This is a genomic window from Flavobacterium enshiense (assembly GCF_022836875.1).
Taxonomy (GTDB): Bacteria; Bacteroidota; Bacteroidia; order Flavobacteriales; family Flavobacteriaceae; genus Flavobacterium; species Flavobacterium enshiense_A.
This window is the reverse complement of record NZ_CP090376.1, coordinates 1-57,671: the sequence shown is the minus strand read 5'-3', so window position 1 is coordinate 57,671 and position 57,671 is coordinate 1. Positions and strand designations below refer to the sequence as shown.

The window sequence follows — 57,671 nt, the reverse complement described above, 5'->3', positions numbered from 1 at the left end:
TGCAATTAGATGCTGCAATCAATACAATCCAAAATCCTGTTCCTGGTGCTAAAGTTGTTGGTACTGAAGATGTTATCTTAAAAGGAGACATGGCTGGTTGGGTTAGATTTGCTAACACATTGAAACTAAGAATTTTATTGAGACAGTCTGAAGTGGCTGAAGCGGATCCGGTTATTAAACAATACATAACTGACGAATTTGCTAAATTGAATGGTGCTCTTTTCGTAGAAGCTGATGTTATTATTAATCCTGGATATTCAAGCGGAAGTGATTCAAGACAAAATCCTTGGATGAACTTAATGGTTGAATTAAAGAAAAATTCAAGTAATCAATTCGTTTACAGACAGGCATTCAATTTCAGAAGAGCTTCTGCGCACATCGCTGGACAATTAAATTCTACTGCTGACGGAAGAAGAGCAAGAATCTTCGCTCCTGTTTCTGGAACAGATATTACTGGGGTTATCCAGGGTGACCAGTCTGCATTAAACGGTGGAGGTACAGCGCCAGGTGCTATTTCTTCATTGGGCCCAGGCTTAGTGAGGGATAATGGACAAGACGGATACATGATGTTGCGTGCAGAAAGTTTGTTGTTACAAGCAGAGGCAGCTCACAGAGGATATTTGCCAGGTACTCCTCAAACATTATTTAACCAGGCTATTACTGCTTCTTTTACAACATTCGTTGCAACTGGTGCTCCAGCTTATATTTCTCTGATTAATGGAGTAGTTGGAAAAGGATATGGCGCTCCGGGAGCAACTAGTGAGGAGCAATTGGAGGCTATTTTCTACCAAAAGGATGTTGCTTTGAATGGTATCAATGGAGCAGAAATCTTCATCGAGTATACAAGAGCTCGTAAAAACGGAAGACCGTTGATTGATGAAGTTATTCCTATGCCATTAAATTCGACTACACCGACAAACGAAAAACCACGTCGTTTAATGTATCCTATTTCTGAGTACGCTAGTAACAGTGCTAACGTACCTGTTCAGAGCATATCGGATGCGTACAACACGGCTCCTTTCTGGTTTAGAAACTAATTAAATAAAAAATACATAGAATTATGAAAAAGTTAATGTCTTTAATCATCCTGGCATCTCTTGGATTTGCTTGTACTGATGACGATATCAGATCAGAACATGTTCTTAATGAAGGGCCAAAAATTGTTGGTTTCGCAAAGTCAACTGTGAATATGGCCTATTTTGAACATATTGGTCCTGTAGAAGACCAAGGAGTTAAAGTTGCACTTATCGGACGTGGTAATGGTGACTACCCTACATCTTCTATAAATATGACATATGAGGTGGATTTAGTGAACTCTACAGCTGTTGAGGGAGATGAATTTAATTTTGTGGATGATACTCGTAAGATTACGATTCCTGCCGGAGGTTCTTTTGTTACGCTTCCTATTACTGTAAACACAGATAATTTAGACCCAATTAAAAAAACAGAATTGATTTTGAAATTGGTTGATACGTCTGATTCTGTTATTGGTGCTCAATATCAAACTGTTAAAGTTGTTTTTGTTGGTTGTCCAACAAACCTGGAAGGTGTTTACAATTGGAATGGACAAATTGATGTTAATATTGTTAAAATAGCTCCAAATGTTTATGAAGGTGATTTTGTACCTTATTTAAACTATTATTGGTGGCAGTTTTCTGACGTTTGTAAAGAATTGGAAATCGTTGATTGGGAATACCAAGCAAGTAATGCGATGACCGGTGCAAACGGTGGTCCGGTAAAAGGAAAAGTAGAAGATAATGGAAATCTAACTTTCAATAATGTAACTATTGGCGGTGTTGCTTCACACGTTAATAAGACATGGGTTTTAGTTAGACAATAATTTCAATTTTTAAATTATTTATATGAAAAAGATACTAAAATATAACTTTTTGTTTGCAGCTGCAGCAGTAGGTTTGTTGGCATCATGTGATCAGGAAGATGATTCTACGCATGTGCAGGGGTATAAGCCTACAATACATATCGACAAAACTGATTTTTCAGTTACTGAAGATCAAGATGTAGTTATTGACCTTTCTACAAATAGCCCATTCTATAAGACAATGGAAATGAAACTTGAATTGATTGGGGGTACAGCGACTTTCAGAGATTATACTGCTGACGGCGATGGTGATTCTGAATCAAGCGAAGAAACCGGTGTTGATGATGGTATGGGAGCTATTGGACACAGATTGTCCTTTCCGGCTTATGCGTCAGACTATTCTTTCACAATCAAGCCAATAAAAGACATGCTTGTTGAGGGACCTGAAACAATTAAATTGAGATTGTATTCAGCGGGTAATTCAAATGGTATAATCGATCAAGTAATCACCATTAATGTTGCAGACTACGTAAGCAATGATCTTGCACTTGAGTTGGATTGGACTAAAACTACAGCTGATAAACATGGTACTCTTCATGGTGGTACTTATGTAGGAACCGATGGTAAAGTACACGAGTTTGCTGAATATGATTTCGATATGCTTGTGACTACCAATACTGCTGGTACAGGTACTGATTATGCTGATTTCGCTGCTCAAACAGGAAATGCGCCTGAAAGTGCTGAATTATTGAACGATGATTTGGCGGATGGCGATTATTATGTTGTTGTTAACTTTTATGCGAGAGCAGCTGTAGCGCCAGCAAAAAAATTCCAGTTTGATATGAAGCTGACTGCTGCCAAATTTGGTATTTGGAATGTTCAGTTGCCATTAACGTACTTCAGTGATAGCGCACTTGGAAATAAAGCTGTTGCTAAGATTACTAAAGTCGGAACTACTTACACTGTGACTAATCAGGCTACAGGTGAAGTGATAATTACTGGTAGAACGCGTTAATAATAAATTAATGTTTCATAAAGACTAAGAAAATAATTCGTTTTCTGTAATTCTTATAAGCCCCACTTCGGTGGGGCTTTTTTTATTTGAATAATTTATACAAATCTGATTACCTTTGCTGTCTAATCAAAATTTATGAAACAAGGGCTTTTCTGTTTGTTATTTTTATTTTCGATTTCCTTTTCTGCTTTTGCACAGGATGATGATCTGCAGTTAGAAAAAAAAGCGTCTAATGACAAAGCGGAAAAAAAAGCAACCGTTGATTTATACAAAATCATTTCTATAGAAAGAGATACCACAATAGTAGATACATCGCTTACTATCAAACGAGAGTATAAATTCAATTATTTGCGTAAAGATATTTTCGGACTGTTGCCTTTTCTAAATGAAGGACAAACGTATAATACTTTGGATTTCGGGTTGACCCATTTTAACCCATTCCCCGAATTTGGTTTCCTTGCCAAACATTTTAATTATCTCGAAGTTCGCGATATCAATTATTATAATCTTCCAACGCCATATTCGGACATGTACTTTAAATCGGTTATGGAACAAGGTCAAAACCTGGATGCCTTTGTTTCTGCCAATGTGTCAAAAAATCTTAATTTCGCTGTAGGCTATAAAGGGCTTCGTTCATTAGGGAAATATCAAAACCAACTCTCAAGTACAGGGAATTTAAAATTGATCTCGAGCTACAATACGAAAGATAAACGTTATTTTCTTAAAGCTCACATGACTGCTCAGGATATCCTAAACCATGAAAATGGTGGAATAAAAGTACTTTCCCAATTTGAAAGCGGGGATGATCTGTATCAGGAACGATCCCGAATTGATGTGAATTTTTATGATGCACAATCACTTTTGAATGGTAAACGTTTTTTTGTGGATCACTCGTTTAAGCTTAGTAAGAGTCCGAGTAGTGTAGTGTTGAATCACCAGTTTAACTACGAGTATAAATATTTCGAATTATCCATGGCTGCGCACGAGCGTTTCGGTGAGAGTTATTCGTCTTTCATAAATAATAAGACCCGCTACAACCGTATGTATAATAAGTTTGGTGCAGCGTACTCCCATAAATATCTGGGGGATTTTAATTTTTTTGTGGAAAATTACCAGTACAATTATTATTACTATAGAACAGTCGTGCAGGCTTCAGGAGCTTTTGTCCCGAATGCTATCAATGATAAAATCAACACTTGGGGTGGCCAGTATATCTACAATAAAGATAAATGGAAGGGAACTTTCTTAATATCGAATTCGATAACGAATCAGTCTCTTGCGAATCTTGATGCCAACATTCGATACACACTAAATGAAAACAATGTTTTCTCATTCAGGTATCAAAACATGAATAAATTGCCTAACCTGAATTATGTCCTTTATCAAAGTGATTACAAGGAATACAATTGGAATAATAGTTTTAAAAACGAAAAAATTAATAATATCGAGGTAGAAGCAAAAACAAAATGGTTTGAAGCCTCGATGCAATATTCCGTTTTAAATGATCATTTGTATTTTGCTAACCAGAACCCAACCTATAACGTAGAGGGTATAGCCAATCAGCTTATTGTAAAACCTTTGCAATACGAAAAAACAATCAACTATTTATCGATTAAAGCCGGAAACGAAATTAAAGTTGGTAAATTTGGTTTAGATAATACTTTTCTGTTTCAACAAGTGGAGCAATCGGATAATATTTTAAATGTACCTCAGTTTACCACCCGTAATAGTTTGTATTACAGTGATTATTTCTTTAAAAAAGCATTGTTTTTACAAACTGGGTTCACATTTAACTATTTTACCAAATATAAGGCTAATGATTACAATCCTTTGTTAGGCGAATTTTACATCCAAGAGCAAAAAGAAGTTGGTGGTTATCCCGTGTTTGATTATTTCCTTAATGCCAAAATCCGAACTTTTAGGGTTTTCTTCAAGGCAGAACATATTAACTCAAGTATAACGGGTTATGATTTTTACACCGCTCCAAATTATCCTTACCGTGATTTTATGATCCGATTCGGACTTGTTTGGAATTTCTTCAGTTGATTTTTTGACGCGAATCTCCCGATAGCTATCGGGACGCTCTATCCATCTCGTTGAAAAAATGAGATGGATGTCCCTCCCATCGGGGCTATTGGGTAAGCCTTTTTTCCTTTTGGAAACCTGGTTTAAATCAATATCTTTATGGCGCTCAAAATCCAAGGCAGTAAATTATAAATAGAAATGAAATACGCAAATAATATATTGGAAACCATCGGGAATACACCAATGGTTAAATTGAACAAAATAACTTCTGAAATCGACGCTCTTGTATTGGCTAAAGTAGAGTATTTTAATCCCGGTCATTCATGTAAAGACCGTATGGCGCTTAAAATGGTCGAAGATGCAGAGGCAGACGGACGTTTAAAACCAGGGGGGACAATCATAGAAGGTACATCCGGAAATACCGGTATGGGATTGGCTTTAGCGGCAATTGTGAAAGGCTATAAACTGATTTGTGTTATCACGGATAAGCAGTCCAAAGAAAAAATGGATATCTTACGTGCCGTAGGCGCTAAAGTGGTAATCTGTCCTACAGATGTAGAACCAAACGACCCGCGCTCATACTATTCCGTTTCCAAGCGCTTAGCTGAAGAAACTCCAAATTCGTGGTACGTTAACCAATACGATAACTTATCAAACACCCAGGCAAACTACGAACAAACAGGACCTGAAATCTGGGAACAGACTGATGGTAAAGTTACGCACTTTATAGTAGGTGTAGGTACTGGTGGAACAATCTCCGGGGTAGCTAAATTTTTAAAAGAGAAAAACCCGAATATCAAAATCTGGGGAGTGGATACCTATGGTTCGGTTTTCAAAAAATACAAGGAAACCGGAATCTTCGATGAGAACGAAGTGTATTCTTATGTAACAGAAGGAATCGGTGAAGATATCCTTCCTCAAAACGTAAACTTCGACCTGATTGACGGTTTCACAAAAGTTACCGATAAAGATGCGGCGGTGTATACCCGTAAACTGGCTTTAGAAGAAGGTTTGTTTGTTGGGATGTCTTCCGGATCAGCTATCAAAGGTTTACTGCAGTTAAAAGAGGAATTCGGGCCGGACGATGTGGTTGTGGTATTGTTCCATGATTCAGGTTCCCGCTATGTGGGTAAAATATTTAATGATGATTGGATGCGTGACAGAGGATATCTGGACGATGAAATTACCAAAGCCGAAGATTTGATCAGAGAGCATATCGACAAGCCTCTAGTGGTTGTCCGTACAGAGGAATTGGTTTCTCATGCTATTGGCCGTATGCGTAAACACAAGATTTCGCAAATACCGGTTATCGACGTAAACGGATTTGTAGGTTCAGTAGATGAAACGGATTTGTTCCAAAGTTATGTTGCAGATAAAAATGTAGCTGATAAACCAATACGTGAAGTTATGGGGGCTGCTTTCCCAATTGTGAAATTAGGAACGCCGGTTGAAGAAGTTTCTAAGTTAATCAATAAAGACAATCAAGCAGTCTTGGTTGATTTAGGAAACGGAAAACACCATATCATTACCAAACACGATATTATCAATTCGATAAAATAAGCGAAACAAAAAAGCCACTGTGTTCAGTGGCTTTTTTGTTTTAATTCCCAATCAATACCCCGGAAACATTCCAGGCACTAAACCCGGTTCCTTCTGGAGCGCCTTGCGGTATTTTTACGCGTATGGTATGTTTTCCTGCTTTTAGATCGCCTAAGTCAATCAAGTTGGGATTGGTAACCATTCCTGGGCACCAATTGGAACGGCTGTAGTCGGAAGAGGATAATCCGTTAGGAAAGTTCCCCGATGCAGGATTGAACAAACGATAAGAACCACAATCCTGTCTCCATGGGATAAAGCTGAAAACTTCTTTCTCATCTAAAAGAATAGTGTTTTTCTTTTGTACAAATTCATCGCCGTTTTCCCATCCTCCGTGACCAGTAGTGGTGTAGCGAAGTTTTGCATTCTTAACGTCTTTGTCCAGTGTAAATGTGACCAAAAGTCCGTTGTCATTGTTAAACATAGTGCTGTATTCCTGTTCTGCCATTTCCATGATGTTGGTAGTGTTGAAAAGTGGGAGCGCAAAAGTGTTTTTTATCGGTTGATTTTCTTCATTGTGAATAGTGATATGTATCGAAACCTTATGTCCGCCTTTGTCATAGTTTCCGATAAAAGTGCCTACCCAAAGTTCTTTATTGCTTAAGGTCGAATACAACTCGGAGATGTCCTGACGGTAAGGAACGATTTCATGCCACTTTTTATCTTTTAATTCTATATGGTTATATTGTTTGATGCCAAAAGGGGTAAAAAAGCGCATTAACTCCAAAAGTGGAGCATAGTCATCGGTGCGGACAACACCCTGGTATTTCTTTCCATTTCCGTTTTCGTAGATTGGAAGGGTTTTGGCGCCGTTTTTTAATCCGTCCATGAAAGTCGCTTTTTCATCCGTCGGAATAACGAAAACAGAACCGGTACGGTCGTAGGCATCTCCGTTAGATTGTTCGGCAACATCTACAAAAATCTGACTCCCGCTTTTTATCTCCGGGAATTTTATTTTTCTCAGGATGATGGTCCCATTCGCAAATCGCAAAATGCTGTCGTTCGATTTTGACGCATCCGAAAAATTGATGACTTCATTTTCAAAAACCGATAAAGTTGTGAAACGGCTTTTCCATAACAAATCGCGATACGTTAAAGGATCAACATTTTTGCCGGTATTAGGAACGAGGCTGGAAGTGTTTAGTTTTTTTACCGTTTCTATTTTGGAAGCCGATACAGTATAATTTCCGTTGCGGACCATCTCCAAAACCAATCCAAGGTTCTGTCCTAAAACGGTTGGGGCACCCTTTACTTTTAATTCGTCGGTGTACCAAAGTTCTATCGTGTTAGAATTGATAACAGTTTTTGCTTTTTTGCATTTGTAACCCAAAATTGTTTTGGTGTCTGTTGTTATTTCAAAAGACTGTTTGCCTATGGTAATGCTGTCTGTTGTCGAAGTGGTTTTTGTAGCCGAAAGATTAGCCACCTGAACAAAATTGTTTTTTGGTCGGTTAACAATGGTTTGTTCAAAAGGGAAGTCAGCTTTTTTGGTGTTTATTTTTTCGGAAGTTATTACCGTTTGGCTGTCATTTGCAAATATCAGTATAGGATCTTGGTTTTCGATCAGTTTTCCGTTGGAACTTTTTAAATACGTTATTTTTAATCCGTTGGGCTGTTTAGGTTTGGTTTGTCCGAAGGCCGACAGGAAACCACAGAAAACTAAAATTGTAAGATTTTTTTTCATTTTTTTAATAGTGTTGGTTCACAAAGATAATTTTTTTTCCTACATTCGTTTTTCATTTTAAACGCCATGCAAGAAGATTTTTTACACCACATCTGGCAATACAGAAAATTTACCTATGTTTACTTACGTACTTTTAATGGGGAAGAACTTCGGATTCTCCATCCGGGCCATTATCTGAAACAGGCAGGCCCCGATTTTTTCAATGCCCAAATTTATATCGGAAATCAAAAATGGGCAGGCAATATTGAAATTCACATCAAATCTTCCGATTGGTATATCCACCATCATGAAAACGATCCTGCTTATGATGCCGTAATCCTACACGTTGTTTGGGAACACGATACTGGTGTTTTTCGGGCAGACAATACAGAAATTCCGGTTTTGGAATTGAAAAACTACGTTGCTAAGGAAATTCTAGAGAGTTATTATTCACTTTCATTCGCTAAATCCTGGATTTATTGTGAAAAAGATTTAGCTTCCGTTGATAAATTTGTCTTGAAAAAATGGCAGGAACGATTGTTTTTTGATCGGCTTGAACGAAAAGCACTTCTCATGCAGGAGCAGTTGCTTCGTAACAAGAACGATTGGGAAGCAACGTTGTTTTGTTTTTTGGCAAAGAATTTTGGTTTAAATACTAATGGAGATTCTTTCTTTGCGATTGCGGCTTCAATTCCGTTTTCGATTATACGAAAGGAAAAGAATGAACTTGAAAATCTGGAAGCCTTGTTTTTAGGGCGTGCCGGATTACTGGAAGAAGAAAAACAGGATGTTTATTATAATGACCTAAAGAATCGTTGGTGTCATTTGTCTGATAAATATCAATTAGAAAAGGCATTTATAGCACCAGTTCAATTTTTTAAACTTCGTCCCGATAATTTTCCAACAATCCGTCTGGCTCAACTGGCGCAATTATACCATCAACAGGACAATCTGTTTTCCAAAATGATGGCTTCCGAATCGGTTTCGGCTTTCTATACAATTTTTGATGTGAAGGTTTCTGATTATTGGCAGATCCATTATCAGTTCGATAAAGAAAGTCCGAAGAAACACAAGGGGTTAACTTCTTCTTTTGTGGACTTGTTGATCATGAATACCATCATTCCAATCCGGTTTGCTCTTGCCAAACAATTGGGTGAAGAGGTGACCGATGATTTAATCGGTTTTTTGGAAGAAATCGAAGCCGAGAAAAATGTAATCATCGATAAGTTTACAAATTTTGGAATCCATGCCAAAAATGCTTTTGATTCACAAACACTGTTGCAACTAAAAAATGAGTTTTGCAACGTTAAAAAATGTTTGCAATGCGAAATAGGTATTGAATTGTTAAAGAAATAATTACATTTGTACTATGGGATTGATAACCAATATACGTCACTTTTTCGAGAAACACGGTTTCGAAGTTTCTTCCCGTTTAGCCGATCGCCTTGGTATGAGGACCACGAGCGTTCGTCTTTTTTTTATTTACATTTCTTTTTTTACTGTCGGACTCTGGTTTGGAGTGTATCTTACACTTGCTTTTTTGTTCAAGTTGAAGGATAAGGTCTATACCAAACGCAGTTCTGTTTTTGATTTGTAAATCTCTCCATCATGAAAATTACGTCTGATTTTAAATACACCCGCGAACAGCGGAGTGGAATTGCTGTGCTTATTTTATTGATGATAATTGTGCAGTTAGCCTATTGTTTTTATTTTTCGGAAATTTCTTTTTCAGATCAACCAGTAAGTAAAGAGGAAAAAGAGTGGCTGGCATTACAGTCGGAAATCGATAAGCTTAAAATTGAAAAGGACAATATAAAGCATAAGATTTATCCGTTCAACCCAAATTTTATTTCTGATTTCAAAGGATACACATTGGGGATGTCGGTTGTTGAGATTGATCGTCTGCATAAATTTCGAAAAGGGAATCGATTTGTGAATTCCGTAGTCGAATTTCAAAAAGTCACCATGGTTTCTGATAAACTGCTGGCAGAAATGGCTCCTTATTTTAAGTTTCCGGATTGGGTTAAAAATGGTGCTAAGGGTGATTTTGTTTCTCGTTTTTCGAAGCCGACGATTGATAAAAAAACGAAAAGAATTGTGGCGGATATCAATTTGGCTTCCCAAGAAGATTTGATGAAGGTATATGGAATCGGTCCGGCTCTTTCCGAAAGAATTTTAAAGGAACGTGAAAAACTGGGGGCTTTTGTGTCGATGAAACAGTTGGATGATGTTTGGGGGCTTTCTCCTGAAGTCATTGCAAACATGAACGAATATTTTTCTGTTTTGACTTCCCCGAATGTCAAGAAGATTGATGTTAATGAGGCTTCTGTAAAAGAGTTGTCTCAATTTCCGTTTTTTAAATATCATCTTGCCAAGGAAATTGTTACTTACAGGAGCATGCAGGGGGCGATAAAAGGAAAAGACGATTTAAGAAAAATTAAAGATTTTCCTATTGATAAAGTTGATATAATTGCCTTATATTTGGCCTTTTAAAACAAATAAACAAACTATTGTAAGATAGTTAAATAATTCAAACTGTATGAATTCATTATACTTTACCGAAGAGCATCAATTATTTAGAGAGAGTTTGCGAGATTTTTTGCAAAAAGAAGTAGTTCCTCATATTGAAAAATGGGAAAAAACTGGAACGATAGAACGATTTATATGGAAAAAATTTGGTGAAATGGGCTTCTTCGGATTGCGTTATCCTGAGGCTTATGGCGGATTGAATTTGGATTTATTTTACACAGTTATCTTTTTAGAGGAGCTACAAAGAATCAAATCCGGAGGTTTTGCAGCTGCCATGTGGGCACATGCTTATTTAGCAATGACTCATTTAAATGCAGAAGGAGACGAACGAATTAAGCAAGAATATTTAGCAACTAGTATTTCTGGTGATAAAATAGGGGCTTTATGTATAACAGAGCCTTTTGGTGGGAGTGATGTGGCAGGTATGCGTACAACAGCTGTGAAAAAAGGTGATAAGTATGTTATCAATGGCTCTAAAACATTCATAACAAACGGAGTTTATGCCGATTATTATGTTGTTGCAGCTAAAACAAATTCGGAACTTGGAAATAAAGGGATCAGTATGTTTTTGGTGGATGCTAATATTGAAGGGATATCTGCTACTAAACTTGATAAATTAGGATGGAGAGCTTCTGATACAGCTGAAATAGCATTTGATAATGTTGAAATTCCTGCGGAGAATTTAATGGGAGAGGAAGGAAAAGGGTTTCCGTATATTATGCAGCACTTTGCCTTAGAGCGATTAATTATGGCTATTAATGCACATGCAAGTGCAGAGTATGCAATTGAATACACTTTAGAGTACATGTCGGAGCGTGAGGCTTTTGGAAGAACAATCGATAAGTTTCAGGCGTTAAGACATACGATAGTTGAGCATGCAACGGATGTAGAGCATTGTAAGTTGTTCAATTATGCTACTGTAGCCCGTTTGGATAAAGGGGAATACGTAGTGAAAGAAGCTACAATGGCTAAATTGAAGTCAACAAAAGTAGCCGATGAAACTATTTATAGTTGTTTGCAGATGTTAGGAGGTTATGGTTATATGGAAGAGTATCCTTTAGCGCGATTGTTAAGAGATAGTCGTTTAGGGCCAATCGGAGGAGGGACTTCGGAGATCTTAAAAGAAATCTTATCGAAAATGATTATCGATAAGCAAAATTACAAGCCGGCTGTAAAACATTAGTAGGTTGAATTAAGAGTATAAAAAGCAAAACCAAGAAACAAGAAATTGTTTCTTGGTTTTGCTTTTTTAGGGAAATCGTGAACGAAATAAACAGCGGAAGAAGTTAGCATTGAGTAAAATCTCTTCGCTTACGCTTTTGTTCTTGTTTCTTGAAAGTCAGTGTGAAAAATAATTCAAAATTTATAATTCATAATTCAAAATAAAGTTATAAGTTTGCGGCCTAAACGAGAGGAGGTGTCTAAACAATGTTAATTATCCCAATTAAAGACGGAGAAAATATCGATAGAGCATTAAAGCGCTATAAGAGAAAATTCGACAAAACAGGAACTGTTCGTCAGTTAAGAGCACGTCAGGCGTTTACTAAGCCATCTGTAACAAGAAGAGCTCAAATTCAAAAAGCACAATATATTCAAGGACTAAGAGATTCTTTAGAAGCATAGTCTTTTTTGAATAATAAAATTGCCGTTAGTATATGAAGTTTTTTAACTTTGTAACTAACGGTTTTTTTATGGTTTCTACTCAACAGGCGTATTACGATTATCTTCAGAAAGAGAAAAACTATTCTCATCACACACTTACGGCTTATCTTAACGATGTTTTTGAGTTTGAAAAATTCCTCGGAGAACATGATTCAGATGTGGTTTTGGAGTCGGTCGATTATTCTCAAGTGCGAAGTTGGATTGTTTCTCTGGTGGAAAACGGTATTTCCAATACTTCGGTTAACCGTAAAATATCATCGCTAAAATCGTTTTATAAATTTCTTTTAAAGACAAAGCAGATTGAGGTAAGTCCGCTTCAGAAGCATAAGTCTTTAAAAACACCTAAGAAGGTGCAGATTCCTTTTTCGGAAAAAGAACTTAAATTGGTGTTTGAGGAAAATGATTATCCGGATGACTTTGAAGGGATTCGAAATCGATTGATTATTGAGCTTTTTTATACTACCGGTATGCGTCGGGCTGAATTGATCGCGCTTGAACTTGGAAATTACAGTGCTTACAGCAAGACATTTAAGGTGTTGGGGAAGCGGAATAAGGAACGTGTTCTTCCGCTTCTTGAGTGTACTGTTGCGTTATTAAATCGTTATATTATTGAGAGAAATCGACTAACTGCAATCGAAAATTGCAATTTGTTAATATTGAATAAAAACGGTCATAAAATAAGTGAATCGTTTGTTTATCGATTAATAAATGATTACTTTAGTACTGTCTCTGAAAAAACAAAAAAGAGTCCCCACGTTCTTAGGCATACATTTGCAACCCATTTGCTTAACAATGGAGCCGATTTAAATTCAGTAAAAGAATTGTTAGGTCACGCAAGTTTATCTTCCACTCAAATCTATACGCACAGCAGTTTGTCTGAATTGAAGCGAGTTTATCAAGATGCTCACCCGCGAAACCGAAAATAATTCAAAGTGTAACCAAATAAAAATTTTTATTATGAAGGTAAATGTTCATGCTGTTAATTTTAACATTGACAGAAAATTGGTAGATTTTGTTCAGGAACGATTAGATAAGTTAGAAAAGTATTATGACAGGGTGGTGTCTTCCGATGTTTTCTTGAAATTGGATAATACGAGTGATAAAGAAAATAAGATAGTGGAGGTTAAGGTTATGGTGCCAGGTGATGATTTTATAGTTAAAAAGCAGTGTAAGACCTTTGAAGAGGCTGTGGATTTGTCTGTGGGTTCTTTAGAGCGTCTTTTGGTGAAGAGAAAAGAAATTGTTAGGGCGCATGCTTAAAAAAATAAAAAAAAAGAGAAAAATTATTTTGATTAAAAAATAAAATCTCTACATTTGCAGTCCGTTAGAAATAGCGGACTTTTTTTATTGTAGTTGCCGGTGTAGCTCAGCTGGCTAGAGCAGCTGATTTGTAATCAGCAGGTCGTGGGTTCGAGTCCCTCCATCGGCTCTGGTTTTTTAGCAACGAAAAATAAAAGAAGTTGGGGAGATACTCAAGCGGCCAACGAGGGCAGACTGTAAATCTGCTGACTAAGTCTTCGCAGGTTCGAATCCTGCTCTCCCCACAAAAAAGTATGATTGCCGGTGTAGCTCAGGGGTAGAGTGCTTCCTTGGTAAGGAAGAGGTCACGGGTTCAAATCCCGTCATTGGCTCAATTTGAAATTTGAACACTAATTATATAACTAAGATTAAATTATTAAATCATGGCAAAAGAAACCTTTGATCGTTCGAAGCCCCATTTAAATATCGGAACTATCGGACACGTAGATCACGGAAAAACAACTTTAACTGCTGCTATTACTAAAGTATTAGCTGACGCTGGTTTATCAGAAGCTAAATCATTCGATCAAATCGATAACGCTCCTGAAGAAAAAGAAAGAGGTATTACTATCAACACTTCTCACGTAGAGTATTCTACAGCTAACCGTCACTACGCTCACGTTGACTGTCCAGGTCACGCGGATTACGTTAAGAACATGGTTACTGGTGCTGCTCAGATGGACGGTGCTATCTTAGTAGTTGCTGCTACGGATGGTCCAATGCCACAAACTCGTGAGCACATCCTTTTAGGTCGTCAGGTTGGTGTGCCTAGAATGGTTGTATTCATGAACAAAGTGGATATGGTTGATGATGCTGAGTTGTTAGAGCTTGTTGAGATGGAAATCAGAGACTTATTGTCTTTCTATCAATATGATGGTGATAACGGACCAGTTGTTCAAGGTTCTGCATTAGGTGCTTTAAATGGTGAGCCTCAATGGGTTGCTACTGTTATGGCGTTAATGGATGCTGTTGATAGCTGGATTGAATTGCCAATGCGTGATGTTGAGAAGCCATTCTTGATGCCGGTTGAGGACGTATTTACAATTACAGGTCGTGGAACTGTTGCTACAGGTCGTATCGAAACTGGAGTTGCTAATACTGGAGATGCTGTTGAAATCATCGGTATGGGGGCTGAGAAATTGACTTCTACAATCACTGGAGTTGAGATGTTCCGTAAAATCCTTGATAGAGGTGAAGCTGGAGATAACGTAGGTTTATTATTACGTGGTATCGATAAAGCTGATATCAAAAGAGGTATGGTTATTATTAAGCCAGGATCTGTTAAGCCACACGCTCACTTCAAAGCTGAGGTTTATATCTTGAAAAAAGAAGAAGGTGGACGTCACACTCCATTCCATAATAACTACCGTCCACAGTTCTACGTACGTACAACTGACGTAACAGGTACTATCTCTTTACCTGCAGGTGTTGAAATGGTTATGCCAGGTGATAACTTAACAATCGATGTTCAATTGTTGAGCCCAATCGCTTTATCAGTAGGTTTACGTTTCGCTATCCGTGAAGGTGGTAGAACTGTAGGTGCTGGGCAGGTAACTGAAATCTTAGACTAATTCATATAGTCACTATAATAAAAACCAGCGGTTCGCTGCTGGTTTTTTAAACAAACGGGCGTAGTTCAAGGGTAGAATAGCGGTCTCCAAAACCGTTGATGGGGGTTCGAATCCCTCCGCCCGTGCAAAAGCAATATACAATGACAAAGGTTGTTAATTACATAACGGAGGCATTTGAAGAGTTAAAGTCAAATGTTGCTTGGCCAGAATGGGCTGAAGTACAAAAGTTAACTATAATAGTAGCTTTATTTTCTATTTTATTCGCGTTAGCAACTTGGGGAGTGGATTCCGTTTTTGCTAAAGCATTAGGATTTTTCTTCAATTGGTTAAAAGCTTAATTTTTTTGATATGATTGATAACAATGTCAAAAAATGGTATGTAGTTAGAGCGGTTAGCGGCCAGGAGAATAAGGTTAAGAACTATATCGAAACGGAAATTAATCGTTTGGGTATGGGTGATTATATTTCTCAGGTATTGGTTCCTACTGAAAAAGTAGTGCAGGTACGTGATGGAAAAAAGATCAGCAAAGACCGTGTTTATTTTCCAGGGTATGTTATGATTGAAGCTAACTTAACCGGAGAGATTCCACACATCATCAAATCGATTACCGGTGTAATTGGTTTTTTGGGTGAAACAAAAGGTGGGGAAGCGGTGCCGTTAAGACAAGCGGAAGTAAACAGGATGTTAGGTAAAGTGGATGAGTTATCTGTTAAGGTAGATCAGGGAGCTATACCGTATTCAGTTGGAGAAACTGTGAAAGTAATTGACGGTCCTTTCAATGGTTTCAATGGAACTGTTGAGAAAGTGAATGAAGAAAAGCGTAAACTTGAGGTAATGGTGAAAATCTTTGGAAGAAAGACTCCGTTGGAATTGAGTTTCATGCAAGTTGAAAAAGTATAATATCGTTACATGTATAAATCCACATCAATCGCTTCCAATTGATAGATGTGCTAAATTTTTTTAAAAATGGCTAAAGAAATTAGTAAAGTAGTTAAACTACAAGTTAAGGGAGGTGCCGCGAATCCTTCGCCACCGGTTGGACCTGCTTTGGGGGCTGCTGGGGTTAATATCATGGAGTTCTGTAAGCAGTTCAATGCTAGAACACAAGATAAACCTGGCAAAGTTTTACCAGTACAAATTACTGTGTATAAAGACAAGTCTTTTGACTTTGTTGTTAAAACGCCACCTGCTGCAATTCAATTATTAGAAGCAGCTAAATTAAAGTCTGGTTCAGGGCAACCGAACCGTAAAAAAGTAGCTAACGTTACTTGGGATCAAATTAGAGCTATCGCTGAAGACAAAATGGCTGACCTGAATGCTTTCGAAATCGAGAAAGCAATGAGTATGGTTGCCGGAACAGCTAGATCTATGGGTATAACAGTATCAGGAACAGCTCCTTTTTAATCCTATAAAGAATTAAGACATGGCAAAATTGACAAAAAAGCAAAAAGAGGCTGCAGCAAAAATTGAGAAGAACAAATTATACTCTTTGAAAGATGCATCTGCATTAATTAAAGAAGTTGCTTCTGCAAAATTTGATGAGTCTGTTGATATCGCAGTGAAATTAGGAGTAGATCCTAGAAAAGCGAATCAAATGGTAAGAGGCGTTGTTACTTTACCTCACGGTACTGGAAAAGATGTTAGAGTATTAGCATTAGTTACTCCAGATAAAGAAGCTGAAGCTAAAGCGGCAGGTGCTGACCACGTAGGTTTAGATGACTATTTACAAAAAATCAAAGATGGTTGGACAGATGTTGATGTAATCATCACTATGCCGGCTGTTATGGGTAAATTAGGTCCATTAGGACGTGTTTTAGGTCCAAGAGGTTTGATGCCAAACCCTAAAACAGGTACTGTAACTATGGATGTAGCAAAAGCTATTGAAGAAGTTAAAGCTGGTAAAATCGACTTTAAAGTTGATAAAACAGGAATCGTTCACGCTGGAATCGGAAGAATTTCTTTTGATGCTCAAAAAATCACAGAGAACGCTCACGAAATTATTCAAACATTAATCAAATTGAAACCAACTGCAGCAAAAGGTACTTATATTAAGAGTATCCACATCTCATCTACGATGAGTCCTGCAATTGCTTTAGATCCTAAAGCAGTTTAATTGGTAGTTAAAAATTTTTAGTATGACTAGAGAAGAAAAATCAATCGCGATTGAAGATTTAACTGCACAGTTGGCTGGTAGAAATATAGTATATTTAGCTGATATTTCTGGACTTAATGCAGATACTACTTCAAACTTAAGAAGAGCTTGTTTTAAAGCGGGTATCAAATTAGAGGTTGTTAAGAATACATTACTTGAAAAAGCAATGGAAGCTTCTGAAACAAACTTCGGTGAATTGACTACAGTTTTAAAAGGAAACACTTCTATATTAATTGCAGATACAGCTAACGCTCCTGCAAAAATTATCAAAGAATTCCGTAAAAAATCTGATAAGCCTTTATTAAAAGGTGCTTACATCAACGAAGAAATCTACATTGGAGATAACTTACTTGATTCGTTAGCGTCTCTTAAATCGAAAGAAGAGGTTATTGGAGAAATCATCGGATTATTACAATCACCAGCTCAAAGAGTTATTTCTGCTCTTAAGAACCAATTCAAAGACGAAGAGGGAGCTGAATAAGTTTAGCACTAATTAATTATTATATTTTACAAATCATTTTAAAAGATAGAAAAAATGGCAGATTTGAAACAATTCGCAGAACAATTAGTTAACTTAACAGTTAAAGAAGTTAACGAATTAGCAACAATATTAAAAGACGAGTATGGAATCGAGCCGGCTGCTGCTGCTGTAGTAGTTGCTGCAGGTGGAGGTGAAGCTGCTGCTGAAGAGCAAACTGAATTCACTGTAGTATTGAAAGATGCTGGAGCTTCTAAATTAGGAGTTGTTAAAGCTGTTAAAGAATTAACAGGTTTAGGACTTAAAGAAGCTAAAGATTTAGTAGATGCTGCTCCAACTAACGTTAAAGAAGGTGTTTCTAAAGACGAAGCAGAAGGTCTTAAGAAAGCTTTAGAAGAAGCAGGAGCTGCAGTTGAGCTTAAATAAGCTGACTTAAGTTATATAAGCTAGGTTTAGGCCTTTGAGAGTTTTTCTCAAGGCCTAAACCATTTTGCGTATAATAAAAATTAACTTTAAGTATAGTTTGAAATACGTAATATTTTTAATCAATACGAAGAAAGAAAATGAAATTACAACTTTCTGTTCATTTTCGGAGATGTATCGATTATTAAGAAGAAAGTAAAATTACACTGTGTTTTTGCACAAAACTTTTTTTTTAATCAAAATTTTGTCCATTGATGTTAACAAATCAGACTGAAAGATTAAATTTCGCCTCGACGAAAAACATCCCAGACTATCCGGATTTCTTGGATATTCAGGTAAAATCTTTTAAAGATTTTTTCCAATTGGAAACCAAATCTGATGAAAGAGGCAACGAAGGTCTTTACAATACCTTCATGGAAAACTTCCCAATTACTGATACAAGAAATCAGTTCGTATTGGAATTCCTAGACTACTTTGTTGATCCACCCCGTTATACAATTGAAGAGTGTATAGACAGAGGTTTAACGTATAGTGTGCCATTAAAAGCACGTTTGAAACTGTACTGTACAGACCCTGAGCATGAAGATTTTGAAACAATTGTACAGGATGTATATTTAGGTACAATCCCGTATATGACACCAAGCGGTACCTTTGTTATCAACGGTGCAGAGCGTGTTGTTGTATCTCAGTTACACCGTTCACCGGGTGTTTTCTTCGGACAATCTTTCCACGCTAACGGAACAAAATTATACTCTGCCAGAGTAATTCCTTTTAAAGGATCTTGGATTGAATTCGCTACCGATATCAACAGCGTAATGTATGCTTATATCGATAGAAAGAAAAAATTACCTGTTACGACTTTATTCCGTGCTATCGGATTCGAGCGTGATAAGGACATTCTTGAAATCTTTGACCTTGCTGAAGAAATCAAAGTTTCAAAATCAGGTCTTAAAAAATATATTGGTAGAAGACTTGCGGCTCGTGTATTGAACACTTGGCACGAAGATTTCGTGGATGAGGATACAGGAGAGGTTGTATCTATCGAGCGTAACGAGATTATCTTAGATCGTGACACTTTGTTAGATAAAGATAATGTAGAGGAAATTGTAGACGCAAACGTGAAATCTATCTTGTTACACAAGGAAGATAACAACCAAGCGGATTATGCAATTATCCACAACACGTTGCAAAAGGACCCTACAAACTCAGAAAAAGAAGCTGTAGAGCACATCTACCGTCAGTTGCGTAATGCAGAACCGCCTGATGAGGAAACTGCTCGTGGTATTATCGATAAATTATTCTTCTCGGATCAGCGTTATAACTTAGGTGAAGTTGGTCGTTACAGAATGAATAAAAAATTAGGTTTGGATATCCCAATGGAAAAACAAGTGTTGACCAAAGAGGATATCATCACAATCGTGAAGTATTTGATTGAGCTTATCAACTCTAAAGCAGAGATTGATGATATCGATCACTTATCAAACCGTCGTGTTAGAACCGTTGGAGAACAATTGTCTGCACAATTTGGTGTTGGTCTTGCTCGTATGGCAAGAACGATCCGTGAGAGAATGAATGTTCGTGATAACGAGGTGTTCACGCCAATCGATTTGATCAATGCAAAAACATTATCATCGGTTATCAACTCTTTCTTCGGTACCAACCAGTTATCTCAGTTTATGGATCAAACCAATCCATTAGCGGAGATCACACACAAGAGAAGATTGTCTGCCTTAGGGCCTGGAGGTCTTTCGAGAGAGAGAGCCGGATTCGAGGTGCGTGACGTTCACTATACTCACTACGGACGTTTATGTCCGATTGAAACACCAGAGGGACCAAACATTGGTTTGATTTCATCTCTTGGGGTTTATGCGAAAGTAAACGGAATGGGCTTTATCGAAACACCTTACCGTAAGGTAACCAATGGTACTGTAGATTTAGTTTCAACTCCTGTTTATTTAAGTGCAGAAGAAGAAGAAGGTAAGATGATTGCTCAGGCAAACATCGAGATGGACCAAACCGGTAAAATTACGGCTGAGAATGTTATTGCTCGTGAAGAGGGTGACTTCCCGGTTGTAGATCCTACGGTTGTTCATTATACTGACGTAGCACCAAACCAGATTGCTTCGATTTCGGCTTCGTTGATTCCATTCTTAGAGCATGATGATGCGAACCGTGCGTTGATGGGATCGAACATGATGCGCCAGGCCGTACCATTGTTACGTCCTGAATCGCCAATTGTTGGAACTGGTCTTGAGCGTCAGGTGGCTACTGATTCCCGAGTACTTATCAATGCAGAAGGTGAAGGAGTTGTTGAGTATGTAGATGCAAACATGATTACTATCAAATACGATAGAACTGATGCAGAGCGTGCTGTAAGCTTCGATCCGGATGAGAAAACATATCAGTTAATCAAGTTCAGAAAAACCAACCAGAGTACATCTATCAACTTGAAGCCTATTGTTAGAAAAGGTGACAGAGTTGCAAAAGGACAAGTACTTTGTGAAGGTTATGCAACGCAAAACGGAGAGCTTGCTTTAGGTAGAAACCTTCAGGTAGCGTTCATGCCTTGGAAAGGGTATAACTTCGAGGATGCGATTGTAATTTCTGAAAAAGTAGTTCGTGATGATATCTTTACTTCAATCCACGTAGACGATTACTCATTAGAGGTTCGTGATACGAAATTGGGTAACGAAGAGTTAACGAATGATATTCCAAACGTTTCTGAAGAGGCTACTAAAGACTTGGATGAAAACGGTATGATCAGAATCGGAGCAGAGGTTAAACCTGGCGACATTCTAATCGGAAAAATTACACCAAAAGGAGAATCAGATCCAACTCCTGAAGAGAAGTTATTAAGAGCGATCTTCGGAGATAAAGCGGGTGATGTGAAAGATGCTTCGTTAAAAGCATCTCCATCTTTACACGGTGTGGTTTTAGATAAAAAATTATTCGCGAGAGCGGTAAAAGATAAACGTAAACGTTCTAAGGATAAAGACGATTTAGCAGTTTTAGAAACTCAGTTTGAAGTGAAATTCGTTGAATTGAAAGACAAATTGGTTGAAAAATTATTCGAAATCGTTAACGGTAAAACGTCTCAGGGTGTAATGAATGATTTGGGTGAAGAAGTATTGCCAAAAGGTAAGAAATACACGCAAAAAATGCTTTACGCTGTAGAGGATTTCGCTCACTTAACTAAAGGTCAGTGGACTACAGATGACGAGTCAAATGCTATGGTAAATGATTTGATCCACAACTACAAAATTAAGTTGAACGATTTACAAGGTGCATTACGTAGAGAGAAATTCACGATCACTGTTGGAGATGAATTACCATCAGGTATCCTGAAACTTGCTAAAGTATACATCGCTAAGAAACGTAAACTGAAAGTTGGAGATAAGATGGCAGGTCGTCACGGTAACAAAGGTATCGTTGCGAAAATCGTTCGTCAGGAAGATATGCCATTCTTAGAAGACGGAACACCGGTAGATATCGTATTGAATCCACTAGGGGTACCATCTCGTATGAACATCGGACAGATTTATGAAACGGTTCTTGGATGGGCAGGTAAGAAATTAGGAAGAAAGTATGCTACGCCAATTTTCGACGGAGCTTCTCTTGATCAAATCAATGCCTTGACAGACGAAGCAGGAGTTCCAAGATTCGGTCATACGTATTTGTATGACGGAGGAACTGGAGAGCGTTTCCACCAGCCGGCAACCGTAGGTGTGATCTATATGTTGAAATTAGGACACATGGTTGACGATAAGATGCACGCACGTTCTATCGGTCCATACTCATTGATCACGCAGCAGCCTCTTGGAGGTAAAGCGCAGTTCGGAGGTCAGCGTTTTGGAGAGATGGAGGTTTGGGCTCTTGAGGCGTATGGTGCTTCAAGTACTTTAAGAGAGATCTTGACAGTTAAATCGGATGACGTTATCGGTAGAGCTAAAACTTACGAATCAATTGTTAAGGGTGAAACTATGCCGGAGCCAGGACTACCTGAATCATTCAATGTATTGATGCATGAATTGAAAGGTCTTGGATTAGACATCAGATTAGAAGAATAATAAAGAATGCAGTATTCAGTTCCAAAATATCGGAACTGAATACTTATTTATAATAAGTTTTTAAGGATTTATACCCGTAACCCGTTCCGATTTTTTATAAGAATGCTGTGCATTTTATAACTAGCACTTCAAATTTGAGTTCGAAGTTTAGAGAAGTAATTCGAGGTAGTGACGTAATAAATTGACTCTTTTTAAGAGTAAATAGTTAGTCTAAAATCAATTTTTAATTGCAAATAAATCAATAGTAAAAACTATGATGAATAATAGAAATAAAGATAAGAATACGATCAAAAGATTTAACAAGATTTCCATTGGTTTAGCTTCTCCGGAATCTATCCTAGCGGAGTCAAGAGGTGAGGTTTTAAAGCCGGAAACCATCAATTATCGTACCCATAAACCAGAGCGTGACGGTCTTTTCTGTGAGCGAATTTTCGGTCCTGTAAAAGATTTCGAATGTGCTTGTGGTAAATACAAAAGAATCCGTTACAAAGGGATCGTGTGTGACCGATGTGGGGTTGAAGTTACTGAGAAAAAAGTACGTAGAGACAGAGTAGGTCATATCAATTTGGTGGTGCCTATTGCTCACATCTGGTATTTCCGTTCACTTCCTAACAAAATTGGTTATATCCTTGGTTTGCCGTCTAAAAAATTAGACATGATTATCTACTACGAAAGATATGTAGTAATCCAGCCAGGTATTGCTAAAGGTCCAGACGGAGAAACTTTAAACAAATTAGATTTCCTAACTGAAGAAGAATATTTGAATATTCAGGATTCTCTTCCGATGGAAAACCAATATTTAGATGATACCGATCCAAACAAATTCATCGCTAAGATGGGTGCTGAGTGTATCATGGATTTATTGGCTCGTACCGATTTAGATGCTTTGTCATATGAATTACGTCACGCGGCTAATAATGAAACATCTAAACAAAGAAAAACAGAAGCGTTAAAACGTCTTCAGGTAGTGGAGTCTTTCCGTGAAGCAAATAATAACAGAGAGAACCGTCCGGAGTGGATGATCATGAAAGTTATTCCTGTTATCCCGCCTGAATTACGTCCGTTAGTGCCACTTGATGGTGGTCGTTTCGCGACTTCGGATTTGAACGACCTTTACCGTCGTGTAATCATCCGTAACAATCGTTTGAAGCGATTAATGGAAATCAAAGCGCCTGAGGTAATCTTGAGAAACGAAAAACGTATGTTACAGGAATCTGTAGACTCGTTGTTCGATAACACAAGAAAAGCTTCTGCTGTTAAAACAGAATCAAACAGACCATTGAAATCACTTTCTGATTCATTGAAAGGTAAGCAAGGTCGTTTCCGTCAAAACTTATTAGGTAAACGTGTGGATTATTCTGCCCGTTCGGTTATTGTCGTTGGGCCGGAAATGAAATTGTTTGAATGTGGTCTTCCAAAAGATATGGCTGCTGAGCTGTACAAACCATTCGTTATTCGTAAATTAATCGAAAGAGGAATCGTTAAGACAGTTAAGTCGGCTAAGAAAATTATCGACAAAAAAGAGCCGGTAGTATGGGATATCCTTGAAAACGTAATTAAAGGTCACCCGGTATTGCTAAACCGTGCTCCTACGTTACACCGTTTAGGTATCCAGGCGTTCCAGCCAAAATTGATCGAAGGAAAAGCGATTCAGTTACACCCGTTAGTGTGTACGGCATTCAACGCGGATTTCGATGGTGACCAGATGGCAGTTCACTTACCATTAGGACCTGAGGCTATTTTAGAGGCGCAATTATTAATGTTGGCTTCGCACAATATCCTTAACCCTGCCAATGGTGCGCCTATCACGGTACCTTCTCAGGACATGGTTCTTGGTCTTTACTATATGACCAAAGAGCGTTTGTCTACACCGGATCACAAGATTTTAGGTGAAGGTTTAACTTTCTATTCTGCAGAAGAGTGTAATATCGCTTTGAATGAAGGAAGAGTTGAGTTGAATGCTCGCGTTAAAATCAGAGCAAAAGATTTCAATGAAGAAGGAGAATTGGTAAACAAAATTATCCAAACTACTGCCGGTAGAGTATTATTTAATGAAGTAGTACCTGAAGCGGCCGGATATATCAATGAGGTATTGACTAAAAAATCGTTGCGTGATATTATCGGACACATTTTAAGTGCTACTGATGTACCTACAACTGCTGCCTTCTTGGATAACATGAAGGATATGGGATACAAATTCGCTTTCAAAGGTGGTTTGTCATTCTCATTAGGAGATATCCGTATTCCGGAACAAAAACAACAATTGATTGCAGACGCCAGAGAACAAGTTTCCGGTATCTCAATGAACTATAACATGGGTCTTATTACCAATAACGAGCGTTACAACCAGGTTATTGATATTTGGACTTCTGCAAATGCGCAGCTTACTGAGTTGGCAATGAAAAACATTAGAGAAGACCAGCAAGGTTTCAACTCGGTGTATATGATGCTTGACTCTGGGGCGCGTGGATCGAAAGAGCAGATTCGCCAGTTAACTGGTATGCGTGGTTTGATGGCTAAGCCGAAAAAATCAACTGCTGGTGGCGGTGAAATTATTGAAAACCCGATCTTATCAAACTTTAAAGAAGGTCTTTCCATCCTTGAGTACTTTATCTCTACTCACGGTGCCCGTAAAGGTCTTGCGGATACGGCTCTTAAAACGGCGGATGCTGGTTACTTGACTCGTCGTCTTCATGATGTATCTCAGGATGTTATCGTAAACTCTGTAGATTGCGGTACTTTAAGAGGTGTGGAAGTTTCGGCTTTAAAGAAAAACGAAGAGATTGTAGAGTCTTTAGGTGAAAGAATCTTAGGACGTGTTGCTTTACAGGATGTAATCAATCCGTTGAGTGGCGAGGTATTGGTTCACGCAGGTGAAGAAATTACCGAAGCTATTATGAAAGCAATCGATGCTTCTCCAGTTGAAAAAGTAGATGTTCGTTCGCCGCTTACTTGTGAGGCTCCGAAAGGAATCTGTGCTAAATGTTACGGACGTAACTTGGCAACTGGTAAGATGACGCAGAGAGGTGAAGCGGTTGGTGTTATTGCAGCACAGTCAATTGGTGAGCCTGGTACACAGTTAACACTTCGTACGTTCCACGTAGGAGGGGTTGCGGGAGGTATCTCTGAAGAGTCTAGCATCATCACTCGTTTTGCAGGTAGATTGGAAATCGAAGATCTTAAAACAGTTAAAGGAGAAGATAACGAAGGAAACTCAGTGGATATCGTAATTTCCCGTTCAACTGAATTGAAATTGGTTGATGAGAAAACAGGAATCCTATTAAATACACATAACATTCCTTACGGTTCGAGTATCTTTGTTAAAGATGGTCAGACAGTGGATAAAGGAGATGTAATCTGTAAATGGGACCCTTATAATGGTGTAATCATCTCTGAATTTACAGGAAAAGTTGCTTACGAAGATATCGAACAAGGACAAACGTTCATGGTTGAAATCGATGAGCAAACAGGATTCCAGGAAAAAGTAATTACAGAGGGTAGAAATAAAAAATTAATCCCTACTTTATTAATCTACGGAAAAGACGGTGAACTTATTCGTTCATACAACTTACCGGTAGGAGCTCACTTGATGGTTAACGACGGTGAGAAGATTAAAGCAGGTAAAGTATTAGTGAAAATCCCTCGTCGTTCTTCGAAAGCAGGCGATATCACCGGAGGTCTTCCAAGAATTACCGAGTTGTTAGAGGCTCGTAATCCTTCAAACCCTGCGGTGGTTTCTGAAATTGATGGTGTAGTATCTTTTGGAAAAATCAAAAGAGGTAACCGTGAGATTATCATCGAATCTAAATTCGGTGAGATTAAGAAATACTTGGTGAAATTATCAAGTCAGATCTTAGTTCAGGAGAATGACTTCGTAAGAGCGGGTGTGCCATTGTCTGATGGAGCAATCACTCCGGATGATATCTTGAGAATTAAAGGGCCAGCTGCTGTTCAGCAGTACTTGGTTAACGAGATTCAGGAGGTATACCGTTTACAAGGGGTAAAAATTAATGACAAGCACTTTGAGGTTGTAATTCGTCAGATGATGCGTAAAGTTCAGATTCAGGATCCGGGAGATACTCTATTCTTAGAAGATCAATTGGTTCACACTTCTGACTTTATTATCGAAAACGACAAGTTATATGGAATGAAAGTAGTGGAGGATGCAGGAGATTCTGAAAACCTGAAAGCAGGTCAGATTGTTTCTCCAAGAGATTTAAGAGACGAAAATTCATTGTTAAGACGTAATGATAGAAATCTTGTAGTGGCAAGAGACGTAGTTCCGGCAACGGCAACTCCGGTTCTTCAGGGTATTACAAGAGCTTCGTTACAAACAAAATCGTTCATCTCTGCGGCATCGTTCCAGGAAACAACCAAAGTATTGAATGAAGCTGCTGTTGCAGGTAAAGTTGACGGATTAGAAGGATTGAAAGAGAATGTTATCGTGGGTCACAGAATCCCAGCCGGTACCGGTATGAGAGATTACGACAACATAATCGTAGGTTCTAAAGAAGAGTTCAACGAACTTATGGCAGTGAAAGAAGAATTTAATTACTAGAAATTAAATTAATCACTATATTTATAAATCCTAACAGTGTCTTACTGTTAGGATTTTATATTTTAGCATAATTATTAAAAAGTAAGACGATGAGTGATAAAAACAATCAACAAGGACAAATTAATATTGAGTTGGACGAACAAACAGCAGAAGGGACTTATTCCAATCTGGCAATCATAAATCATTCGAACACCGAATTTGTTATTGATTTCGTAAGTATCATGCCTGGCGTTCCTAAGGCAAAGGTGAAATCCAGAATTGTGTTGACACCACAGCATGCAAAACGATTGTTAAACGCTTTAGGAGAAAATATCCACCGTTTCGAAAATGCGCATGGTGAGATAAAGGAAGCGGAACCAACACCAATCCCGTTTAATTTTGGTCCGACAGGGCAGGCATAATTGAATAAAAAAAAGTCTTTCAGCAATGGAAGACTTTTTTTGTTATATGGTGATTTTTATGTTCTCCTAATTGATGATTTTTTTTTGCTATAGGGATAAAATGCTTACATTTACTTGTTAAATGATTATGTCTGAATTGTCTTGTTTTTTAATGGCTTTCAGATGGTTTTGTAATGTAAATCAGTTCCTCAATGATAAAAATAAATACTTCTGATTCCGGTTTTTTTGAAAAATCAAAATCGATCAAAACCAACTTTTTGTTTTTCGTGATCTGTTTTTTTGGTTTTTCATTTTTTGGCTTTTCGCAATCCATTCAGGTAAACAGTGTAACTCCTAATCCTGTATGTGGCGGTGAAACAGTTACTGTTACCTTTCAGACAAGAAACGGGAATGGCTTTAATAGAAGATATTCATTCAGTACAAGCTTTAATGTTTATTTGAGTAGTAACACGGGAGGTGCTCCTTATTCCTTGTTGGGGCCATTAACGCTGCTTCCCTATACTTTTACAGGTGGTAATAATGCTGTTAATACGAATGTTCAGGGAACAATAACCTTGCCTGCCAATGCATCAGGGAATTATTCTATCGCGGTAGGTTCGACTGATCCTGATTTTTCAGCCGCTGACGGAAGCGGTGCTTCACCTAACTTTACAGTAAATGCTGCGCCCAATGGAGGAACGGTTTCGGGAGGTGCAATAGTATGTCCTGGTACGAATAATACTGTTTTAACACTGAGTGGTCATAGTGGAAGTGTCGTTAAATGGCAGTCAAGTACTGTTAGTGATTTTTCTTCTTCCGTGACTGACATTGTAAATACAACAACCAGTCTGATAGTTTCTAATGTTTCAGTTTCAACTTATTATAGGGTAGTGCTTACGAATGGCACCTGTTCATCAAGAAGTTCTGTCGCTAGTATAATTGTCAATCCGAATGCCGGTTCGGTTTCTTCGAATCAGAGCATATGTTCAGGAACCCAGCCCGCAAATATTGTTCTTGCAGGTAGTACTGGGACAATTCAATGGCAACGCTCCACCGATAATGTTGTTTTTTCTAATATTAACGGAGCTACATCTGCAACGCTTACGTCAGCACAAATGGGAACCTTAAGTGTGACTACATACTATAGAGCTGCGGTAACCGGAGGATGTGGTACTGTCAACAGTTCGGTTGTGACGGTTACAGTCTCTCCTGCGACAGTAGGAGGTACTGTATTGTCCGATGCTACGGTTTGTTCTGTGAATAATTCAACAGTGCTTACATTAACAGGTTATACAGGAAATGTTATTAAATGGCAGTCCTCAGCTATGCAAAATTTCAATAATCCGGTTGATATTGCCAATACGACAAATACGTTAACGGTTATCAATATAACATCAACTACTTATTATAGGGCGGTTGTTCAAAGCGGTGCTTGTGCCGCTGAAAATAGTTCACGTGTGAAAATTACTGTTCAAAACAGTCCAAACGGGGGAACACTCTCTGGAAGTACAACCGTGTGTTATGGAACCAACAGCACGACTTTAACCTTAACAGGTTATACTAATAATTCTATACAGAAATGGCAGTCATCACCGGTGAGTGATTTTTCTTCAGGAGTTACAGATATTGCTAATACTTCAGCAACTTTAACCGTGACTAATTTAACAGTAACAACCTATTATCGCGCGGTGGTAGGGAATCCGAATTGTACGGCTTATAGCACTACAGCAACAATTACGGTGAATCCAATGCTTACAGCTACGATTGTTTCCAATAATAGTCCAATCTGTTCGGGAAGTAATGCTGTTTTTAATGTAAGTGGAACCCCTGATGCAACGCTTACTTACACCATAAATGGAGGAAGTAATCAGACAATTGTTTTAACAGGTGGAGCAGCAATAATTACTGTTACAGGTGCTAATACAAACCAAACGTTGTCCTTGGTTTCCGTCAGTTTCGGAATTTGTACCCAGGTTGTCAGTGGTAGTTCGACAGTCGTGGTGAATAATTCAAATGTATGGACCGGAGCTATTGATAATCAATGGAACACGGCAGGGAACTGGAGCTGTGGAGCTGTTCCGACTCTTGGTGCAGATGTGACTATCAATTCGGGGAATGTGCTTGTTGTTGGGAGTGATGCTTTCGCTAATAAGCTGATGCTAAACGGGACTTCTGTTTTAACGGTTAGCTCTGGTAATAATATTACAGTTGCAAATGAGGTAATTGTTTCAAGTGGTGCCAATATGGTCATTCAAAATAATGCTAATTTGATTCAGATAAACGATGTGGCCAATTCAGGTTCTATTGTGGTAAATAGAAAAAGTTCAGCTTTAATGCGTTTGGATTATACCTTATGGTCATCGCCGGTAGCTTCACAAAATTTATTGGCTTTTTCACCATTAACAGTTTCAACCCGTTTTTATGTGTATAATTCGGCAACGAATGTGTACAGCACAATAGCACCGGCTTCTAATAATTTTCAGTTGGCTAAAGGCTATCTGATTCGTATGCCGGATAACCATCCTACAACACCAACCAAATGGGATGGTATATTCACTGGAGTACCCAATAACGGAAACGTCAATTTTAACGCTTACAATGGCGGGACTGGTTTAGGATTTAACGGGGTTGGTAATCCATATCCGTCTTGTGTGGATATGGCAAGTTTTGTCAATGGGAATGCCGGAAATATAACAGGAACGCTTTATTTTTGGCGCAAGACCAATAACGCTAACACAGATCCGGGTTATTGTACTTGGACTACCGCCGGTTTTGTTAGCAATGGCGAAGCACAGGTGGTTGATCCTCAAGGTATCTTGAGGACCGGACAGGGATTCTTGGTTGAAATGATTAATGGGGCAACCAATATTTCTTTTACGAATGCAATGCGTGTGGCCAATAACGCAGATCAGTTTTTTAAGAATGGTAATTTATCAGAGCAAAGAGTATTAAACGGAGATCGTATCTGGCTTAATGTATCGAATACTTCCGGAGCAAACAATCAAATGCTTCTGGGTTATTTCCAGACTGCTACTTTAGGGATAGATTATGGAATAGATGGTAAAGCAATAGAAGATTCACCTGTTTCATTAACTATGGAAATAGGTGGTGGCAATTATCTTATTCAGGGAAGACCTTCCTTTGATGCCTCGGATGTCGTTCCATTGCGGTTCAAAACTTCATTTGCAGGTACTCATACTATTTCCATTGATCATCTGAACGGAGTCTTCTCTGGGAACCAGAATGTTTATTTAAGAGATAAATTATTAAATGTTTCACACGATTTAAAAGGATCGTCCTATTCGTTTGCATCGGATGCAGGTGCTTTTGCTAATCGTTTTGAAATTATTTATCCGGCTTTGTTGAGTAGTAATCAAGTCAACTTTAGTGAGAATACAGTGATTGTGTTTAAGGATAAAAATGGGGATTTAAATGTCGATGCCAATAGTGTTGCTATAGATAAGATAGAAGTGTTTGATGTGAGCGGAAGAATGTTGATACAGAAAGAGGCAAAAAGTAATACTGCTGTTTTAATTTCAGAAATTAGAGAAGAAAATACTGTTTTGTTTGTTAGAGTTTTTTCTGAGGATGGCAGAATGGTAAATAAGAAAATTGTTTTTTAATCAGTCTTAAATAAATACAAATAAAAAATCCACCAAAAGGTGGATTTTTTATTTTATGCGGTTTTGTTTTTTCTTTTTCGGAAGAAATTAAGAGCTAATACAATTCCAAAAAGTGCCAGCCAAAACAATTTGCTGTTTATTGGAGCAACGGGTGGGTCATCATCTTCCAATCCGCCACCTCCGTCATCGGTTCCTGGTTGCGCGAACATTACAAAATCAGACATGAATAAAAAGCTGAAAATGTATATTTTTAGTAGGTTCGACTTCATGTGTTTTTAATTTTTTTAGAACTATTAATTTAGTTTTAGAACGAATTGTCAAAATGTAAATTAATCAAATTCGGAAGTGAAAAATAATTTTACAGTCGGATATTTACTTTGAGTCATCTGAATGGAAAAATCAGAATCAGCAAGAAAAACCAACTGATCGTATTTGTCTTTTGCCAAAAACTTTTGTTTGATACGTTTGAATTCGGCAAACTCTTCATTTTTAGGGTCTTCCGGTTTTACCCAACAAGCTTTAAACGCAGGGAAGTTCTCATAAGAACATTTAGCGCCATATTCGTGCTCTAAACGATACTGAATTACCTCATATTGTAAAGCACCTACGGTACCGATCACTTTTCGGTTGTTCATCTCGAGTGTGAAAAGCTGCGCTACACCTTCGTCCATCAACTGGTCTACTCCCTTTTCAAGTTGTTTAGCTTTTAATGGGTCGGCATTGTTAATATATCGGAAATGCTCTGGAGAGAAACTCGGGATTCCCTTAAACAGCATTAATTCACCTTCTGTAAGTGTATCTCCGATTTTAAAATTTCCGGTATCATGCAGTCCAACGATGTCTCCCGGATACGAAATATCTACAATTTCTTTTTTCTCGGCGAAGAATGCATTCGGACTTGAGAATTTCAGGTTTTTCCCTAAACGAACGTGTAAATACGGTTTGTTTCTCTCGAATGTTCCTGAAACGATTTTTACGAAGGCCAAGCGGTCACGGTGTTTTGGATCCATATTGGCATGGATTTTAAATACGAACCCGGAAAATTTGTTTTCGTCTGGTTTTACTTCACGTGTGTCGGAATCTTTTGGTCTTGGCGTTGGAGCGATTTCAATGAAACAGTCCAATAATTCGCGTACCCCAAAATTATTTAATGCAGATCCAAAGAAAACAGGTTGCAAATGTCCTGCTAAATAAGCTTCTCTGTCAAAAGTCGGATATACTTCGCTAATAAGTTCTAATTCTTCGCGAAGTTTGTTTGCGGGTCTTTCTCCGATAATTTTTTCCAGTTCCGGATTCTCAATATCGGAAAACTCGATGGTTTCTTCAATGTTTTTGCGGCTGTCTCCTTCGAAAAGGTTGATGTTTTTCTCCCAGATATTATAGATTCCCTTGAAATCGTATCCCATTCCAATAGGGAAACTCAACGGAGTAACGTGAAGTTTTAGTTTTTTCTCCACTTCATCCATCAAATCAAAAGCGTCTTTTCCTTCACGGTCCAATTTGTTGATGAAAACAATCATCGGGATGTTTCGCATGCGGCAAACTTCAACCAGTTTTTCCGTCTGCTCCTCAACTCCTTTTGCAACGTCAACAACAACAATAACGCTATCAACTGCAGTTAATGTTCTGAAGGTGTCTTCCGCAAAATCCTTGTGACCAGGGGTGTCGAGAATGTTGATTTTTTTGTCTTTGTAATTGAAAGCCAATACAGAGGTGGCAACTGAAATTCCTCTTTGACGCTCAATTTCCATAAAATCGGAAGTAGCTCCTTTTTTGATTTTATTGCTTTTTACGGCACCTGCTTCCTGAATAGCACCACCAAATAATAACAGTTTTTCTGTTAATGTTGTTTTACCGGCATCGGGGTGAGAAATAATCCCGAAGGTTCTTCTACGTTGTATCTCTTTTTGAAAACTCATCAGACAAAATTTGTGAGTGCAAAAGTAATTATAATTTACGAGAACTCATTTCATTATCCGAAAAATAGCCTTATGGTAATCATGTTCAATTTTGCGCATAATTTTTTGTTAATAGTATTTCGTATGGTTGTATAATAGCTTTGAATTGTTATTTTTGTTGATTGCAAATCGAATGTTCTGTAAATAGTGCAGACCATTGATAATGGTTCAAAATTTAAAAATTTCAAAACTAAATAGTTATAAAAAAAGAAATGAAATTAAAACAAATTCTACTAGGTCTCTTCATGACTGCCAATGCAGTTTCTTTTGCTCAGGAAAATAAAAAAGAGGTTCTTTTTACGATTGATAACAAACCGTTTTATACAGACGAATTTACAAGAGTTTACAAGAAAAATCTTGAATTGGTAAAGGACGATTCTCAAAAGGATTTGAATCATTATCTGGATCTTTTCATCGGCTACAAATTGAAAGTTGAAAAAGCCAATAAGTTAGGACTTCAAGACAATCCTGCTTATCAGAATGAACTTAAATCGTATCGCGCGCAGCTTGCGAGAAATTATGTTACGGATTCGAAAGTGACAAAAGAATTGATCGATGAAGCTTACAAGCGATCGTTGAAAGAAATAAAAGCCTCTCATATTTTATTCAACCTTGATGAGAATGCAGCTCCGGCAGACACTTTAAGAGTGTATAATCAGGCAATGAACGTACGCAAAAGAATCCTTAACGGAGAGGATTTTGAAACACTTGCAGTACAGAATTCCCAAGATCCATCGGTAAAAGAGAATAAAGGTGATTTAGGCTGGTTCAGTGTTTTCAGAATGGTATATCCTTTTGAAACCGCTGCTTACAAAACTCCAAAAGGAGAAGTTTCCATGCCGGTGAGAACCCGTTTCGGATATCACTTGGTAAAAGTAAACGACATCCGCGATAACAGAGGACAGGTTACCGTTGCACACATTATGACGTTAAACGGGCAGACTCCTGTTGAGGCAGCTACAGCAAAATCTACTATTGACGATATTTACAAAAAACTTAAACAGGGTGAATCTTTTGAAAGTTTAGCCCAGCAATTCTCTCAGGATAAATCGTCTTCGGGTAAAGGCGGTCAGTTGCAGCGATTTGGTTCTGGTGAATTAAGTTCGGATGAGTTTGAAAATGTTGCTTTTTCATTAAAAAAAGAAGGTGATATTTCAGAGCCGTTTCAAAGTCAGTTCGGATGGCATATTATTAAACTGATTGAAAAACACCCGGTTAAATCGTTTGAAGAAACTGATGTGGATTTTGACAGTAAAATAAGGAAAGACGATCGTTCCAAGTTAATAAACAAGTCTTTAAATGAGAAATTGAGCGCTAAATACAAAGTTGTACAAAATAAAAAAGCCTATAAAAATGTGTTTTCTTATTTAAATGATAAGTATTATACTCAGCAATGGGAGTTGCCTGGTGTGAAAGATCCGTCTGAGGTGATATTTACAATGGATCAAAATGTAAAAGTAAAATCAACTGAATTTCTTACGTATATTTTTAACCAACAGAAATCGAATTTGAGTATTAAACCGTTATCTAAGCTTTATGAAAGATTGTATAATGATTTTGTTTATTCAAAATTGTCTAAGCATTATGATGAAAATTTAGAGAAAGAATATCCTGAATTTTCTTATGTGATGGAAGAATACAGGGATGGTTTGTTGTTGTTTGATTTGATGGAGAAAGAAATCTGGACAAAAGCGAAAAACGATTCGATCGGGCTACAGAATTTCTACGAAAAGAATAAAGCTAATTATCAATGGAAAGACAGAGTTGATGTGAATGTGTTTTCATCTACCAAAGAGGATGTGATCAATAAAACACAAAAATATCTGAAAAAGAAAAAATCAGTTGATTTCATCAAATCAAACCTTAATAAAAAGGATGTTGATGTAATGGTAAAATCGGGCGTTTTTGAAATAGGCAGCGATGCTTTGCCAAAGAACCAAAAATTTAATGTTGGAGTTACAGATATCACTAAGGATGGTAATTATTACTTTGTAACCCAGGTTAATAAAAAGATCGAGAAAGGTCCTAAAAAATTGGAAGAAACCAGAGGGAAGGTTATTAATGATTATCAGCAGTATCTTGAAGCGCATTGGGTGGATGAGTTGAAAAAAGAATTCAATGTGAAAGTGAATCAGGAGGTTTTTAGCAAAGTAAAAAATCAGTTAGATATAAGATAAACCATATAATTTAAGTAAAGCAAATGCTATTTAAAAAGATTAAAATGAAGTTGGTAAACAATAAAATTGCCCTGATTTTCGGATTGTCAATCTGTGCTTTTGGTTCAATCAATGCACAAACAAGTCAGAAAAAGAAAATTGATGGTGTTGTTGCAGTTGTTGGTGATTATGTGGTTTTGGATTCGGACATTGACAAGACTTTTGTTGAGTTGCAGGCACGAGGTGTCGATACAAAAGATATTGCCCGTTGTGAAATGCTTGGTAAATTACTGGAAGATAAATTGTATGCCCATCAAGCCATACAGGATAGTATTGTGGTATCTGATGGTGAGGTGAATGAATTTATGAATTCTCAGTTGGATCAGATGGTCGATCAGGTTGGTTCTATAGAGAAAGTAATTCAGTTTTACAACAAGAAAAATTTAGAGGATTTCAAGACCTATTTTTTTGATGTGGTTAAAATGAATAAGCTGACTGAGCAAATGCAGCGCAAAATTTTGGATGACGTAGAGATTACTCCAGAGGAAGTAAGAACATTTTTTAATAAAATCCCGAAAGAAGAATTACCGGTTTTTGGAGCGGAAATGGAAGTAGCTCAGATTGTGGTGAAACCAGTAATTGGTCAGGCTGAAAGACAAAAGGTTATTGATAAGCTGAATGAAATCCGAAAAGATGTTCTGGAAGGGAACTCAAGTTTTACTAGTAAAGCAGTTATTTATACCGAAGATAAGGCTTCCGTACCTAACGGAGGTTATTACAAGCTGACTAAAAAAACACAATTCGTTAAAGAGTTTAAAGACGTAGCGTTCAGTTTGCAGGAAGGGGAAATTTCAGAACCTTTTGAAACGGAATTCGGGTTTCATATTATTTATCTGGAAAAAATTCGCGGACAGGAATTAGATGTTCGTCATATTTTAATCGCGCCTAAGGTAACTGATGAGGCTATGAAGGATGCAAAAACTAAAATTGAAAATATCCGTAAGCGAATTGTAGACGGGCAGATTACGTTTTCAGAAGCTGCTAAGGCGCATTCAGACGAGAAAGAAACACGAAACAGTGGAGGTATTTTGGTCAATCCAAGAACTTTGGAAACACGTTTTGAATTGACAAAAATGGATCCGTCGTTGTATAGTGAAGTTGCGGATTTAAAAGATAATGCTGTTTCGTTGCCGTTGATGGACCAGGAGCAAAACGGAAATAGAAAATACAAACTGATTACAGTGACGCATCGCTATGAGGAGCATACGGCTGATTTTGCAACAGATTATTTAAAGATAAAAGATCTGGCTTTGAAAGAAAAGCAGATTAAAGCGATTGCAAAATGGACAGAAGAAAAAATTAAGGAAACATACATCAAAATTAACGGAGAATACCGTGAATGTAAGTTCACAAATAATTGGCTTAAGAAATAATTGTAAATTATGGGTGTTAAAACCTGTATCGTTTTTATCTCATAATTCATTAACTTAAAACTCAAAACGGAAATATGTCGGACGTAACAGCAATTCAAAATCTGGTTGAAAAACAGAAAGCCCTAAAAGAGGAGATTGCCAAAATTATTGTTGGTCAGGAGGATGTGGTTAACCAGATTGTGTTAAGTATTTTCTCGGGAGGACACGCGCTTTTGGTAGGTGTTCCTGGATTAGCAAAAACACTGATGGTAAACACCATTTCGCAAGCTTTGGGGTTGGATTTCAAACGTATTCAGTTTACGCCCGATTTGATGCCATCCGATATTTTAGGGAGTGAGATTTTAGATGAAAGTCGCAATTTCAAATTCATAAAAGGTCCGATTTTCTCCAATATTATCCTGGCTGACGAGATTAACCGTACGCCTCCCAAGACCCAAGCGGCTTTGTTGGAAGCGATGCAGGAAAAAGCGGTTACCATAGCTGGACAACATTATCAGCTCGATTTGCCTTTCTTTGTTTTGGCTACGCAGAATCCTATTGAACAGGAAGGGACCTACCCGTTGCCGGAAGCGCAATTAGACCGTTTCATGTTTGCTGTTAAGCTTGACTACCCTTCATTTGCAGAAGAAGTTCAGGTAGTGAAAAGTACGACTACAGATTTTACCGTTCAGGTGAATCCGTTATTTACCGCGGAAGAGATTATCAGTTTTCAGCAGTTAATCCGACGTGTCCCTGTTGCGGATAATGTAATTGAATATGCCGTGACATTGGTGTCTAAAACCCGTCCGGACAACCCTCTGTCGACAGACTTTATCAAAAACTATTTAGATTGGGGTGCCGGCCCGCGTGCTTCTCAAAATTTAATTTTAGCAGCAAAAGCTAATGCCGCATTGAACGGTAAGTTTTCACCGGATATAGAAGATGTTCAGGCTGTGGCTACCGGAATTTTACGCCATCGTATCATTAAGAATTATAAAGCAGATGCGGAAGGTATTACTGAAGAAATGATTATTAAGAAGCTGTTTTAATTTTAAATAAGCAATAAAAAAGCGCAAGGAGTTATTTTCTTTGCGCTTTTTTTGTTTTATAGTGGCTATGAAAACCTTCCTGATAAATACATATTCTGCTGATTTCTTAAAATTAAAGCCTGTTTTTTTACGATTTGACAAAATAAAATCTAAAAATTAAGTATTCGTAAAAAATATACGTTTATGGGTGATTTTGTTAAGTTATCTGCATTAAAATAGAATGTTTATAAATAATATTCTCTTGAAATTAATGAAATGCTAAATATTTTTTAATTAGGTTGAGATTGATTAAATTTGTGCCACATAAAAATAAAACTAATAATAACATAACTTATTCATATTATGGCTTTTGATAATGAGATGGGTGTTTATAAAGATTACATCAAAGAAATTGAAGAACGTAAAGCTCAGGGGCTTTACCCTAAGCCAATTGATAGCGCTGAATTATTAAGCGAAATCATTGTGCAAATTAAAGATTTAGAAAGTCCGCATCGTGAAGATTCTCTTAAGTTTTTTATTTACAATACTTTGCCGGGAACCACTAGTGCTGCTGGTGAAAAAGCTAAGTTTTTAAAGGAGATCATTTTGGGCGAATCAGTTGTGAAAGAAATTACTCCTGCTTTTGCTTTTGAGTTGTTATCACACATGAAAGGTGGTCCTTCAATTGAGGTATTGCTTGATTTAGCATTAGGTAATGATGTTGCTATTGCAAAGGAAGCGGCAAATGTGCTTAAAACACAGGTTTACCTTTATGATGCAGACACTAACCGTCTAAAGGAAGCTTTCGATAACAGTAATGCTATTGCTAAAGAGATTCTTGAAAGTTATGCTAAGGCTGAATTCTTTACGAAGCTTCCGGCAGTAGCGGAAGAAATCAAAGTAGTTACGTTTATTGCTGGAGAGGGAGATATTTCAACGGATTTACTTTCACCAGGAAATCAAGCGCACTCTCGTTCAGACCGCGAACTTCATGGTAAATGTATGATTACTCCTCAAGCACAAGAGGAAATCAAAGCTTTGCAGGCACAACATCCTGATAAATCTGTGATGTTGATTGCTGAAAAAGGTACCATGGGTGTAGGTTCGTCAAGAATGTCAGGAGTAAACAACGTGGCGCTTTGGACAGGAAAACAAGCAAGTCCATATGTTCCGTTTGTTAATTTTGCTCCAATTGTAGCAGGAACGAATGGTATTTCTCCAATTTTCCTAACCACAGTTGATGTTACCGGTGGTATCGGTCTTGATCTTCAAAACTGGGTAAAGAAAGTGGATGAAAACGGTAACGTTGTTCGTAATGAAAATGGTGAACCTGTTTTAGAGGAAGCTTACTCTGTAGCAACAGGTACTGTGCTTACAATTAATACAAAAACAAAGAAATTATATAACGGCGATAAAGAGTTGATTGATATTTCTAAGGCGTTCACTCCTCAGAAAATGGAATTCATCAAAGCGGGCGGATCGTATGCAATCGTATTTGGTAAAAAAATCCAAACATTCGCAGCGAAAACGCTTGGTATCGATACTCCTCTTGTATTTGCTCCGTCAAAAGAAATTTCTCATGAAGGGCAAGGGTTAACAGCAGTTGAGAAAATCTTCAACAGAAACGCTGTTGGAACGACTCCGGGAAAAGTGTTACATGCTGGTTCTGATGTTCGTGTAGAAGTAAACATTGTAGGTTCTCAAGATACGACTGGTCTTATGACTGCTCAGGAATTGGAGTCTATGGCAGCAACTGTGATTTCACCAATCGTTGACGGTGCTTATCAATCAGGTTGTCACACAGCGTCAGTTTGGGATAAAAAAGCACAGGCAAACATTCCGAAATTGATGAAGTTTATGAATGATTTCGGATTGATCACTGCTCGTGACCCAAAAGGTGTTTATCATTCAATGACCGATGTTATTCATAAAGTTCTTAACGATATTACAATCGATGAGTGGGCTATCATCATCGGTGGTGACTCTCATACAAGAATGTCTAAAGGTGTTGCTTTTGGTGCTGACTCAGGAACAGTTGCTCTTGCGCTGGCTACCGGAGAAGCTTCAATGCCAATTCCTGAATCAGTGAAAGTTACTTTCAAAGGTGATATGAAGTCTTATATGGATTTCCGAGATGTGGTTCACGCTACACAAGCGCAAATGCTTAAGCAATTTGGTGGTGAAAACGTATTCCAAGGTAGAATTATCGAAGTTCACATTGGAACACTTAATGCTGACCAAGCCTTTACGTTTACTGACTGGACTGCAGAAATGAAAGCGAAAGCTTCGATCTGTATTTCTGAAGATGCTACTTTGATTGAATCATTGGAAATCGCGAAAGGAAGAATTCAGATCATGATCAACAAGGGAATGGACAATGCAAAACAGGTTCTTCAAGGATTGATCAATAAAGCAGATAAGAGAATTGCTGAGATTAGATCAGGAGAGAAACCTGCTTTGACTCCAGATGCAAATGCTAAATATTATGCTGAAGTAGTTGTTGATTTAGATCAGATTGCAGAGCCAATGATTGCTGACCCAGACGTGAATAATGCTGATGTTTCTAAGCGATACACTCACGATACAATCAGACCGCTTTCTTTCTATGGAGGAACGAAAAAAGTAGATCTTGGATTTATCGGTTCGTGTATGGTTCACAAAGGAGATATGAAAATCCTTGCTCAAATGCTTAAAAATGTGGAAGCTCAAAAAGGTAAAGTTGAATTCAATGCTCCTCTTGTAGTTGCGCCACCTACTTATAATATTGTTGATGAATTGAAGGCTGAAGGAGACTGGGAAGTTTTACAAAGATACTCTGGTTTCGAATTCAATGATAATGATCCTAAATCTGCAGCACGTACTGAATACGAAAACATGTTGTATTTAGAGCGTCCGGGATGTAACCTTTGTATGGGTAACCAGGAAAAAGCGGCGAAAGGAGATACTGTAATGGCAACTTCTACGCGTCTTTTCCAAGGAAGAGTTGTTGAAGATTCTGCTGAGAAAAAAGGAGAATCATTGCTTTCGTCTACACCAGTTGTAGTGTTGTCTACAATCCTTGGTAGAACTCCTACAATTGAAGAATATACAGTTGCTGTGGAAGGTATTGACTTAACTAAGTTCGCGCCGTCCCACAAGCAGTTGGTTAAATAATTACATGATTCGTTAATCATATTCAAAAGCCTAAGTTTATTGACTTAGGCTTTTTTTATATATCATCTATTTTTTGTATATTGTGATGTTTAAAATAAATAATATTAACAATTATACTTAAATATTATGGCTTTTGATATAGAAATGATTGAAAAAGTGTACGCAAATATGGCTTCTCGTGTGGATAAAGCGCGTGAGTTGGTTGGTCGTCCACTTACCTTATCTGAAAAGATTTTATATTCTCACCTTTGGGAAGGAACTCCTTCTCATGCTTTCACAAGAGGAAAAGATTATGTTGATTTCGCGCCGGACAGAGTAGCATGTCAGGATGCAACAGCTCAGATGGCTTTGTTGCAGTTCATGCACGCCGGAAAAAATAAAGTTGCTGTTCCGACAACAGTGCACTGTGACCACTTGATCCAGGCTAAAGTTGGTGCTAAAACTGACTTAGAGGTTGCTAATACACAATCAAAAGAAGTTTTTGATTTCCTTTCCTCGGTTTCTAACAAATACGGAATCGGATTCTGGAAACCAGGATCAGGAATTATTCACCAAATCGTATTGGAAAACTATGCATTCCCCGGAGGTATGATGATCGGTACGGATTCTCACACTGTAAACGCAGGTGGTTTAGGGATGTTGGCTATAGGAGTTGGTGGTGCTGATGCGGTAGATGTTATGTCCGGCATGTCTTGGGAGTTGAAATTTCCTAAACTAATTGGAGTAAAATTGACCGGAAAATTAAGCGGTTGGACTGCTCCAAAAGACGTAATCCTAAAGGTAGCTGATATCCTTACTGTAAAAGGTGGTACAGGGGCTATCGTAGAATATTTTGGTGAAGGTGCTGAGTCTATGTCGTGTACCGGAAAAGGTACAATCTGTAACATGGGTGCTGAAATAGGAGCTACAACTTCTACTTTCGGTTACGATGATTCAATGAGAAGATATTTAACGGCAACAGGTCGTCAGGCTGTGGTGAACGCCGCTGATAAAGTGGCGTCTTATTTAACTGCTGATGCCGAGGTTTATGCTAATCCTGAGAAATATTTTGATCAACTGATTGAAATCAATTTGTCAGAATTGGAACCACACATCAACGGACCTTTCACACCGGACAGAGGTACTCCTGTTTCTCAGATGAAAGCAGAAGCGGCAGCTAACGGATGGCCGATAAAAGTAGAGTGGGGATTAATTGGTTCTTGTACAAACTCGTCTTATGAAGATATGTCAAGAGCTGCTTCTATCGTGGAACAAGCGGTAGCGCACGGAATTACCCCTAAAGCCGAATTTGGAATTAATCCGGGTTCTGAACAAATCCGTTACACTATCGAAAGAGACGGCATTATCGCTACTTTCGAAAAATTGGGAACAAAAGTGTTTACTAATGCTTGCGGACCATGTATCGGACAATGGGACAGAGAAGGTGCTGACAAACAAGAGAAAAACACTATCGTACATTCATTCAACCGTAACTTCTCTAAGAGAGCTGACGGTAACCCGAATACACACGCATTTGTAACATCTCCGGAGATGGTTGCTGCGATAGCAATTTCAGGTCGTTTGGATTTCAATCCAATTACTGATTCATTAATCAATGATAAAGGTGAAGAAGTGAAATTGGTAGCCCCAACAGGTGATGAATTGCCAAAAAGAGGTTTCGACGTAGAGGATGCCGGATTTCAGGCTCCAGCAGCAGATGGTTCTTCTGTGGAAGTAGTAGTCTCTCCAACTTCAGACCGTTTACAATTATTAGCTCCGTTCACGCCTTGGGACGGCAAGAATATTTCGGGTGCTAAATTGTTGATCAAAGCATTCGGAAAATGTACTACAGACCATATTTCTATGGCTGGGCCTTGGTTGCGTTTCCGTGGTCACTTGGATAATATTTCAAATAACATGTTAATTGGTGCTGAAAACGCTTTCAACGGAAGAGCAAACGCTGTTAAAAATCAATTAACAGGTGAGTATGCGGAAGTTCCGGCAGTTCAGAGGGCATACAAAGCCGCAGGAGTTTCTTCTATAGTTGTGGGTGATCACAATTACGGAGAGGGTTCTTCCCGTGAGCATGCTGCTATGGAACCACGTTTCTTAGGGGTTAAGGCGGTATTGGTGAAGTCATTTGCCCGTATCCACGAAACAAACCTTAAAAAACAAGGTATGTTAGCGTTAACGTTTGCTAATGAGGCGGATTACGATAAAATCCAGGAAGATGATACTATCAACTTCTTAGATTTGACAGAATTTGCACCTGGAAAACCATTGACATTGGAGTTTATACACACAAATGGTTCTAAAGATGTAATTATGGCTAACCATACTTACAACGAAAGTCAGATTGGCTGGTTTGTTGCGGGTTCGGCATTAAACTTAATTGCCGCCGGTAAAGCTTAATACTATTAAAATTATATTAAAAACGCTCCCATTTGGGGGCGTTTTTTTGTTGGTAGCAATGGTATTTCTATATTTACACCTTAATCACGCATTAAGTCATAAAATGAAGAAAATAATTGTAATAGTTGTAGTTTTGGTAGGGATAGTTGGATTTTTAAATATTGATAAAATCCAGGATGCTTTTTTCGGATCAGATTTACCGGAGCCTACAAGTATAGTTTTTGAAAAGCAACTGCCTTTGTTTTCTTATAATTGGAATCTGGTCGGTCGGACAGGTAGTTCAATTTCCTTTATGGAATATGGGGGGAGAGATGTTATTGTTAACTATTGGTCGCCAAATGTACCTGAATCGGTCGAAGAATTAAAGATTTGGGCTAAATTGTATGAAGATTATAAAGACAAAGTGTTTTTTATTTTCGTTACAAATGATTCGCAGCAGGATGTAAATAAGTTCCTTCAAGATACCGGATATCTTTTTCCGGTTTATTATTCCGGCAGTACGCCTTTGAAGTCAATTGTACTGGACAAGGCGCCAAAAACATATCTGATTACCAAAAAAGGAAGAGTAGTTGTTGATTATACGGGTGCAGCCAATTGGAATTCTGATTATTTTAGAAATATTCTAGATGGTTTAATAAAGAAAAAGTTTAAAAAATAATTCCCCAAGAATTACGTTTACTATAAAACTATCCCCAAAATCTTAATCCCCCATCTTAATGAAATTTTCAAAATCACTTTCTTTTCTATTCCTGCTCCTGTCTGTATCTGTTTTTGCTCAAAAAAGAATCAGTCATAAGGTAGTAAGCGGAGAGTCTGTTTATAGTATTGCCAAAAGATACAATGTGACGGAAGAAGAAATTTTCGAACTAAACCCAAAAGCTAAAGGTCTGTTGCAATTGGATATGGTGCTTTACATTCCTAATAATTCCAAGAAAAAGAATGATGAGAAAGCAGCTAAATTTGTTCCCAAAGGGCCTTCGCATAAAGTGGAATCGGGTGAATCGTTATATACCATTGCTAAAAAATACGATACTTCGGTAGAAAAACTTAGAGATGTCAATCCGCAATTGGAATCGGATAATTTGCAATTGGGAGAGTTGTTGGCTTTGCCAAAAGGCATTAAAAAGCAGGAGGAAGAAAAACTTTCAAAAGCAGAAAGAAGGAAAATCGATAAACTTCAAGGTAAATTGCAAAAACATACGGTTGCTTCTGGAGAATCATTTTATGTGATTGCTAAAAAGTACAATATTTCTGTTGAAGAATTAAAAAAAGTTAATCCGCAAATCGAAAATGATAAGCTGGATGTCAAAGATGTAGTGTTTATTCCGGGCACTGAAGAAATTGCAGTAAAAGAAAAGAAGGGCAGAGAAGAGAAAAAGAAAGAAAGAGAAAACAACAAAACTGAAAACACAGAAGAGAAGATAAATGCTGTTGATCATGTTGCTTCAGTTTTTCATGAGGTGTTGCCTAAGGAAACGAAATACGGTATATCAAAGCGCTACGGTATAACTATTGCAGAGTTAGAAAAGCTTAATCCTCAAATCATCAATGGCTTGGATGTAGGTCAAAAGTTAATTATAAAAGGTGCAGCTAAAGGTGATGAGGTCAAGATAACTAAAGAGATTGTAGTAAGTAATGATACTGATGAAACGGATTTAGCTTCTAATGCGGAAACTTCTGAAATTAAAAAGGAGGTGCTTCCATTATCTGCAGATGCTTCGATGAAAGCTGATTTCCTTATTGAAAAGGCTTCTGAAAATTTAGGAGTGCGTTACCGAGGCGGAGGAACTGATAAAAACGGGTTTGATTGCTCGGGATTGATGTTTTCCACTTTTAAAAATATTGACATGACCTTGCCTAGATCGTCATCAGACATGGCGGCAAATTCGGGTGTGAAAATCGATAAAAGTCAGGCGCAAAAAGGTGATTTGATTTTCTTTGCCACTCGTGGCAGATGGGTAGGTCATGTGGGGATGGTCACTGAGGTTTTGGATGATGAAATTAAGTTTATTCATTCGTCTACCAGTTCAGGTGTAATTATTTCCTCTACTAAAGAGTCATATTATGCAAAACGATTTGTGCAGATTAACCGAGTTCTAAATTAAATTCAGAAATTCAGTCGTCTGAAAGTTTTTTTGAATGATTTAGACTGTTAAATTTTTGTTAATACAACAATAAGGCTTTGATAACATGTGATTTGATTTTGTAAGTTAGTTTTGACAAAAAATTAATTTATGAAAAAAATCCTTTATTTTTTAGTTGTTGCAGCTATGGTTTCGTGTGATACCGAACAGTTGCAGAATGAATCTGAACCTATACAAACAAGTTCAGCTAAATTGGCAGAAGTAACCGAATCACTTAAAGTGATGAGTTACAATGTTTATCAGTTGCCTTCAATTATGCCTCAGTATAAAAGCAGGGACAGGGCTGCGGCATTGTATACATATATCAGCACGCTGGGCGCAAATTCTCCTGATGTTTTGGTAATCGAAGAAGGTTTTAATACCAATTTCGGCAATGAATTTTTAGCCAAAATCAAAACACTCTATCCCTACGCTACTCCTTTACTGGGATTGTATTGTGGTTCCGGAGGAGGAACAAGTCTGTATCCGAACGATTGGAACAGTTATAGCGGAGCATGTGGCAATTCGATTTTCTATGTTAACGGAGGGACTATTATCCTAAGTAAATATCCGATTTTAGCAAAACATCAGTTGGTATATGTGAACAAAATCAGCTCTTTAGAAGGAAATTCCAATAGAGGTGTGGCCTATGCAGTTATTAATAAAAATGGAAAAAAGTTCCATGTTTTCGGCACGCATACTGCTTCAGAACAGCCTGGATACCCTGGAAGAGCAACTCGTGAAAAGCAATTTGCTGAAATGCGCGCTTTCAAAAACAAATTCAATATCCCCGTTTCCGAGCCTGTTATTTATGCCGGTGATATGAACGTGGAATATACACTGACTTCAGAATATGATACAATGAAAAGTATTTTGAATGCAAGTGTGGATTATTATTTTGATCCATTGACCATGAGGGGAACGTATTCCAATCAGAATACTGTGGTGCAATATCAGGGATACACAAGCTATAATAATACACTGGATTATGTTTTGTACAGCAATGAGCATAAATTGCCTTCTCAGATCGCTCCAATGCAGCAGCTAATAGCTAAATATCCGAATTTGGGTGATGTTTCCGATCACGATCCGGTTTTGATTAACTATGTTTTTAATTATTGATTTTTCGTTTCTTGTTGATAATTTTTTACCGAAGCTCCCTCATAAAGGGAGTTTTTTATTTCCAATTTTTTTTCTCAATCCGATACTCAAAATTAAGTTTTTCCGGTTCTCCATGATAAGCCACTTCTGTTTCGCGGACTTTAACCGCGCCAAGTCGTTCAATGGCTTTCTGAGAACGGATATTTTGTGCGCCAATATGAAAGTATACTTTGTCTACAAATTGAAAAGCATAATCCAGCATCAGTTTTTTTACCATGGGATTATAAGTAGATCCCCAATAATTTCTTCCATAAAAAGTGTATCCGATAAGAACGCTTTTTTCTGATTCATTTAAATCGTAGAAACGGGTGCTTCCGATAACGCCGGTATTTGTTTTGTCGATTATTAAAAAGGCTCCTTTTGATTGTATGGCTCCCTCGAAAAAGTTTTGAAAAACTTCTCTTTTATATCGGTCTTTGTTCGGATGCTGTTCCCAAATCAGTGGGTCGCAAGCCACTTGATATAAAGCCTCGAAATCCTGTTCTTGAAGCGGGATTAATTTTACGATTTTGTTTTCCAGAATGGGTTGCAGTTTCATCAGTTTTCTTTTTTGGGATATAGAATTCGAAAAGCATTAAATAACGCTGGATGGGTTACGGTAGCGTGATCCTCTTGCGGCAGATAATCGAAATAAACCTGAATGTTTTTGTTTTCGGAATTTTTGATTTTATCGTATAACAGATTGGCATCGACTTCCATTACATGATTGTCAAAAACGGGTCCAAGGCCTTCTTTTCCTACGCCGATATAAATGCTTGTATTTTGAGAAAATTGATTTTCAGAAATCAAAGGTTTTGTTTTCAAAAGAGCTCCGTCATTCCACCATAGGCTTGGACTTACAATGATGTATTTGTCAAAAAGAAACGGTTTGGTAAAGAGGATTTCGCTAGCTAAGAGTCCGCCCAAGGATTGTCCGATAATGGTTTTCGAATTGTTGGTTCTGTATTTCTTTTCAATAAACGGCTGAAGCTCTTTTTCAATAAACGAAACGAATTTCTCCGAACCGCCGGCAGTAGGGAACTGTTCTTTTGTTTCCGGAAAGGCAGATGGGGAAGTAAAATCCCTGCGTCGGTCGGTATTGGCGATCCCAACGACAATGGATTGCGGGATACGGTTAATCCATGAGAAGTTGTTGTATTGAACCAAACCGACAACATGAATGAAGTCTTCATCAGCAGAACCGTCAAGTAAATAAATTACCGGGTATTTTACGGTGTCTGTTTCTTTGTATCCTTCCGGTAAATAAATGTTGAGCGTTCTCTTCTCGGATAATATTTTTGAATTAATCTGCTGAATCTCGCCTAAAACAAAAGGTTGGGGTTCGGTCAGATTTTTTAGCTTGCTTTTTTGAGCGGATGTTGTGATTACTCCGCCTATCAGCATAAAAAACAATAAAGCTCTTTTCATGGATAACGATTGATGATGTTGTTCAAAAATAAAAAATCCGCCTCAATTTCTTGAAGCGGATTTGAATTATATTTTCATTTCTGAATATTAATAGTACATGTAACGTCTAACTTTAGAAATGTATTTCGCTAAACGGATAACCTGGTGGCTGTACCCGTACTCGTTATCATACCAGATGTAAAGTACAACGTTTTTACCGTCTGCAGCAACAATAGTAGCATTGCTGTCATAGATAGCAGGAGCCGAAGTTCCAACAATGTCAGAAGATACTAATTCGTTGTTCAATGAATATTTTATTTGCTCTACTAAGTTGCCTTCTAAAGCATAACGTTTCATGATAGCGTTGATATCATCTTTAGAAGTGTTTTTGCCCACTTCAAGATTTAAAACTACCAAAGATCCATTCGGTACTGGTACACGGATAGCGTTTGAAGTCAATTTTCCTGCTAAACTAGGTAATGCTTTTGCAACAGCGCTACCAGCTCCTGTTTCAGTGATAACCATGTTTAAACCTGCAGCTCTACCACGACGGTATTTTTTGTGCATGTTGTCCACAAGGTTTTGATCATTTGTATAAGCGTGGATAGTCTCTAAGTGTCCTTTAACAACTCCTAAAGTCTCTTCGATAGCTGCTAGAACCGGCGTAATTGCGTTGGTTGTACAAGAAGCAGCAGAGTAGATTTTTACTTCATCCGGGTTGTAATCTTCGTGGTTAACACCGTAAACGATGTTTGGAACACCTTTACCTGGAGCTGTTAATAATACTTTATCAGCTCCTTTAGAAGTTAAGTGACGACTTAATGCTTCTTCAGTTGTGAAAGCACCAGTGTTGTCAATTACTAAAGCGTCGTTGATTCCGTATTTTGTATAATCAATTTCTTCTGGAGAATTTGCGGTGATGATATGAACAGTAGAACCGTTGATGATCAAAGCGTTGTTTTCTACATCAGCAGTAACAGAACCTTCGAAGTCACCGTGAACTGAATCGTAACGTAATAAAGAAGCACGTTTTTCCAATAAAACAGCATCGTTTTTATCGCGGGTAACAATTGCTCTTAAACGTAATTGTTGTCCTTTTCCGATTTTCGACATCATTTCACGAGCCAATAAACGACCAATACGACCAAATCCGTACAATACCACATCTTTTGGTTTGATTTCAGAAGTGTCTTTAGCGTTTTTCAACTTGTCGATAACAAACGCTGTAGCGTCATTGTATTTGTCATCTTCTAAATGGTACTCGTATGTCAGTTTACCAATGTCAATTCTTGAGGGTGGTAAATCTAAAGCCTGGATAGCTCTTGCAATTTCCACAGAATCGAAAACGTTGATTGGTTTCTGAACAAATTCAACTGCATATTCGTGCAGGTTGATGATGTCACTAACATTTCTGTCGATTAATTGGTTTCTGAAAAGTACCAACTCTATCGATTTGTCATACCATAAATCGCTGATAATCTTGATAAGTTCAACTCCAGCTCTTCTTCTGTCTGCCTGAAAAGCCAATTCTTTTTCGTATAAAACTGAATTGTCCATATATTAATGTGTGTTGTTTGAAATTGGTGCAAAATTATTGATTTTTAATCGGATTACGGAAAATATTTTTGTGAAAAATTATATAAAAAAACCCGATCAGCTGACCGGGTTCTGTTAAATGTTTCTTTGTTTATAATATCATTTCTAATTGTTTGCCATTTTGGGTAATCAATACGACTCTAAATCTTTGGTTATTTGTTTTGGAATTCAGAATTCTCGAAGCCTGATCCATCGATGTTATTTTATTTCCGTCGATACTAAGGATGATGCTTCCTCTTAAAATTTCGGCATATTCCTGGTATTCTTCATTGGTAACATCTTTGATTTTTATACCTTCATTTAATCGGAAACGTTTTTTGTCCTGAGTGCTTAATTCTTCAAATTCAAAGCCCTTGTAGTCAACATTGATCAGTTCTTTTTTGGTTAATTTTACTGGTATTGTTTTGTTCTCGTTGTTTCTCAGGATGCCTACCTGAACCACATCGTTAGGTCTTTTTGTGTTGATATAGGACGTTAAATCCGAAAAACTGTTTACTGTCTGGTTGTCCAGTTTGACAATAATGTCTCCTTTTTTCAAACCGGCTTTTTCTGCTCCAGAGTTCTTTGAAACGGAGTTAACATAAAAACCTTGGGTCTGCTTGATGTCAAATTCTTTAGAAACTGCGCTGTTTAATTCCTGTCCTTCAACTCCCAAAGCCCCACGTTGCACATTTCCGTATTCCATTAAATCTTCAATGATTTTTCGGGTGATATTTGAAGGGACTGCAAAGGAATAACCGGTATAGCTTCCTGTTGGTGATGAAATCATGGTGTTGATTCCGACTAATTCTCCTCGGGTGTTTACTAAAGCGCCACCACTGTTTCCTGGATTTACCGCTGCGTCAGTTTGAATGAAGGATTGGATGCCGGTATTGCTCAAATCCCTTGCCTTAGCCGAAACAATTCCCGCAGTAACTGTCGAATTCAGGTTGTACGGATTTCCAACAGCCAGAACCCATTCGCCAATTTTCATGTTGTCTGAGTTTCCAAATGTCGCGTAAGGCAGTTTTTCATCGGCATCTACTTTTAATAAGGCGATGTCCATCTTACTGTCGGTGCCTATTAATTTTGCTTTGTATGATTTGTTGTTGTTCAGGGTGACTTCCAATTCGGTAGCGTTCTGAATTACGTGATTGTTGGTTACGATATAACCGTCTTGGGAAATAATTACGCCCGAACCGGTTCCTATCTGTGTTTGCTGCTGCCCTCCGCGGTATCCGTAGAAGTATTCCATAATTGGATTCGAAGGTACTTCAGAAACGGAAACGTTCTTTACGTGCACCACAAAGTGGACCGCATTTTCTGCAGCTGCGGATAAATCACTGTTCTCCATACCCAGACTTACGTTTCTTGTATAATTGTCTGAAGCAATTGATAATTTGCTTCCGAAGCCGTTATTCGGTTCGAAGAATAATTTGTATGCGCCAAGCGTTATAGTTCCGCTTAACAGAGATACGACTAATAAGCTTGAAAATCTATTCATAGTGCTAAGAAATGTTTATTTATTTAACGATAAAATTAAGAATTCTGTTAATTTAAAAAAATGCTTTAACTACGGTTTAACAATCTTTAACTTGCCTTTAATATTCGTTTTTATTCGTATTTTTGCTACTTATTTGAATGTCAGATGAATTACATATTTTACAAATATCAAGGAACGGGTAATGATTTTGTCATGATTGATAATCGTGATTTACATTTCCCCAAAAATGATACCAAATTAGTCGAAAAATTATGCGACAGACGATTTGGCATAGGTGCCGACGGACTTATTTTATTAGAGAATGATGCGTCGACTGATTTTAGAATGGTTTATTATAATTCCGATGGAAATGAGAGCTCAATGTGTGGAAACGGTGGGCGATGTCTGGTGGCTTTTGCCAAACAACTCGGAATTATTGATAACGAAACTACGTTCATAGCTACCGACGGTCTTCATTATGCGACTATTAATGAAGAAGGTATTGTTTCGCTTCAAATGAAAGATGTGGATGAGGTTCAGGAGCATGAAAATCACGTTTTCTTAAATACTGGATCGCCGCATCACGTTCAGATGGTGGAAGATTTGCATATTTTCGACGTTCAGAACGAAGGTGCTAAAATCCGATATGGGTCATTGTACGGAAAGGCGGGGAGCAATGTGAACTTTGTTTCGCAAACCAGTGAAAACACCTTTAGATTGCGTACTTACGAGCGTGGTGTAGAAGGTGAAACCTTGTCATGTGGTACTGGGGCCACTGCGGTGGCTATTGCAATGAAATCAACCGGAAAAACCAATAGTTCGCTAATAGAACTGCAGGTAGAAGGAGGGATTCTTGAAGTTTCCTTTGTAGAGAAAAACGGATTTTTCACCCATGTTTTCCTGAAAGGGCCTGCGAATTTTGTTTTTAAAGGTGAAGTTTCAGTAGGTTAGGATAAGAAGAAAGGGATAAGAGATAAGGGAAAAGGGAGAAGAGGCGAGATGTAGGTTGTTTTTTGTCAAAAATCTAAAAATCTAAAAATCTAAGAAGTCTAAAAATCTAAGAAATCTGAATTGATAACACTCAAAGGAAATACAGTTTACCTTCGTGCGCTTGAGCCGGAAGATCTGGAATTCGTCTATGCGATAGAAAACGATGAGGCTATCTGGGAAATGAGTAATACGCAGACACCTTACAGTCGTTTTTTGATCCGACAGTATCTGGAGAATGCGCATCAGGATGTTTACGAGGCGAAGCAGCTCCGATTGGCCATCTGTAAAAATGATGATTCAGAAGCTGTCGGTCTGATTGATTTATTTGATTTTGATCCGAGAAACCAACGTGCCGGTATAGGAATCGTGATTAAAAATCATGAGCATCGGAGTTTAGGTTTTGGAAAAGAGTCGTTGGAATTGCTGATCAATTATTGTTTTGAAAAATTGCAGCTTCATCAGCTGTATGCAAATATTGGTACGGAAAATACACCAAGTATCAACCTTTTTACTAATTTTGGCTTCCAATGCATAGGTATTAAAAAAGACTGGAACCGTATTAGGAATAGTTATGAAGATGAAGGTCTTTATCAGTTAATTAACCCAACAAATAAATAAAATAAATAAAGTTTTGAATCCGAAAAGAATTGTGCCGATTGTGTCGGTTGGTATCTTGATTGCAGCAACCGTTTTAGGTGTTGTAATTTATTTAAAAGCATTTACAGCCAACACGAGATTTAGCGAGAATGAAATGTTTGTTTATGTTCCGACGAATTCCACTTATGAAGATGTAAAGAAAATTGTATCGCCTTATGTGGATAATATGGAGAAATTTTCATTTGTAGCCGAACAGCGCGGTTATAATGCCAATGTGAATCCCGGGAAATTTTTGCTGACAAAAGGGATGAGCAGTTTTAGCATAGTTTCGTCATTACGTCATAATGTTCCGGTAAAACTAGCCTTCAATAATCAGGAATCATTGGGTAAACTGGTACAGCGCTTAGCCTCTCAGATTGAGCCGGATAGTACAACGCTTACCAAAGTGTTTACGGATTCTGTTTTTATGGCAGAAAACGGATTCGAAAAAGAAACAATCCTGGCTATGTTTATTCCGAATACGTATGAATTTTACTGGAATGTAAGTCCGATAAAAGTACGCGATAAACTGGCAAAAGAATACAGAAGGTTCTGGAACGAAGAGCGTCAGGCAAAAGCAAAGGCGTTAAGTTTAACCCCTGTTCAGGTTTCAACACTGGCGGCAATTGTTCATAAGGAAACAGCTAAAGTCGATGAAAGACCGCGCGTTGCAGGAGTGTATTTGAATCGTTTGAAAAAAGACATGCCTTTACAGGCGGATCCGACCGTAATTTACTCCTTAAAAGAAAAGTCAGGAGACTTTGATACGATAATCAAACGTGTAATGTTTAATGATTTGAGAATCAATTCGCCATATAATACTTATATTCATACGGGTTTGCCTCCGGGGCCAATTTCGATGCCCGATATTTCGGCTATTGATGCTGTGTTGAATGCAGAGAAACATAATTACGATTATTTTTGTGCCAGCGTGGAGCGTTTTGGTTACCATGAGTTTGCAGAAACCTATGAACAACATCAGGTAATTGCAAAAAAATATGCTGAATGGGTTGCCAAACAAGGGTATCAGCGTTAATTTTTGAAAAGGAAATTTCAAATAATCATAAGAGAATCGCAAGCATTTTTTGGAAGAAAGGTGCTTGCGATTCTTTTTGTATTGATAGCGTTTCCTATTTACTCCCAATCTAAATTTGAAGCTTTTTTAACTCCTTCGGATACTTTAAATATAAAGAGAAGAAATACAGTTTATATTTCTGAAACCGCCTTTTTGGGTGTGACATTAATAGGCCTGAACCAATTATGGTACAAGGATTATCCGAAATCGTCCTTCCATTTTATCAATGATAATAATGAATGGCTGCAAATGGATAAGGCTGGACATGTGTATACAACGTATCATATGGGGCGTTTTGGAGCAGAAGCTTTGGCTTGGAGTGGGGCTGATAAAAAACATCAATTAGTTTATGGGGCAACCGTCGGTTTTGCATTTATGACGGTTGTTGAGGTTTTCGATGGTTTTTCGGCCGAATGGGGTGCTTCCTGGGGGGATGTGGTTGCTAATGCCGCCGGAACGGGTTTGTATGTCTCTCAGGAATTACTTTGGAACGAACAACGAATGATGCCAAAATTTTCATTTCATACTACAGAATATGCCGCTATGCGTCCGAATACTTTAGGCGGCAGTTTGAATGAGCAGATTCTAAAAGATTATAACGGGCAAACCTATTGGTTGTCGGTTAATCTGCATAGTTTTTTTAAGGAAAGTAAAATACCAAAATGGTTTAATGTGGCCTTAGGTTATGGTGCCGATGGCATGTTGTATGGTGATAGTGAATCGGTTCCTGCAGATATAGAATCTCATAATCAGCGCGTGCGTCAATTTTACCTAAGTATGGATGTGGATTTAACCCGAATCAAAACCAAGTCTCCGGTTTTGCGTACTCTCTTCTCGGTTTTGAATACTATTAAAGTGCCGGCTCCAACTTTGGAAGTGGATCAGTATGGTGATGTAAAAGGCTACTTTATTTATTTTTAACAAACTTTAACTCATTGATTTTTAACAACATAGATTAATACTGTACCTTTGCATCAAGTAATTTCATACTGGTGACAGCGGATGAGAAAATTTAATTTATGATAAAAAAATGGACGTATTTTTCAGGATTAGTAATTTTGATCACTTTGATCAGTTCGGGTTTTAAAGCCTTTGATCCTGAAAAATTAGAAGGTTTCCACGTTGAAAATGATGAGGTGATTACTTATCTGGTTCCTACTAAAGAAGAAACCGAAAAAGTTAATTTTAATTTTCCTTTTACTGGGAAGTCTTTCGTCGGTTTCAAGCAGGCAGTTGCAATTAAGGAGTCCTCGGGGCTTTATGGATTGGTGAATTCCTTTGGATACATGGGGAAATATCAGTTTGGTAAAAGTACACTTCGTATGATAGGGATTTATAATACTGCTGATTTTTTAAAGAATCCGGCCTTACAGGAAAAAGCGTTTAAGGCATTGCTTTCTATAAATAAATGGGAACTGAGGAACGAGATAAGGCGTTATGAAGGCAGAATTATCAACGGTGTAAAAATTACAGAATCAGGATTGTTGGCGGCAGCTCACTTGGGTGGTGCCGGTTCGGTGAAAAGTTATTTGAGGTCGAACGGCCAAAATGGTTTTACCGACGGATTCGGAACTTCCCTGAAAAGCTACATCAAAAAGTTTGGAGGTTATGATACCTCAAATATCATTGCCAGCGCTGATGTAAAAGTTAAGATGAAGTAAAAGATTAATTCATTTTGTGAATTATAAAAATGCAAGGTCGGTTATGTAAATCGACCTTGTTTTTTTTCCATTGATTTACCGATTGCGTTTTAATGAATTCGGTTGGAAGGGTGATATCACACGCAACACACAAAAGGGTGTTTGGTTGCAAAATCTGAAGTAAATCTTCCAGGAATTTATTGTTGCGGTAAGGTGTTTCAATAAATAATTGCGATTGGTTTTTATCGTAAGATAATTTTTCCAGATTTTTTATTGTTGTTTTTTTATCCGATTTGTCAATCGGCAGGTATCCATTAAAGGCAAAACTCTGTCCATTCATTCCGGAGGCCATCATGGCCAACAGGATAGAGGAGGGGCCAACCAAAGGTACTACCTGAATTCCTTTTTCATGTGCCAGTTTTACTATTACGGCACCGGGATCGGCAACTCCTGGGCAACCGGCTTCGCTCATTAACCCCATGTTTTTCCCTTCCAATAATGGTTTGATAAACTCATTATGTTCCTTAACGTCTGTGAATTTGTTAAGCGCAAAAAGTTTTAATTCGGGTTGTTTTTTTTCAGGATGAACGCTTTTTATGAAACGACGGGCCGTTTTTTCGTTTTCAACAATATAATGATCTATGAAATCAATGGTTCTCTTAATGGTGTGTGGTAGAACATCCTCAGGATTCATCTCGCCCAAAGTGGTAGGGATCAAATATAATTTTCCAAAAAGAGTGTTTGCTTTCATTAGTGTTTGGCTTTAAGTTTCTCAGCGATAATTTCACAGGCTTCATTAAGCAGCATGAAAACGTGCTCAAATCCGCTTTGTCCTCCATGATAAGGGTCTGGAACATCTGCATTTTCTCCCGGAAAAAGCTCATTTAAAATCATGGTTACTTTTGATTTGGCTTCCGCATTAGGGGCTAATGCCATAACATCTTTATAATTAGAAATGTCCATTACGTAGATGTAGTCAAAGTTGTCGAAATCCGACTTTTTGATTTGTCTTCCCCGTTGATTTGTGATGTCAAGACCTTTGTTTTTGGCAATCAGAACAGAACGCTTGTCAGGTTCCTGGCCGACATGCCAACTGCCGGTTCCTGCAGAATCCACTAAAAATTGTTCTTTAGGGAGTTTTGATTGTAAAATTCCTTCCGCCAGAGGAGAACGGCAAATGTTTCCAAGGCAGACCATTAAAATTTTAACGGGCATATTATAACGATAACTTTTTATGGATGTCGTCTACGTATTTTTTGAACTGCTTGTCTGTTGAGACCAAATTGTCTACAGTCTTGCAGGCATGTAAAACGGTTGCGTGATCGCGGGAGCCGATTTGTGAACCAATGTTTGCCAAAGAAGCTTTAGTGAATTTTTTAGCAAAAAACATAGCTAATTGACGCGCCTGAACCACATCACGTTTTCTGGTTTTTGACTGTAAAGTCTCTACATCGATTTGGAAATAATCCGAAACGATTTTCTGGATGTAATCGATGGAAACTTCGCGTTTTACGTTCTTTACGAATTTTTCAACTACTTGTTTTGCTAACTCAATAGTGACTTCACGGTGGTTGAAAGAAGACTGGGCAATCAATGAGATGATAGCACCTTCTAATTCCCGAACGTTTGATTTGATGTTTTTGGCAACATATTCGATGATGTCATCTGGCATTTGAACACCGTCACGGTATAAAATGTTTTTTAGGATGGAAACTCTTGTTTCATAATCCGGTTGGTGAATCTCAGCTGAAAGTCCCCATTTGAATCGCGATAACAAACGTTGTTCGATATCCTGCATATCCACAGGAGCCTTGTCGGAAGTAAGGATTACCTGTTTTCCATTTTGGTGTAAGTAATTAAATATGTGGAAGAAAACATCTTGTGTTCCTGCTTTTCCGGAAAGGAATTGCACGTCATCTATAATTAATACATCAATCAGTTGGTAGAAATGAATGAAGTCATTTCGCGTGTTTTTCTTAACCGAGTCAATATATTGCTGGGTGAATACTTCAGCAGAAATATATAAAACTGTTTTTTCAGGGAATTTTTCTTTTATTTCAACGCCAATAGCATGAGCTAAGTGTGTCTTTCCTAAACCTACACCTCCAAAAATAAGGAACGGGTTAAAAGAAGTTCCCCCCGGTTTGTTTGCAACAGCCATACCGGCAGAACGAGCTAAACGGTTGGAATCACCCTCAAGGAAATTGTCGAAACTGTAATTTGAATTCAGTTGCGATTCGATTTTTACATTTCGGATTCCTGGGATTACAAACGGGTTTTTTAATTCCGGATTTTTATTTTGGATGGGAACGTCAATCTCCTGAGGTTTTACTGCAGGACGGTTGTTGCTCGGCAGCTGTTCCGTAAACGGAAGTTTGTTGCCAAGTTTGTTCTCCATTTTGATTTTATAAAGTAACTTTGCGTTCGGTCCAAGCTCTTTGGTAAGGGCTACTTTCAATAATTTAACATAGTGTTCTTCCAGCCATTCGTAGAAGAATTTACTGGGAACTTGAATATATAATGCGTTATCTGTAAGTTCAACAGCTCTGATAGGCTCGAACCAAGTTTTATAAGCTTGGTCTTGAATGTTATCTTTTATAAAAGACAGACAGTTCTCCCATACTGATTGCGCAGTTGTACTCAT

The 57,671-nt window shown here is 37.9% G+C and carries 46 protein-coding genes and 4 tRNA genes (1 of these 50 running past the window's edge); 40 read left to right on the top strand and 10 right to left on the bottom strand.

What is annotated here, in order from left to right:
• The 5 genes from LZF87_RS00250 to LZF87_RS00230 form a co-directional block, all read left to right on the top strand.
• Positions 1–1,037, top strand: partial view of a SusD/RagB family nutrient-binding outer membrane lipoprotein gene (locus tag LZF87_RS00250; protein WP_244340165.1) — the 3' portion only. The gene continues 511 nt to the left of window position 1, outside the view; the window shows 1,037 of its 1,548 coding nt (coding positions 512–1,548); the start codon falls outside the window, past its left edge; the stop codon is at positions 1,035–1,037.
• Between the two features lie 23 nt (positions 1,038–1,060).
• Positions 1,061–1,840: a hypothetical protein gene (locus LZF87_RS00245; protein ID WP_244340164.1), complete on the top strand. Its 780-nt coding sequence runs from the start codon at positions 1,061–1,063 to the stop codon at positions 1,838–1,840.
• Positions 1,841–1,862: 22 nt separating this feature from the next.
• Positions 1,863–2,834, top strand: coding sequence for a hypothetical protein (locus LZF87_RS00240; RefSeq protein WP_244340163.1), 972 nt, complete (start codon positions 1,863–1,865; stop codon positions 2,832–2,834).
• A 135-nt stretch (positions 2,835–2,969) separates the two neighbouring features.
• Entirely contained in the window at positions 2,970–4,880 is a 1,911-nt protein-coding gene (locus tag LZF87_RS00235; RefSeq protein WP_244340162.1) for a putative porin, read from the top strand.
• A gap of 177 nt (positions 4,881–5,057) precedes the next feature.
• A complete protein-coding gene (locus LZF87_RS00230) occupies positions 5,058–6,419 on the top strand; it encodes a pyridoxal-phosphate dependent enzyme (RefSeq protein WP_244340161.1) in 1,362 nt (453 codons plus the stop codon).
• 40 nt (positions 6,420–6,459) lie between these two features.
• Here LZF87_RS00230 and LZF87_RS00225 read toward each other — a convergent pair whose 3' ends face one another.
• Positions 6,460–8,139 (bottom strand): GLPGLI family protein, encoded by a 1,680-nt coding sequence (locus tag LZF87_RS00225; RefSeq protein ID WP_244340160.1) that lies wholly within the window; start codon positions 8,137–8,139, stop codon positions 6,460–6,462.
• Between the two features lie 66 nt (positions 8,140–8,205).
• Here LZF87_RS00225 and LZF87_RS00220 point away from each other — a divergent pair, with 66 nt between their 5' ends.
• From LZF87_RS00220 to LZF87_RS00115, 22 genes are all read left to right on the top strand, one after another.
• Positions 8,206–9,474 (top strand): DUF2851 family protein, encoded by a 1,269-nt coding sequence (locus LZF87_RS00220; protein ID WP_244340159.1) that lies wholly within the window; start codon positions 8,206–8,208, stop codon positions 9,472–9,474.
• 19 nt (positions 9,475–9,493) lie between these two features.
• Complete coding sequence (locus LZF87_RS00215; protein WP_244343832.1) at positions 9,494–9,715, top strand: PspC domain-containing protein; 222 nt, start codon at positions 9,494–9,496, stop codon at positions 9,713–9,715.
• Positions 9,716–9,726: 11 nt separating this feature from the next.
• Positions 9,727–10,611 (top strand): ComEA family DNA-binding protein, encoded by an 885-nt coding sequence (locus LZF87_RS00210; RefSeq protein WP_244340158.1) that lies wholly within the window; start codon positions 9,727–9,729, stop codon positions 10,609–10,611.
• A gap of 46 nt (positions 10,612–10,657) precedes the next feature.
• On the top strand, positions 10,658–11,830 hold the full coding sequence (locus LZF87_RS00205) for an acyl-CoA dehydrogenase family protein (protein ID WP_244340157.1): 1,173 nt from the start codon (positions 10,658–10,660) through the stop codon (positions 11,828–11,830).
• A 245-nt stretch (positions 11,831–12,075) separates the two neighbouring features.
• Positions 12,076–12,270: a 30S ribosomal protein S21 gene (gene rpsU, locus LZF87_RS00200; protein WP_023573624.1), complete on the top strand. Its 195-nt coding sequence runs from the start codon at positions 12,076–12,078 to the stop codon at positions 12,268–12,270.
• 68 nt (positions 12,271–12,338) lie between these two features.
• A complete protein-coding gene (locus tag LZF87_RS00195; RefSeq protein WP_244343831.1) occupies positions 12,339–13,235 on the top strand; it encodes a tyrosine-type recombinase/integrase in 897 nt (298 codons plus the stop codon).
• Positions 13,236–13,266: 31 nt separating this feature from the next.
• Positions 13,267–13,569: a ribosome hibernation-promoting factor, HPF/YfiA family gene (hpf, locus tag LZF87_RS00190; protein ID WP_244340156.1), complete on the top strand. Its 303-nt coding sequence runs from the start codon at positions 13,267–13,269 to the stop codon at positions 13,567–13,569.
• 95 nt (positions 13,570–13,664) lie between these two features.
• Positions 13,665–13,738: transfer RNA gene (locus tag LZF87_RS00185), tRNA-Thr, on the top strand.
• A gap of 33 nt (positions 13,739–13,771) precedes the next feature.
• Positions 13,772–13,853: transfer RNA gene (locus tag LZF87_RS00180), tRNA-Tyr, on the top strand.
• A gap of 15 nt (positions 13,854–13,868) precedes the next feature.
• A tRNA-Thr gene (locus LZF87_RS00175) sits at positions 13,869–13,940 on the top strand.
• A 51-nt stretch (positions 13,941–13,991) separates the two neighbouring features.
• Entirely contained in the window at positions 13,992–15,179 is a 1,188-nt protein-coding gene (gene tuf, locus LZF87_RS00170; protein WP_023573627.1) for an elongation factor Tu, read from the top strand.
• Positions 15,180–15,233: 54 nt separating this feature from the next.
• Positions 15,234–15,304: transfer RNA gene (locus LZF87_RS00165), tRNA-Trp, on the top strand.
• A gap of 15 nt (positions 15,305–15,319) precedes the next feature.
• Positions 15,320–15,517: a preprotein translocase subunit SecE gene (gene secE / locus LZF87_RS00160; RefSeq protein WP_244340155.1), complete on the top strand. Its 198-nt coding sequence runs from the start codon at positions 15,320–15,322 to the stop codon at positions 15,515–15,517.
• A 10-nt stretch (positions 15,518–15,527) separates the two neighbouring features.
• Positions 15,528–16,079 (top strand): transcription termination/antitermination protein NusG, encoded by a 552-nt coding sequence (nusG, locus tag LZF87_RS00155; RefSeq protein ID WP_023573629.1) that lies wholly within the window; start codon positions 15,528–15,530, stop codon positions 16,077–16,079.
• A gap of 66 nt (positions 16,080–16,145) precedes the next feature.
• Complete coding sequence (rplK, locus tag LZF87_RS00150) at positions 16,146–16,583, top strand: 50S ribosomal protein L11 (protein ID WP_023570837.1); 438 nt, start codon at positions 16,146–16,148, stop codon at positions 16,581–16,583.
• A 19-nt stretch (positions 16,584–16,602) separates the two neighbouring features.
• Positions 16,603–17,292 (top strand): 50S ribosomal protein L1, encoded by a 690-nt coding sequence (rplA, locus tag LZF87_RS00145; protein ID WP_244340154.1) that lies wholly within the window; start codon positions 16,603–16,605, stop codon positions 17,290–17,292.
• 22 nt (positions 17,293–17,314) lie between these two features.
• The gene (gene rplJ, locus LZF87_RS00140; RefSeq protein WP_244340153.1) at positions 17,315–17,812 is read left to right on the top strand and encodes a 50S ribosomal protein L10; all 498 of its coding nucleotides are present in this window, start codon (positions 17,315–17,317) and stop codon (positions 17,810–17,812) included.
• Between the two features lie 54 nt (positions 17,813–17,866).
• A complete protein-coding gene (gene rplL, locus LZF87_RS00135) occupies positions 17,867–18,235 on the top strand; it encodes a 50S ribosomal protein L7/L12 (RefSeq protein WP_244340152.1) in 369 nt (122 codons plus the stop codon).
• A gap of 251 nt (positions 18,236–18,486) precedes the next feature.
• Positions 18,487–22,299, top strand: coding sequence for a DNA-directed RNA polymerase subunit beta (gene rpoB / locus LZF87_RS00130; RefSeq protein WP_244340151.1), 3,813 nt, complete (start codon positions 18,487–18,489; stop codon positions 22,297–22,299).
• Positions 22,300–22,552: 253 nt separating this feature from the next.
• Positions 22,553–26,857, top strand: a complete 4,305-nt coding sequence (gene rpoC / locus LZF87_RS00125; RefSeq protein WP_244340150.1) for a DNA-directed RNA polymerase subunit beta' — start codon at positions 22,553–22,555, stop codon at positions 26,855–26,857.
• An 89-nt stretch (positions 26,858–26,946) separates the two neighbouring features.
• A complete protein-coding gene (locus LZF87_RS00120; protein ID WP_244340148.1) occupies positions 26,947–27,258 on the top strand; it encodes a DUF3467 domain-containing protein in 312 nt (103 codons plus the stop codon).
• A 191-nt stretch (positions 27,259–27,449) separates the two neighbouring features.
• Entirely contained in the window at positions 27,450–30,860 is a 3,411-nt protein-coding gene (locus LZF87_RS00115; RefSeq protein ID WP_244340146.1) for a hypothetical protein, read from the top strand.
• Positions 30,861–30,913: 53 nt separating this feature from the next.
• On the opposite strand, the gene LZF87_RS00110 is transcribed toward LZF87_RS00115, so the two are convergent.
• Both LZF87_RS00110 and LZF87_RS00105 read right to left on the bottom strand, forming a co-directional pair.
• On the bottom strand, positions 30,914–31,129 hold the full coding sequence (locus LZF87_RS00110; protein WP_244340144.1) for a hypothetical protein: 216 nt from the start codon (positions 31,127–31,129) through the stop codon (positions 30,914–30,916).
• A 60-nt stretch (positions 31,130–31,189) separates the two neighbouring features.
• On the bottom strand, positions 31,190–32,779 hold the full coding sequence (locus tag LZF87_RS00105) for a peptide chain release factor 3 (RefSeq protein WP_244340142.1): 1,590 nt from the start codon (positions 32,777–32,779) through the stop codon (positions 31,190–31,192).
• A gap of 251 nt (positions 32,780–33,030) precedes the next feature.
• On the opposite strand from LZF87_RS00105, the gene LZF87_RS00100 reads away from it, so the two are divergent.
• The 8 genes from LZF87_RS00100 to LZF87_RS00065 all read left to right on the top strand — a co-directional run bounded on the left by LZF87_RS00100 (position 33,031) and on the right by LZF87_RS00065 (position 46,203).
• A complete protein-coding gene (locus tag LZF87_RS00100) occupies positions 33,031–34,995 on the top strand; it encodes a peptidylprolyl isomerase (RefSeq protein ID WP_244340140.1) in 1,965 nt (654 codons plus the stop codon).
• Positions 34,996–35,039: 44 nt separating this feature from the next.
• On the top strand, positions 35,040–36,407 hold the full coding sequence (locus LZF87_RS00095; RefSeq protein WP_244340138.1) for a peptidylprolyl isomerase: 1,368 nt from the start codon (positions 35,040–35,042) through the stop codon (positions 36,405–36,407).
• A 74-nt stretch (positions 36,408–36,481) separates the two neighbouring features.
• Positions 36,482–37,435 (top strand): AAA family ATPase, encoded by a 954-nt coding sequence (locus tag LZF87_RS00090; RefSeq protein WP_244340136.1) that lies wholly within the window; start codon positions 36,482–36,484, stop codon positions 37,433–37,435.
• A gap of 360 nt (positions 37,436–37,795) precedes the next feature.
• Complete coding sequence (locus LZF87_RS00085; protein WP_244343830.1) at positions 37,796–40,567, top strand: bifunctional aconitate hydratase 2/2-methylisocitrate dehydratase; 2,772 nt, start codon at positions 37,796–37,798, stop codon at positions 40,565–40,567.
• Positions 40,568–40,693: 126 nt separating this feature from the next.
• Positions 40,694–42,958 (top strand): aconitate hydratase, encoded by a 2,265-nt coding sequence (locus LZF87_RS00080; protein ID WP_244340134.1) that lies wholly within the window; start codon positions 40,694–40,696, stop codon positions 42,956–42,958.
• Positions 42,959–43,061: 103 nt separating this feature from the next.
• The gene (locus tag LZF87_RS00075; RefSeq protein WP_244340132.1) at positions 43,062–43,616 is read left to right on the top strand and encodes a TlpA family protein disulfide reductase; all 555 of its coding nucleotides are present in this window, start codon (positions 43,062–43,064) and stop codon (positions 43,614–43,616) included.
• Between the two features lie 58 nt (positions 43,617–43,674).
• Positions 43,675–45,063 (top strand): peptidoglycan endopeptidase, encoded by a 1,389-nt coding sequence (locus tag LZF87_RS00070; RefSeq protein WP_244340130.1) that lies wholly within the window; start codon positions 43,675–43,677, stop codon positions 45,061–45,063.
• 129 nt (positions 45,064–45,192) lie between these two features.
• Complete coding sequence (locus tag LZF87_RS00065; RefSeq protein ID WP_244340128.1) at positions 45,193–46,203, top strand: sphingomyelin phosphodiesterase; 1,011 nt, start codon at positions 45,193–45,195, stop codon at positions 46,201–46,203.
• 55 nt (positions 46,204–46,258) lie between these two features.
• Here the strand turns inward: LZF87_RS00065 and LZF87_RS00060 are convergent, their stop codons facing one another.
• From LZF87_RS00060 to LZF87_RS00045, 4 genes are all read right to left on the bottom strand, one after another.
• Positions 46,259–46,780 (bottom strand): GNAT family N-acetyltransferase, encoded by a 522-nt coding sequence (locus LZF87_RS00060; RefSeq protein ID WP_244340127.1) that lies wholly within the window; start codon positions 46,778–46,780, stop codon positions 46,259–46,261.
• Positions 46,780–47,649: an alpha/beta hydrolase gene (locus LZF87_RS00055; RefSeq protein WP_244340125.1), complete on the bottom strand. Its 870-nt coding sequence runs from the start codon at positions 47,647–47,649 to the stop codon at positions 46,780–46,782. The genes LZF87_RS00060 and LZF87_RS00055 overlap by 1 nt, the downstream gene beginning before the upstream one ends.
• An 87-nt stretch (positions 47,650–47,736) precedes the next feature.
• Positions 47,737–49,185 (bottom strand): glyceraldehyde-3-phosphate dehydrogenase, encoded by a 1,449-nt coding sequence (locus LZF87_RS00050; RefSeq protein WP_244340123.1) that lies wholly within the window; start codon positions 49,183–49,185, stop codon positions 47,737–47,739.
• Positions 49,186–49,315: 130 nt separating this feature from the next.
• The gene (locus tag LZF87_RS00045; RefSeq protein WP_244340121.1) at positions 49,316–50,707 is read right to left on the bottom strand and encodes a Do family serine endopeptidase; all 1,392 of its coding nucleotides are present in this window, start codon (positions 50,705–50,707) and stop codon (positions 49,316–49,318) included.
• A 144-nt stretch (positions 50,708–50,851) separates the two neighbouring features.
• On the opposite strand from LZF87_RS00045, the gene dapF reads away from it, so the two are divergent.
• From dapF to LZF87_RS00020, 5 genes are all read left to right on the top strand, one after another.
• Positions 50,852–51,637 carry a diaminopimelate epimerase gene (gene dapF / locus LZF87_RS00040; RefSeq protein WP_244340119.1) on the top strand — a complete coding sequence of 262 codons (786 nt, stop codon included), beginning with the start codon at positions 50,852–50,854 and terminating at the stop codon, positions 51,635–51,637.
• Between the two features lie 120 nt (positions 51,638–51,757).
• Positions 51,758–52,294 carry a GNAT family N-acetyltransferase gene (locus LZF87_RS00035; RefSeq protein WP_244340117.1) on the top strand — a complete coding sequence of 179 codons (537 nt, stop codon included), beginning with the start codon at positions 51,758–51,760 and terminating at the stop codon, positions 52,292–52,294.
• Positions 52,295–52,307: 13 nt separating this feature from the next.
• The gene (gene mltG / locus LZF87_RS00030; RefSeq protein ID WP_244340115.1) at positions 52,308–53,348 is read left to right on the top strand and encodes an endolytic transglycosylase MltG; all 1,041 of its coding nucleotides are present in this window, start codon (positions 52,308–52,310) and stop codon (positions 53,346–53,348) included.
• Positions 53,349–53,351: 3 nt separating this feature from the next.
• Positions 53,352–54,308 carry a DUF2279 domain-containing protein gene (locus LZF87_RS00025; protein ID WP_430654688.1) on the top strand — a complete coding sequence of 319 codons (957 nt, stop codon included), beginning with the start codon at positions 53,352–53,354 and terminating at the stop codon, positions 54,306–54,308.
• Between the two features lie 98 nt (positions 54,309–54,406).
• Complete coding sequence (locus LZF87_RS00020; protein ID WP_244340113.1) at positions 54,407–55,048, top strand: peptidoglycan-binding protein LysM; 642 nt, start codon at positions 54,407–54,409, stop codon at positions 55,046–55,048.
• Between the two features lie 4 nt (positions 55,049–55,052).
• Here the strand turns inward: LZF87_RS00020 and LZF87_RS00015 are convergent, their stop codons facing one another.
• The 3 genes from LZF87_RS00015 to dnaA are packed head-to-tail and all read right to left on the bottom strand — an operon-like array spanning position 55,053 to position 57,671.
• Positions 55,053–55,778 (bottom strand): SAM-dependent methyltransferase, encoded by a 726-nt coding sequence (locus LZF87_RS00015; protein WP_244340112.1) that lies wholly within the window; start codon positions 55,776–55,778, stop codon positions 55,053–55,055.
• Positions 55,778–56,242 carry a low molecular weight protein-tyrosine-phosphatase gene (locus tag LZF87_RS00010; RefSeq protein ID WP_244340111.1) on the bottom strand — a complete coding sequence of 155 codons (465 nt, stop codon included), beginning with the start codon at positions 56,240–56,242 and terminating at the stop codon, positions 55,778–55,780. Before LZF87_RS00010 ends, LZF87_RS00015 begins: the two co-directional genes overlap by 1 nt.
• A gap of 1 nt (position 56,243) precedes the next feature.
• On the bottom strand, positions 56,244–57,671 hold the full coding sequence (gene dnaA, locus LZF87_RS00005; protein WP_035630113.1) for a chromosomal replication initiator protein DnaA: 1,428 nt from the start codon (positions 57,669–57,671) through the stop codon (positions 56,244–56,246).

Coding starts and splice junctions, on each gene's coding strand:
- LZF87_RS00245 (WP_244340164.1), top strand. CDS start 1,061: ATGAAAAAGTTAATGTCTTTAATCATCCTGGCATCTCTTGGATTTGCT.
- LZF87_RS00240 (WP_244340163.1), top strand. CDS start 1,863: ATGAAAAAGATACTAAAATATAACTTTTTGTTTGCAGCTGCAGCAGTA.
- LZF87_RS00235 (WP_244340162.1), top strand. CDS start 2,970: ATGAAACAAGGGCTTTTCTGTTTGTTATTTTTATTTTCGATTTCCTTT.
- LZF87_RS00230 (WP_244340161.1), top strand. CDS start 5,058: ATGAAATACGCAAATAATATATTGGAAACCATCGGGAATACACCAATG.
- LZF87_RS00225 (WP_244340160.1), bottom strand. CDS start 8,139: ATGAAAAAAAATCTTACAATTTTAGTTTTCTGTGGTTTCCTGTCGGCC.
- LZF87_RS00220 (WP_244340159.1), top strand. CDS start 8,206: ATGCAAGAAGATTTTTTACACCACATCTGGCAATACAGAAAATTTACC.
- LZF87_RS00210 (WP_244340158.1), top strand. CDS start 9,727: ATGAAAATTACGTCTGATTTTAAATACACCCGCGAACAGCGGAGTGGA.
- LZF87_RS00205 (WP_244340157.1), top strand. CDS start 10,658: ATGAATTCATTATACTTTACCGAAGAGCATCAATTATTTAGAGAGAGT.
- rpsU (WP_023573624.1), top strand. CDS start 12,076: ATGTTAATTATCCCAATTAAAGACGGAGAAAATATCGATAGAGCATTA.
- LZF87_RS00195 (WP_244343831.1), top strand. CDS start 12,339: ATGGTTTCTACTCAACAGGCGTATTACGATTATCTTCAGAAAGAGAAA.
- hpf (WP_244340156.1), top strand. CDS start 13,267: ATGAAGGTAAATGTTCATGCTGTTAATTTTAACATTGACAGAAAATTG.
- tuf (WP_023573627.1), top strand. CDS start 13,992: ATGGCAAAAGAAACCTTTGATCGTTCGAAGCCCCATTTAAATATCGGA.
- secE (WP_244340155.1), top strand. CDS start 15,320: ATGACAAAGGTTGTTAATTACATAACGGAGGCATTTGAAGAGTTAAAG.
- nusG (WP_023573629.1), top strand. CDS start 15,528: ATGATTGATAACAATGTCAAAAAATGGTATGTAGTTAGAGCGGTTAGC.
- rplK (WP_023570837.1), top strand. CDS start 16,146: ATGGCTAAAGAAATTAGTAAAGTAGTTAAACTACAAGTTAAGGGAGGT.
- rplA (WP_244340154.1), top strand. CDS start 16,603: ATGGCAAAATTGACAAAAAAGCAAAAAGAGGCTGCAGCAAAAATTGAG.
- rplJ (WP_244340153.1), top strand. CDS start 17,315: ATGACTAGAGAAGAAAAATCAATCGCGATTGAAGATTTAACTGCACAG.
- rplL (WP_244340152.1), top strand. CDS start 17,867: ATGGCAGATTTGAAACAATTCGCAGAACAATTAGTTAACTTAACAGTT.
- rpoB (WP_244340151.1), top strand. CDS start 18,487: ATGTTAACAAATCAGACTGAAAGATTAAATTTCGCCTCGACGAAAAAC.
- rpoC (WP_244340150.1), top strand. CDS start 22,553: ATGATGAATAATAGAAATAAAGATAAGAATACGATCAAAAGATTTAAC.
- LZF87_RS00120 (WP_244340148.1), top strand. CDS start 26,947: ATGAGTGATAAAAACAATCAACAAGGACAAATTAATATTGAGTTGGAC.
- LZF87_RS00115 (WP_244340146.1), top strand. CDS start 27,450: ATGATAAAAATAAATACTTCTGATTCCGGTTTTTTTGAAAAATCAAAA.
- LZF87_RS00110 (WP_244340144.1), bottom strand. CDS start 31,129: ATGAAGTCGAACCTACTAAAAATATACATTTTCAGCTTTTTATTCATG.
- LZF87_RS00105 (WP_244340142.1), bottom strand. CDS start 32,779: ATGAGTTTTCAAAAAGAGATACAACGTAGAAGAACCTTCGGGATTATT.
- LZF87_RS00100 (WP_244340140.1), top strand. CDS start 33,031: ATGAAATTAAAACAAATTCTACTAGGTCTCTTCATGACTGCCAATGCA.
- LZF87_RS00095 (WP_244340138.1), top strand. CDS start 35,040: ATGAAGTTGGTAAACAATAAAATTGCCCTGATTTTCGGATTGTCAATC.
- LZF87_RS00090 (WP_244340136.1), top strand. CDS start 36,482: ATGTCGGACGTAACAGCAATTCAAAATCTGGTTGAAAAACAGAAAGCC.
- LZF87_RS00085 (WP_244343830.1), top strand. CDS start 37,796: ATGGGTGTTTATAAAGATTACATCAAAGAAATTGAAGAACGTAAAGCT.
- LZF87_RS00080 (WP_244340134.1), top strand. CDS start 40,694: ATGGCTTTTGATATAGAAATGATTGAAAAAGTGTACGCAAATATGGCT.
- LZF87_RS00075 (WP_244340132.1), top strand. CDS start 43,062: ATGAAGAAAATAATTGTAATAGTTGTAGTTTTGGTAGGGATAGTTGGA.
- LZF87_RS00070 (WP_244340130.1), top strand. CDS start 43,675: ATGAAATTTTCAAAATCACTTTCTTTTCTATTCCTGCTCCTGTCTGTA.
- LZF87_RS00065 (WP_244340128.1), top strand. CDS start 45,193: ATGAAAAAAATCCTTTATTTTTTAGTTGTTGCAGCTATGGTTTCGTGT.
- LZF87_RS00060 (WP_244340127.1), bottom strand. CDS start 46,780: ATGAAACTGCAACCCATTCTGGAAAACAAAATCGTAAAATTAATCCCG.
- LZF87_RS00055 (WP_244340125.1), bottom strand. CDS start 47,649: ATGAAAAGAGCTTTATTGTTTTTTATGCTGATAGGCGGAGTAATCACA.
- LZF87_RS00050 (WP_244340123.1), bottom strand. CDS start 49,185: ATGGACAATTCAGTTTTATACGAAAAAGAATTGGCTTTTCAGGCAGAC.
- LZF87_RS00045 (WP_244340121.1), bottom strand. CDS start 50,707: ATGAATAGATTTTCAAGCTTATTAGTCGTATCTCTGTTAAGCGGAACT.
- dapF (WP_244340119.1), top strand. CDS start 50,852: ATGAATTACATATTTTACAAATATCAAGGAACGGGTAATGATTTTGTC.
- LZF87_RS00020 (WP_244340113.1), top strand. CDS start 54,407: ATGATAAAAAAATGGACGTATTTTTCAGGATTAGTAATTTTGATCACT.
- LZF87_RS00015 (WP_244340112.1), bottom strand. CDS start 55,778: ATGAAAGCAAACACTCTTTTTGGAAAATTATATTTGATCCCTACCACT.
- LZF87_RS00010 (WP_244340111.1), bottom strand. CDS start 56,242: ATGCCCGTTAAAATTTTAATGGTCTGCCTTGGAAACATTTGCCGTTCT.
- dnaA (WP_035630113.1), bottom strand. CDS start 57,671: ATGAGTACAACTGCGCAATCAGTATGGGAGAACTGTCTGTCTTTTATA.